This window comes from Pseudoxanthomonas mexicana (assembly GCF_010093385.1).
Classification (GTDB): domain Bacteria; phylum Pseudomonadota; class Gammaproteobacteria; order Xanthomonadales; family Xanthomonadaceae; genus Pseudoxanthomonas_A; species Pseudoxanthomonas_A mexicana.
In genome coordinates, this window is sequence record NZ_PDWV01000026.1 from 1 (window position 1) to 50,716 (window position 50,716).

Annotated in this window: 44 protein-coding genes and 3 pseudogenes; 17 read left to right on the top strand and 30 right to left on the bottom strand. The window is 68.1% G+C overall.

The genetic code is table 11. From position 1 onward, the window contains the following. Window positions 1-777, bottom strand: a pseudogene (locus CSC76_RS10735) (murein hydrolase activator EnvC family protein); the annotation flags it as partial. Next, window positions 777-2,324 carry a 2,3-bisphosphoglycerate-independent phosphoglycerate mutase gene (gpmI, locus tag CSC76_RS10740; RefSeq protein WP_238394940.1) on the bottom strand — a complete coding sequence of 516 codons (1,548 nt, stop codon included), beginning with the start codon at window positions 2,322-2,324 and terminating at the stop codon, window positions 777-779. The gene gpmI and the pseudogene CSC76_RS10735, both read right to left, overlap by 1 nt. Before the next feature lie 133 nt (window positions 2,325-2,457). On the opposite strand from gpmI, the gene CSC76_RS10745 reads away from it, so the two are divergent. The 3 genes from CSC76_RS10745 to CSC76_RS10755 all read left to right on the top strand — a co-directional run bounded on the left by CSC76_RS10745 (window position 2,458) and on the right by CSC76_RS10755 (window position 5,578). Further along, window positions 2,458-3,117, top strand: a complete 660-nt coding sequence (locus CSC76_RS10745; RefSeq protein WP_162110008.1) for a DUF4097 family beta strand repeat-containing protein — start codon at window positions 2,458-2,460, stop codon at window positions 3,115-3,117. Window positions 3,118-3,198: 81 nt separating this feature from the next. Beyond that, a complete protein-coding gene (locus CSC76_RS10750) occupies window positions 3,199-4,902 on the top strand; it encodes a M28 family metallopeptidase (RefSeq protein ID WP_162110009.1) in 1,704 nt (567 codons plus the stop codon). Between the two features lie 283 nt (window positions 4,903-5,185). Beyond that, a complete protein-coding gene (locus CSC76_RS10755) occupies window positions 5,186-5,578 on the top strand; it encodes an MAPEG family protein (RefSeq protein WP_162110010.1) in 393 nt (130 codons plus the stop codon). Here CSC76_RS10755 and CSC76_RS10760 read toward each other — a convergent pair. The 3 genes from CSC76_RS10760 to CSC76_RS10770 form a co-directional block, all read right to left on the bottom strand. Beyond that, window positions 5,547-6,128 (bottom strand): helix-turn-helix transcriptional regulator, encoded by a 582-nt coding sequence (locus CSC76_RS10760; RefSeq protein WP_202923520.1) that lies wholly within the window; start codon window positions 6,126-6,128, stop codon window positions 5,547-5,549. The two genes, CSC76_RS10755 and CSC76_RS10760, sit on opposite strands and share 32 nt — an antisense overlap. Next, window positions 6,112-6,891: a cytochrome b/b6 domain-containing protein gene (locus CSC76_RS10765; protein WP_162110011.1), complete on the bottom strand. Its 780-nt coding sequence runs from the start codon at window positions 6,889-6,891 to the stop codon at window positions 6,112-6,114. The genes CSC76_RS10760 and CSC76_RS10765 overlap by 17 nt, the downstream gene beginning before the upstream one ends. Before the next feature lie 100 nt (window positions 6,892-6,991). Then, window positions 6,992-7,720, bottom strand: coding sequence for a pseudouridine synthase (locus CSC76_RS10770; RefSeq protein WP_162110012.1), 729 nt, complete (start codon window positions 7,718-7,720; stop codon window positions 6,992-6,994). Window positions 7,721-7,802: 82 nt separating this feature from the next. Between CSC76_RS10770 and CSC76_RS10775 the strand changes: the two genes are divergently transcribed. Then, window positions 7,803-10,589 carry a M16 family metallopeptidase gene (locus tag CSC76_RS10775; protein ID WP_162110013.1) on the top strand — a complete coding sequence of 929 codons (2,787 nt, stop codon included), beginning with the start codon at window positions 7,803-7,805 and terminating at the stop codon, window positions 10,587-10,589. Window positions 10,590-10,982: 393 nt separating this feature from the next. On the opposite strand, the gene CSC76_RS10780 is transcribed toward CSC76_RS10775, so the two are convergent. Further along, window positions 10,983-11,816 (bottom strand): endonuclease/exonuclease/phosphatase family protein, encoded by an 834-nt coding sequence (locus CSC76_RS10780; RefSeq protein ID WP_162110014.1) that lies wholly within the window; start codon window positions 11,814-11,816, stop codon window positions 10,983-10,985. A 132-nt stretch (window positions 11,817-11,948) separates the two neighbouring features. Here CSC76_RS10780 and CSC76_RS10785 point away from each other — a divergent pair, with 132 nt between their 5' ends. Further along, window positions 11,949-12,359 (top strand): hypothetical protein, encoded by a 411-nt coding sequence (locus tag CSC76_RS10785; RefSeq protein ID WP_162110015.1) that lies wholly within the window; start codon window positions 11,949-11,951, stop codon window positions 12,357-12,359. A 33-nt stretch (window positions 12,360-12,392) separates the two neighbouring features. On the opposite strand, the gene CSC76_RS10790 is transcribed toward CSC76_RS10785, so the two are convergent. Further along, window positions 12,393-12,959, bottom strand: a complete 567-nt coding sequence (locus CSC76_RS10790; RefSeq protein WP_162110016.1) for a type 1 glutamine amidotransferase domain-containing protein — start codon at window positions 12,957-12,959, stop codon at window positions 12,393-12,395. A gap of 109 nt (window positions 12,960-13,068) precedes the next feature. Here CSC76_RS10790 and CSC76_RS10795 point away from each other — a divergent pair, with 109 nt between their 5' ends. Continuing rightward, window positions 13,069-13,485: a hypothetical protein gene (locus CSC76_RS10795; RefSeq protein WP_162110017.1), complete on the top strand. Its 417-nt coding sequence runs from the start codon at window positions 13,069-13,071 to the stop codon at window positions 13,483-13,485. Window positions 13,486-13,492: 7 nt separating this feature from the next. On the opposite strand, the gene ubiB is transcribed toward CSC76_RS10795, so the two are convergent. The 5 genes from ubiB to oleC all read right to left on the bottom strand — a co-directional run bounded on the left by ubiB (window position 13,493) and on the right by oleC (window position 18,970). Beyond that, window positions 13,493-15,145, bottom strand: a complete 1,653-nt coding sequence (ubiB, locus tag CSC76_RS10800) for a ubiquinone biosynthesis regulatory protein kinase UbiB (RefSeq protein ID WP_162110018.1) — start codon at window positions 15,143-15,145, stop codon at window positions 13,493-13,495. Beyond that, window positions 15,142-15,783 carry a ubiquinone biosynthesis accessory factor UbiJ gene (locus CSC76_RS10805; protein WP_162110019.1) on the bottom strand — a complete coding sequence of 214 codons (642 nt, stop codon included), beginning with the start codon at window positions 15,781-15,783 and terminating at the stop codon, window positions 15,142-15,144. Before CSC76_RS10805 ends, ubiB begins: the two co-directional genes overlap by 4 nt. 116 nt (window positions 15,784-15,899) lie before the next feature. After that, window positions 15,900-16,058, bottom strand: a complete 159-nt coding sequence (locus CSC76_RS10810) for a DUF1328 domain-containing protein (protein ID WP_082563134.1) — start codon at window positions 16,056-16,058, stop codon at window positions 15,900-15,902. A gap of 270 nt (window positions 16,059-16,328) precedes the next feature. Then, window positions 16,329-17,330 (bottom strand): 2-alkyl-3-oxoalkanoate reductase, encoded by a 1,002-nt coding sequence (gene oleD, locus CSC76_RS10815; protein ID WP_162110020.1) that lies wholly within the window; start codon window positions 17,328-17,330, stop codon window positions 16,329-16,331. Further along, window positions 17,327-18,970, bottom strand: coding sequence for an olefin beta-lactone synthetase (gene oleC / locus CSC76_RS10820; protein WP_162110021.1), 1,644 nt, complete (start codon window positions 18,968-18,970; stop codon window positions 17,327-17,329). The genes oleD and oleC overlap by 4 nt, the downstream gene beginning before the upstream one ends. A gap of 92 nt (window positions 18,971-19,062) precedes the next feature. Between oleC and CSC76_RS10825 the strand changes: the two genes are divergently transcribed. Further along, on the top strand, window positions 19,063-19,443 hold the full coding sequence (locus tag CSC76_RS10825) for a YkgJ family cysteine cluster protein (protein WP_162110047.1): 381 nt from the start codon (window positions 19,063-19,065) through the stop codon (window positions 19,441-19,443). A gap of 217 nt (window positions 19,444-19,660) precedes the next feature. Here CSC76_RS10825 and CSC76_RS10830 read toward each other — a convergent pair. The 4 genes and pseudogenes from CSC76_RS10830 to CSC76_RS10845 all read right to left on the bottom strand — a co-directional run bounded on the left by CSC76_RS10830 (window position 19,661) and on the right by CSC76_RS10845 (window position 25,042). After that, a pseudogene (locus CSC76_RS10830) lies at window positions 19,661-20,550 on the bottom strand (alpha/beta fold hydrolase). A 67-nt stretch (window positions 20,551-20,617) separates the two neighbouring features. Next, window positions 20,618-21,634 carry a 3-oxoacyl-ACP synthase III gene (locus CSC76_RS10835; protein WP_162110022.1) on the bottom strand — a complete coding sequence of 339 codons (1,017 nt, stop codon included), beginning with the start codon at window positions 21,632-21,634 and terminating at the stop codon, window positions 20,618-20,620. A gap of 124 nt (window positions 21,635-21,758) precedes the next feature. Then, window positions 21,759-22,076, bottom strand: coding sequence for a DUF4156 domain-containing protein (locus CSC76_RS10840; protein ID WP_162110023.1), 318 nt, complete (start codon window positions 22,074-22,076; stop codon window positions 21,759-21,761). Window positions 22,077-22,177: 101 nt separating this feature from the next. Next, window positions 22,178-25,042, bottom strand: coding sequence for a M16 family metallopeptidase (locus CSC76_RS10845; RefSeq protein ID WP_162110024.1), 2,865 nt, complete (start codon window positions 25,040-25,042; stop codon window positions 22,178-22,180). A gap of 144 nt (window positions 25,043-25,186) precedes the next feature. Here CSC76_RS10845 and CSC76_RS10850 point away from each other — a divergent pair, with 144 nt between their 5' ends. The 3 genes from CSC76_RS10850 to trmL all read left to right on the top strand — a co-directional run bounded on the left by CSC76_RS10850 (window position 25,187) and on the right by trmL (window position 27,262). Continuing rightward, window positions 25,187-25,891 (top strand): SDR family oxidoreductase, encoded by a 705-nt coding sequence (locus CSC76_RS10850; RefSeq protein WP_162110025.1) that lies wholly within the window; start codon window positions 25,187-25,189, stop codon window positions 25,889-25,891. A 400-nt stretch (window positions 25,892-26,291) separates the two neighbouring features. After that, a complete protein-coding gene (locus CSC76_RS10855; RefSeq protein ID WP_162110026.1) occupies window positions 26,292-26,675 on the top strand; it encodes a hypothetical protein in 384 nt (127 codons plus the stop codon). A gap of 107 nt (window positions 26,676-26,782) precedes the next feature. Then, window positions 26,783-27,262, top strand: a complete 480-nt coding sequence (trmL, locus tag CSC76_RS10860) for a tRNA (uridine(34)/cytosine(34)/5-carboxymethylaminomethyluridine(34)-2'-O)-methyltransferase TrmL (RefSeq protein ID WP_162110027.1) — start codon at window positions 26,783-26,785, stop codon at window positions 27,260-27,262. Between the two features lie 184 nt (window positions 27,263-27,446). Here the strand turns inward: trmL and CSC76_RS10865 are convergent, their stop codons facing one another. From CSC76_RS10865 to CSC76_RS10900, 8 genes and pseudogenes are all read right to left on the bottom strand, one after another. Further along, the gene (locus CSC76_RS10865; protein ID WP_162110028.1) at window positions 27,447-28,712 is read right to left on the bottom strand and encodes an NAD(P)/FAD-dependent oxidoreductase; all 1,266 of its coding nucleotides are present in this window, start codon (window positions 28,710-28,712) and stop codon (window positions 27,447-27,449) included. Further along, entirely contained in the window at window positions 28,709-29,380 is a 672-nt protein-coding gene (locus CSC76_RS19050; RefSeq protein ID WP_162110048.1) for a M15 family metallopeptidase, read from the bottom strand. Before CSC76_RS19050 ends, CSC76_RS10865 begins: the two co-directional genes overlap by 4 nt. A 60-nt stretch (window positions 29,381-29,440) precedes the next feature. Further along, window positions 29,441-30,772, bottom strand: a pseudogene (locus CSC76_RS10875) (serine hydrolase); the annotation flags it as partial. Further along, entirely contained in the window at window positions 30,769-30,957 is a 189-nt protein-coding gene (locus CSC76_RS19330; RefSeq protein WP_162110029.1) for a hypothetical protein, read from the bottom strand. The gene CSC76_RS19330 and the pseudogene CSC76_RS10875, both read right to left, overlap by 4 nt. 95 nt (window positions 30,958-31,052) lie before the next feature. Next, entirely contained in the window at window positions 31,053-33,929 is a 2,877-nt protein-coding gene (locus CSC76_RS10885; protein ID WP_162110030.1) for a TonB-dependent receptor plug domain-containing protein, read from the bottom strand. Between the two features lie 365 nt (window positions 33,930-34,294). After that, window positions 34,295-35,071 carry an N-acetylmuramoyl-L-alanine amidase gene (locus tag CSC76_RS10890; protein ID WP_162110031.1) on the bottom strand — a complete coding sequence of 259 codons (777 nt, stop codon included), beginning with the start codon at window positions 35,069-35,071 and terminating at the stop codon, window positions 34,295-34,297. 139 nt (window positions 35,072-35,210) lie between these two features. Next, entirely contained in the window at window positions 35,211-38,216 is a 3,006-nt protein-coding gene (locus CSC76_RS10895) for a TonB-dependent receptor (RefSeq protein WP_162110032.1), read from the bottom strand. A 54-nt stretch (window positions 38,217-38,270) separates the two neighbouring features. Then, the gene (locus CSC76_RS10900; protein WP_162110049.1) at window positions 38,271-39,686 is read right to left on the bottom strand and encodes a transglutaminase-like domain-containing protein; all 1,416 of its coding nucleotides are present in this window, start codon (window positions 39,684-39,686) and stop codon (window positions 38,271-38,273) included. Between the two features lie 260 nt (window positions 39,687-39,946). Between CSC76_RS10900 and CSC76_RS10905 the strand changes: the two genes are divergently transcribed. From CSC76_RS10905 to CSC76_RS10925, 5 genes are read left to right on the top strand one after another with little or no spacing between them, the layout of a single operon-like run. Further along, complete coding sequence (locus tag CSC76_RS10905; protein ID WP_162110033.1) at window positions 39,947-41,401, top strand: C40 family peptidase; 1,455 nt, start codon at window positions 39,947-39,949, stop codon at window positions 41,399-41,401. Beyond that, a complete protein-coding gene (locus CSC76_RS10910) occupies window positions 41,398-42,495 on the top strand; it encodes a dipeptide epimerase (RefSeq protein ID WP_162110034.1) in 1,098 nt (365 codons plus the stop codon). Before CSC76_RS10905 ends, CSC76_RS10910 begins: the two co-directional genes overlap by 4 nt. 54 nt (window positions 42,496-42,549) lie before the next feature. Further along, window positions 42,550-43,407, top strand: coding sequence for a MurR/RpiR family transcriptional regulator (locus tag CSC76_RS10915; RefSeq protein WP_162110035.1), 858 nt, complete (start codon window positions 42,550-42,552; stop codon window positions 43,405-43,407). Further along, complete coding sequence (locus CSC76_RS10920) at window positions 43,407-44,198, top strand: L,D-transpeptidase family protein (protein ID WP_162110036.1); 792 nt, start codon at window positions 43,407-43,409, stop codon at window positions 44,196-44,198. Before CSC76_RS10915 ends, CSC76_RS10920 begins: the two co-directional genes overlap by 1 nt. Beyond that, window positions 44,195-45,457, top strand: coding sequence for a dicarboxylate/amino acid:cation symporter (locus tag CSC76_RS10925; RefSeq protein ID WP_162110037.1), 1,263 nt, complete (start codon window positions 44,195-44,197; stop codon window positions 45,455-45,457). The genes CSC76_RS10920 and CSC76_RS10925 overlap by 4 nt, the downstream gene beginning before the upstream one ends. 62 nt (window positions 45,458-45,519) lie before the next feature. Here the strand turns inward: CSC76_RS10925 and CSC76_RS10930 are convergent, their stop codons facing one another. After that, window positions 45,520-45,912: a transposase gene (locus CSC76_RS10930; RefSeq protein ID WP_162110038.1), complete on the bottom strand. Its 393-nt coding sequence runs from the start codon at window positions 45,910-45,912 to the stop codon at window positions 45,520-45,522. A gap of 261 nt (window positions 45,913-46,173) precedes the next feature. Here CSC76_RS10930 and CSC76_RS10935 point away from each other — a divergent pair, with 261 nt between their 5' ends. Beyond that, window positions 46,174-46,731, top strand: coding sequence for an OmpO family porin (locus CSC76_RS10935; RefSeq protein WP_162110039.1), 558 nt, complete (start codon window positions 46,174-46,176; stop codon window positions 46,729-46,731). A gap of 131 nt (window positions 46,732-46,862) precedes the next feature. Here CSC76_RS10935 and CSC76_RS10940 read toward each other — a convergent pair whose 3' ends face one another. The 5 genes from CSC76_RS10940 to CSC76_RS10960 all read right to left on the bottom strand — a co-directional run bounded on the left by CSC76_RS10940 (window position 46,863) and on the right by CSC76_RS10960 (window position 49,979). After that, window positions 46,863-47,900, bottom strand: coding sequence for an NAD(P)H-dependent glycerol-3-phosphate dehydrogenase (locus tag CSC76_RS10940; protein ID WP_162110040.1), 1,038 nt, complete (start codon window positions 47,898-47,900; stop codon window positions 46,863-46,865). A gap of 52 nt (window positions 47,901-47,952) precedes the next feature. Beyond that, a complete protein-coding gene (gene secB / locus CSC76_RS10945; RefSeq protein WP_162110041.1) occupies window positions 47,953-48,465 on the bottom strand; it encodes a protein-export chaperone SecB in 513 nt (170 codons plus the stop codon). Window positions 48,466-48,561: 96 nt separating this feature from the next. Then, window positions 48,562-49,005 (bottom strand): rhodanese-like domain-containing protein, encoded by a 444-nt coding sequence (locus CSC76_RS10950; RefSeq protein WP_162110042.1) that lies wholly within the window; start codon window positions 49,003-49,005, stop codon window positions 48,562-48,564. 64 nt (window positions 49,006-49,069) lie between these two features. Next, a complete protein-coding gene (locus tag CSC76_RS10955; RefSeq protein ID WP_162110043.1) occupies window positions 49,070-49,492 on the bottom strand; it encodes a hypothetical protein in 423 nt (140 codons plus the stop codon). A 28-nt stretch (window positions 49,493-49,520) separates the two neighbouring features. Then, window positions 49,521-49,979: a YiiD C-terminal domain-containing protein gene (locus CSC76_RS10960; RefSeq protein ID WP_162110044.1), complete on the bottom strand. Its 459-nt coding sequence runs from the start codon at window positions 49,977-49,979 to the stop codon at window positions 49,521-49,523. A gap of 16 nt (window positions 49,980-49,995) precedes the next feature. Between CSC76_RS10960 and CSC76_RS10965 the strand changes: the two genes are divergently transcribed. After that, on the top strand, window positions 49,996-50,716 hold a 721-nt coding region (locus CSC76_RS10965), incomplete at its 3' end, for a uroporphyrinogen-III synthase (protein ID WP_162110045.1).

Genomic DNA, 50,716 nt, shown 5'->3' on the forward strand with positions numbered 1-50,716 from the left:
GGCCGTAGCCGGTCATCCATTCGGAGAAGACGACGGTGCCGTCCGCCACCGCCGTCACCGGCGTGCCCGCCGCTGCGCCGATCAACACGCCGGTGCTGGTGCGGCCATCGGGCATGCGGCCGCCGCGCGGTCCTGGTAGCGCTCGTCCAGGTCGGCGACCAGGCTCGCGCGCGTCTTGCGGTCCTTCTCCAGCTGCATGACCGCGTCGCGCTGCTGCGCACGCGCGGCCTCGAGTTGGGCGCGCCGTGCGACGATCTCCTGTTCCACCTGCTCGAGCGCCGCCAGATCGGTGGACAGCGCGTCGATACGGCGCGCCTGGTGGCGTTGCACGTAGCGATGGTAGGCCAGCAGGCGGTTGGCATCGGCCACGCGGTCCTGCGACAGCAGTACCTTCCGCGGTGCGTCGCCGCCCTGCTGGTAGGCCGCACGCACCAGCGCGCCCAGTTGCGCGCGCTGCCGCTGCTGCTGCGCCTGCAGCGTGTCGCGCCGCTGCTGCAACTCGGCCAGCGCCGCGGCTTCGCGGCGCATGGCGGCCTCCGTCTCGGCCAGCGAGCGCGACGTGCGGCCGACCTTCTCGTCGGCCTCGCGCAGCTGGCGGGATGCCGCGCCGCGTTCGCCTTCCAGCTTGCGGCGTTCCTGCGCGATCGATTTCAGTTCGCTGCGCACGCGCTGCAGCTTCTGCTCGGCCTCGCGCGAGGTCTGCGCCGGCGCGGCCGCGACGAACGACACGCCGGCCAGCAGGACCGCGACGCAGGTGGCGCGCAGGCGATGCGGCATCAGGCGACGATCAGGCTACGGCCGGTCATGTCGGCCGGTTGCGGCAGGCCCAGCAGGTCGAGCAGGGTCGGCGCGACATCGCGCAGCGCGCCACCGCTGCGCAGCGTCGCTGCGCGCTCGCCGACGTAAACCAGCGGCACCGGACCCACGGTATGGGCGGTGTGCGGCTGTCCGGTCTCCGGGTCGCGCATCATTTCCAGGTTGCCGTGGTCGGCGGTGATGATCATCGCGCCACCGGCGGCGCGCACCGCGGCGTCGACTTGGCCGATCGCCTTGTCCACCGCCTGCGCTGCCAGGATCGCGGCCTGCAGGTCGCCGCTGTGGCCGACCATGTCGGGATTGGCGATGTTGCAGACGATCGCATCGAAGCGGCCCGAACGGATCGCGGCCACCAGCTTCTCGGTCAGTTCGGGGCAGCTCATTTCCGGCTGCAGGTCGTAGGTGGCGACCTTAGGGCTGGGAATCAGGATGCGTTCCTCGCCGGCGAACACGTCCTCGCGCCCGCCGCTGAAGAAGAACGTTACGTGCGCGTACTTCTCCGTCTCGGCGATGCGCAGCTGGGTCAGGCCGGCCCCGGCCAGCAATTCGCCGAAGGTGTGCCGCAGGTCGTCCGGCGCGAACGCCACCGGCGCCGGCAACTTCGCGTCGTATTCGGTCAGGCAGACGAAACGCGCCAGCGCCGGCACGCGCGCGTCGAATCCGTCGAACGCCGGCGACACGAACGCCGCCGTCAGCTGGCGCGCGCGGTCGGCGCGGAAGTTCATGAACACCACCGCATCGCCATCGGCCATCGGCTGCGCGCCGTCGATGACGGTCGGCAGCACGAATTCGTCGTTCTCGCCGCGCGCGTACGCCGCTTCCAGCGCGGCGACGCCGCTGGGCGCGTGGTGGTCGCTGCTGGCTTCGACCATCGCATCCCACGCCAGGCGCACGCGGTCCCAGCGCTTGTCGCGGTCCATCGCATAGTAGCGGCCACTGACCGAGGCGATGTGCGCGTTACCGAGCTTCGCGCCCAAGGCCTGCAGAGCGAGCAGGCTGGGTTCGGCCGACTTCGGCGGCGTGTCGCGGCCATCGAGGAAGGCGTGTACCGCCACGCGCGGCACGCCCTGACGCTTGGCCAGCTCCAGCATCGCGAAGATGTGCTGCTCATGACTGTGCACGCCACCCGGCGAGAGCAGGCCGAACACGTGCAGGGTCTTGCCGTCGGCCTTGGCGGCGTCGCACGCGGCGACCAGTTCGGCGTTGGCGAAGAAGCTGCCATCCTCGATGGCGGCGTCGATGCGGGTCAGGTCCTGGTAGACGATGCGGCCGGCGCCCAGGTTCATGTGGCCCACTTCGGAATTGCCCATCTGTCCGTCCGGCAGGCCGACATGGCGGCCCTCGGTGTGGATCAGCGTGTGCGGCGCGGTGGCCAGCAGGCGCCGCCAGTTCGGGAGCTCCGCCTGCGCGAGCGCGTTGTCGGTGGGATCCTCACGGTGGCCCCAGCCATCCAGGATCAGCAGCACGACAGGCTTGGGACGTTTCACGGACGCGGGGGGTGCGGACACGGCGGATTCCGGTGACTTCAGGCAGGTGCCGATTGTAGCGAAGCGTGCTCCCATGCAGGCCGATGCGGCGTGTTTAAACCCTCGGGCACGCCGCCGCATCAGACCGATACGAGACCACCCGAGAGGCAACCCCATGACCCGTACCCGTACCGCACTGCTGCTGACCCTGGCCCTGGCCACCACGCCCGCCCTGGCCCAGCAGGATGTTTCCAAGGTGAACGGCAGCGTTTCCGCCGACGCCGGCCAGGCCTATGGCGACCTGGAAACCGTCAACGGCAGCGTCAGCATCGCCGCCGGCGCCACTGTCGAGGACGCCAGCACCGTCAACGGCAGCATCACCGTGGGCGACAAGGCCCAGGCCGCCTCCCTGGAGACCGTCAACGGCGCGATCCGCATCGGCAAGGACGTGCAGGTGCGCAAGGATGTGGAAACCGTCAACGGCAGCATCTTCACCGACCGCGGCACCACCATCGGCGGCAACGTCGACACCGTCAACGGCGCCATCGGCCTGGTCGGCACCCGACTGGCCGGCGGCATCGAAACGGTCAACGGCGACATCACCGTGGGCATCGGTTCGCACGTGAAGGGCGGCATCAAGGTGGAGAAGCCGCGCGGATGGAGCATGAAGCCCCGGCGCGATCCGCGCATCATCATCGGACCGAACGCCGTCGTCGAAGGCCCGCTGGTGTTCGAGCGCCCCGTCACGCTGTACGTGCACACCAGCGCCAGGATCGGCGCGGTAACCGGCGCCACCGCCAAGCCGTTCAGCACCGACACCGCGCCGACCGAGTGAATCCGCGCACCGGCGGGGCCGGCACAGGTCCGGCCCGCCGGTTATGGCTAGAATCGGGATTCCTTTCGTTGAGGAATCCCGATGTCCCGCAAGTTGATGCTGGTGCTTGCCGCCACGGCCGCATTGGCCGCGTGCAAGCGCGAACCCGAGGCGCCCGCCGCCGCGCCCGAAGCCGCCACGCCGCCCGCCGCGGCGCACACCTTCACCGCCGACATCACCGAGGCCGACTTCGCCGACATGGTGAAGGCGCTGTCGTCCGATGAATTCGAGGGCCGCGCGCCCGGCTCCGTGGGCGAGGAGAAGACCACCGCCTACCTCGAAGCGCAGATGAAGCGCATCGGCCTGCAGCCGGGCAACAACGGCAGCTATTTCCAGGACGTGCCGATGGTGGAAACCACCGCGGACGAAGCCGCCACCACGATGACCCTGGCCACCGCCAAGGGCGACCACGCGCTGAAGTTCGGCACCGACTACGTCATCGGTACCCGCACCGGCCAGACCGAGGTGAAGCTGGACGCCAGCGACATGGTGTTCGTCGGCTACGGCGTGGACGCGCCGGAACAGCAGTGGAACGACTACGCCGGCCAGGACTGGACCGGCAAGACGGTGGTGATGTTCGTCAACGACCCGGGCTTCCACGCCAAGGACGAAACGCTGTTCGGCGGCAACCGCATGACCTATTACGGCCGCTGGACGTACAAGTTCGAGGAAGCCGCGCGCAAGGGCGCCGCCGCCGCGCTGATCGTGCACGATACCGCCGGCGCCAGCTATGGCTGGGACGTGGTGAAGAACTCCTGGGCCGGCCCGCAGTACGACCTGCCCGCGAAGGACGACCCGGAGAAGCGCATCCCGCTGCAGGGCTGGCTGAGCGCGGAAGCGGCCAGGCAGCTGTTCGCCGACGCCGGGCTCGACCTGGACGCCGCCTACGCCAGTGCGGGCAAGCGCGGCTTCAAGCCGGTGCCGCTGAAGGCCAAGGCGACGGTGTCGCTGAAGAGCAGCATCACCGAGAAGACCTCGCGCAATGTGATCGGCGTGCTGCCGGGCGCCACCAAGCCCGACGAAGCCGTGCTGTACATGGCGCACTGGGACCACCTGGGCAAGCACGAGGGTGAGGAAGGCGACAACATCTACAACGGTGCCGTCGACAACGCGACCGGTGTGGCCGGCATCCTGGAGATCGCCGAAGCCTTCGCCCACCAGGATCCGAAGCCTGCGCGTTCGGTGGTGTTCGTGGCGGTGACGCTGGGGGGATCGGGGCTGCTCGGCTCCAAGTACTACGTCGCCCACCCGACCTTCCCGATGGACAAGATCGCCGGCGTCATCAACCTGGACGCGATGAGCGTGGGCGGCAAGTCGCGCGACTTCGTCGTCACCGGCAAGGGCAATTCGGAGCTGGAGGACATGCTGAAGGTCTACGCGGACCAGCAGGGCCGCGTACTCACCGAGGAAGGCAACCCGGCCGGCGGTTACTACTTCCGCAGCGACCACTTCAACTTCGCCAAGGCCGGCGTGCCGGCGCTGTACGCCAAGGGCGGCAACGACCTGCTGGAAGGCGGCGTGGAAGCCGGCAAGGCGGCGAGCGAGGAGTACGCCAAGCGCTACCACCAGGCCAGCGACGAAATGCACGAGGGCTGGAGGCTGGACGGCGTGGTGCAGGACCTGCAGGCGCTGTACGGCGTCGGCAAGGACCTGGCCGTCGAGGACAAGTGGCCCAACTGGTACGAAGGCAACCCCTTCAAGGCCGCGCGCGACACGATGATGAAGGCGGAGCCGGCCAAGCAGTAAGCCGCGTTCCGATGCGATATGAAAACGGCGCCGAAAGGCGCCGTTTTCTGTTTCTGGTCCTGCGACCGACCCTCGAACGCACACCGTGGGAGCGACGTAAGTCGCGATGAAGCACTACCGATCGCCCATCGCGACTTACGTCGCTCCCACGACAATCCCGCCTCCGGCACTCCATCCATTGCGCCCCCTCTCATGCCTCCCTCCGGCGTCGGGGGAAGATGCAAGCATGGACGCCAACCGACTCCCCGCACTACCCTGCGCCATCCTCGGAGGGAAACAGCTCATGTCCATCGCCTACTGGTGCATCCTCATCACCGCCCTGCTGCCGTACCTGTGGGTCTTCATCGCCAAGCGCTCGGGCGATCGCTACAACAACCGCAATCCGCGTGCCTGGATGGCCAAGCAGGAAGGCAACTACAAGGTGCAGCGCGCCAATGCGGCGCACCTCAACGGCTTCGAGGCGTTCCCGGCATTCGTCGCCGGCGTGCTGATGGCGCAGCTGGCCGGCGTGCCGGCAAGCCTGGTCACCCCGCTCGCCGTGGCGTTCGTCGTCGCCCGCATCTTCCACGGCTGGTTTTATCTGATCGACATGCACGCCATGCGCAGCCTGTCGTGGCTGCTGGGCATGCTGTGCGCCGTGGGACTCATGGTGCTGGCGGCGCTGCGGGTCGCGTGAGCCCTGGATCAAGGTCGGCGCGCGGCACCAACAGGTCTTCCAGGAAGAAGGCGGCCAGTTCGGACCGTCCGGCCAGCCCGGCCTTGGCATAGATCGACGCGGACTGCGCGCGCACCGTCTTCTCGTGGGTGCCGCGCAGATCCGCGATCTCCCGCAGCCCCAGGCCCTTCAGCAGCAGGAAAGCGACCTCCTTCTCGGCAGGCGACAGGCGCCATCCATCCAGCTGCGCGTCGATCGAGCGCGACAGCCCTTCGACATGACGTCGCGCCTGCTGCCGCCAGGCCTCGGCCTGCGCACGCACCCGGCTGAGGTCTTCCGCCTGCCGGACCAGACGGCGGCGCAGGCGCAGCGTGCTGCGCAGCAGGTGCACGGCGCCCAGCAGGGCCAACCCGGCCGCCAGGATGTCCAGCGCCACGTGCCAGGCGGAAGCGCCCTGCCGCAGGTCGCCCACGACATCCATCACCACCAGCAGCGCGATCAGCAGCAGGACGCCCGCGATGACGCCACGTTCGCTGCCCTGCAGGGGACGACGCTCAACCGTGGGGGACATCCTCGGCCCGCTCCTCGCGCGCATGCGCTTCATGTTCGGCCTGCTCATCGTCGGCCCCACTCCGTTCCCCGGACCCCTCGTCCGCCTCGCGGAGCATCAGCGTCTGGCCGAAGAGCGTGACCTGGCCACGGCTGGCATCGTGGCGACTCGCAACGCCTGCGCCCACCGCCGCCAGCACCGCGACGAACGCCATCGCCACCCCCGCGTGCGGGCGCACGTCGGTCTCTCCGGCGGGAATGCCGCGCTTGCGCCCGGTCACCATGCTCAACGGAAGCGCGTCGCGGTGTCGCAGTACATGCACCAGCACGCCGGCCACGTGCAGCAGCGCCACGGCCAGGAAGGCGTTGGCGAGCACCTCGTGCACCTCCTCGACCGCGTGCGGTGCCACGCCCGCGACCATCGCCAGTCCGGTGGCCGCCATGCCCAGGCCCAGCCCCATCATCACCAGCGCCGCCCAGCTGGAGGCGGGGTTGTGTCCCGCCCACGTCCACGCCTGGCCGGACAGCACGCCACGCAGGTAGCCCACCAGCGCGGCAGGGCTCAGGCTGAAATCCGACAGGCGGGCGTGACGCGTTCCCGCCACCCCCCACACCAGGCGCAGCAGCACCGCCGCCGCCAGCAGGCCGCCGGCCAGCATGTGCAGCACGAACCGAGGCGACGCGTCGTCGACCGTACTGCCGATGGTGTACGCGGCGACGAACAGGCCGGCGAAGGTCCAGTGGAAGACCCGCGTGGGCAGGTCGTAGATGCGGGGAGAGGACATGGCGACGCGCTCCAGGGGAAGGGAGCCCCACCTTCGCGTGTGCGTGCTGCGGCGTCATCGGACAAATGCCGCATCCCTTCCGCATCAAGGCGTTACCGGATCAGCGCAGATCCTCTTCCCAGCCGAACAGGGCGAAGGCCTTGCGGAACTCCGCATCCAGCGGCGCCACGGCCTCGATCCTTTCGCCGGTGGCCGGGTGCGGGAACGACAACCGCACCGCGTGCAGCAGCATGCGGTGCACGCCCTGCATGCGGAAGTGGCGGTTGTGCCGCCCATCGCCGTGGCTGGTGTCGCCGATCAGGTGATGGAAGGCGTGCTTCAGGTGCCGGCGGATCTGGCGGAAGCGTCCGGTCTCCGGCTGGCAGCGCAGCAGCGCATAGCGCGAAGTCTCGAAGCCCCCCGACGGCAGCGGCAGCTCGCCCGTCGCCAGACGCACGAAGCGCGTCACCGACGGCTTCTTCTCCGGCTTGCCCGGGCCGCCATCGAGCGGATGGTCGACGGTGAACGCCGGTTCCGGCCAGCCCCGGCAGAGGGCCAGGTAGTCCTTCTCCACGGCGCGCGACATGAACACCTTGCCCAGCGCCGACGCGCTGTCGCGGTCGAACGCCACCAGCAGGCAGCCACTGGTGGCGCGGTCCAGCCGATGGATCAGGAAAATCGGCTTGCCGAACTGCACGCGCAGGCGGTCGGCGACGAAGTCGGGCTCGCCGCCCGCCAGCTTGCTGTCGTGCGCCATCACGCCCGCGGGCTTGTCGACCACCGCGATCTGCGCGTCCGCATACAGCACCGGCAATGCGCCGTCGTCCGTCTTCGTCTCACGGTAATCCATGAATCTGCGCGCCTTTCGAATCTGCGAAACTCGGGGTTCGCCGCACGCGATGGACGCACGCGGCCCCGATGGAGAATTGAGGATGAAGTCACCCCGTTTCATTGTCGCACTCGGCCTGGCCGTGACGCTCGCCCTGGGCCAGCCGGCCTGGGCCGATGCCCCCGCCACGCTGCCCAGGGGCGTCACCGCCGGCCCCAGCATCGAAGGCATCAGCGAGTACACGCTGCCCAACGGCCTGCGCGTGCTGCTGTTCCCCGACGCCACCAAGCCCACCGTGACCGTCAACCTGGTCTACGGCGTGGGTTCGGTGCACGAGAACTACGGCGAGACCGGCATGGCCCACCTGCTGGAGCACCTGCTGTTCAAGGGCACGCCCACGCAGTCGGACATCAGCGGCGAAATGAAGAAGCGCGGCATCGACTTCAACGCCACCACCGGCCTGGACCGCACCAACTACTTCGCCTCCTTCCCGGCCAACGCCGACACCCTGGAGTGGGTGTTGAAGATGGAAGCCGACCGCATGGTCAACTCGAACGTGGCCAGGAAGGACCTGGACAGCGAGATGACCGTGGTACGCAACGAACTGGAAGCCGGCGAGAACAATCCCGCCGGCGTGCTGTTCCAGCGCATCCGCTCCACTGCCTTCCTGTGGCACAACTACGGCAACACCACCATCGGTGCGCGCAGTGATGTGGAAGGCGTACCGATCGACAAGCTGCAGGCGTTCTACCGCCAGTGGTACCAGCCGGACAACGCCACCCTGGTGATTGCCGGCCGTATCGACAGCGCCGACGTGCTCGCCCGCGTGGCGCGCCACTTCGGCCCGCTGAAGAAGCCCGCGCGCGCACTGCCGCGCTTCTACACCACCGAACCCGCCCAGGACGGCGAGCGTGAGGTCACCGTGCGCCGCGTCGGCAACCTGCGCCTGGTCGCGGCCGCCTACCACACCCCCGCGCTGGCGCACCCCGACAACGCGCCGCTCAGCGTCCTGGCCAACGTGCTGGGCCACACGCCCGGCGGGCGCCTGCACAAGGCGCTGGTGGAAGCCAAGCTGGCCGCGGCCGCCGGTGCCAATGGCGAGTCCATGCGCGACCCGGGCCTGCTGACCGCCATCGCGGTGGTACCCAACGACGGCGATGCCGCCAAGGCCGAGGCCGAACTGCTGACGCAGGTCGAGCAACTCGCCGCGCGCCCGATCACCCAGCAGGAAGTGGACGAAGCCAAGCAGCGCATCGGCAACGCATACGAGCTGTACTTCACCGACGTCAATGCCGTGGGCATGGGCCTGGCGGAGTTCCAGTCCGCCGGCGACTGGCGCCTGCTGTTCACCAGCCGCGATGCGGTGGAGAAGGTCACCGTCGCCGACGTCAACCGCGTCGCCGCCGCCTACCTGAAGTCCAGCAACCGCACGCTGGGCCGCTTCGTACCGACGCCCGCGCCGGACCGCGTGGAGATCCCCGCCGCACCGCCGGTGGCCACGCTGGTCGATGGCTATACCGGACGCGCGGCGGTCAGTGCGGGCGAAGTGTTCGACCCCTCGCCGGCGAACATCGATGCGCGCACCCAGACCTTCACCCTTGGCGACGGCCTGAAGGTCTCGCTGCTGCCGAAGAAGACCCGTGGCGGCACCGTCATCGTCGATGCGAATTTCCGCTTCGCCGACGAAGCCGCGCTGAAGGGCCGCGAAGGCGCCGCCGGCATCGCCGGCGCCATGCTGATGCGCGGCAGCAGGACCATGACGCGCGAGCAGATCGACCAGCGCCTGGAGCAGCTGAAGACCCAGGGCAGCGTGGGTGGCGGCCTGCAGGGCGCCACCATCGGCCTGCAGACGCGGCGCGAGCACCTGGCCGACGCGTTGGCGCTGGCGGCCGACGTGCTGCGCAACCCCGCGTTCCCGGAGAGCGAATTCGAGCAGCTGCGCACGCAGGCCATCACCGGCATGGAGGCCTCGCGCTTCGAGCCCGGCGCCATCGCCGGCCGCGCCCTGGCGCAGTACTTCGATCCGTGGCCGGCCGGCCATCCGCTGCGCAACCGCACGCTGGACGAATCGCTGGCCGAACTGAAGGCGCTGAAACTGGAGGACGTGCGCGCGTTCCATCGCGACGTCTACGGTACCGCCCACGGCGAGATCGCCATCGTCGGCGACTTCGATGCCGCCGCCGTGCGCGCGCAGCTGGAACAGCTGTTCGCCGGCTGGAAGAGCGGCAAGCCGTTCGCCTCCATCCCCACGCAGTACACCGATGTGGCGGCGAAGCAGGCCCGCTTCGAAACCCCGGACAACCCCAATGCCGTCCTGCTGGCCCGCCACAACCTGCCGCTGAAGGTCACCGACGCCGATTATCCCGCGCTGGTGGTGGCCAACCGCATCTTCGGTGGCGGCGCGTTGAAGTCGCGCCTGGGCGATCGCATCCGTCAGCAGGAAGGCCTCAGCTATGGCGTCTCCAGCGGCGTGCGCGCCGACGACAGCCTGACAGGCAAAGACAACGCCGGCAGCTTCAGCATCCAGGCCATCGCCGCGCCGGAGAACATGGCGAAGGTCGAGGCGCTGGTGCGCGAGGAGCTGGCCAGGCTGGTCAAGGACGGCATCACCGCCGAGGAGTTGAAGGATGCCGTGGCCGGCACGCTGACCGAGCGCCAGCAGGCGCGCGCCGAGGACGGCACCGTCGCCGGCATGCTGGCCGACCAGCTGTTCTACGGCCGCACCATGCAGTTCACCGCCGAGCTGGACGCGAAGTACGCCGCGTTGACGGTGGACCAGGTGAACGCCGCGATCCGCACGTACTTCAAGCCGGACGCGCTGAGCGTGTTCCTGGCGGGCGACTTCGCAGGGAAGGCCGGAGCAGCGGCTACCGCGGCGCCGACGAAGTAGACCGCACGACGTGACACGGAACGGCCCCGCAAGGGGCCGTTTTCGTTTTCGCGCTGGCAGAAGATCCTTTCCCGCGCAGATGTTCCCCTCTCCCCGCATGCGGGGAGAGGGTGCCGAAGGCGGGTGAGGGGCGAACGGAGAGGCGAGGCACAACGCGCGCGTACTGCTGCCAGAGGTGGCCGCGACGATACATCCCGCGTGCCAGACCATCGCGCCCGCCCCTCATCCGCCCGCCGGGCACCTTCTCCCCGCAAGCGGGGCGAAGGCAAAAGCCGTCATCGCGCACCTGAACGTCGCGAAGGCCTGGCGAGCCCCCTCCGGCTCAATTCAAGGCTTGCACACCGGCTTCGGAGCCCGGCGATGGAGCCCGGAGGCGATCTTCCGCTTCCGCCGTTACGGCAACCGCAGCGTCGCCACCAGCGGGAAGTGGTCGGAGGGGTACCGATTGTTCCAGCGCGTGGTCACCGAGGTGATCGACTCCAGCTGCGCGCCGCGGACGAAGATCCAGTCGATGCGCCGGTCGGCCTTTCCGGTAAACCCATGGAACGTGGCGTCGATGCCTTCCACGCGCGGCGCGGTGGTCCAGGCATCCTGCAATGTGCCGGCGAGCACCGCATGCGCGTCGCTGTCGGGCGTGGTGTTGAAATCGCCGGTCAGTACCACCGGCACATCATCCGGCAGCGTGGCCAGGTGGCGCGCGATGGCCCGAGCGCCCTTCAGGCGCGCGGCTTCATCCTCGTCGCGGTACGGCAGGTGGGTGTTGAACAGGTAGAAGCGCTTGCCATCGCTGTGCTGTTCGAACAGTGCCCACGTCACCATGCGGGGATGGGGGTGGCCCCAGGTGATGCTGCCCGGCACCGCGGGTGTGTCGGACAACCAGAAGTCGCCGGACTCGATGACCTTCAGCCGATCCTTCCGGTAGAACACGCCCATGTGTTCGCCGCCGCCATCGGCCTCGCGCCCGCGACCGAACCAAGCGTACTGCGGCAGTTCGCGTGCGAGGTAGTCGGCCTGCGCCTTCACCAGCTCCTGCAAGCCGATCACATCGGGCTGTTGCTCGCGCAACATGCGCACCGCAAGCGGTTTGCGCGTCTCCCAGTAGTCCACACCGTCGCTCTCCGCCGGCAGGCGGATGTTGAAGCTCATCACCGAAAGGGGATCGGTGGCACGTGCCTGCATCGACGCGAGGCCCAGCAGGCCTGCCAGCACCAGACTCCAACGGCTCATGAGCGATTCCACGATGGCGGGCCGCCATTGTCGCGCAGGCGACGCTTGAACCGCGAGCGAACGCGGGGCCGGCCTGCATCCATCGCTGGCGTTCGCTCATGCAAGATGCGTCCATCGGAAGAAGGAAACTCCATGCTCGCAAACACCCTGATCTTCGTTCTGGCCACCGCCGCGTCCGGGCAGCCTCCGCCTCCCGTGACCCTCACCCTCGACACGGGCACGCAGGCACCCGCGGATCCGGTGACCGCCTGTGCGGCGCGCCGCCTCAAACCCTTCGTCGGCCCGTACGGCGTACAGCAGGCATGGCCGGTGATGGCATCGCCGCCCGCGGGGCTGCATCACCCGATGGGAACCCCGCTGTCCGACACCGGCATGATCGCCGACGGCTACCAGCAGTTCCTGCATGTCGACACCGCTGCACGCGCGGTCTACGTGGTCGAGCAGGGCGGCTTCGCCGGTACGTTCAAGGTGTATGGTCCGTTGCCGCTGCCGCAGTGCCCGTCCGGCGTCGATACCGTAGCGCAGCCGGCGTCGCCGCGCTGAGCGGCGACGGGAGCCCGTCCTGGGAGCTCGGGTTTACGCCGAACGTCGCTGGCCGCCGTGCGTGCCCTCGGCGATTTCCTCCACCAGTTTGGCGCAGAACGCGGGCAGGTCCTTCGGCGTGCGGCTGGTCACCAGACCCTTGTCGACGATCACCTCGTCGTCTTTCCAGTTCGCACCCGCGTTCTCCAGGTCCTTGCGGATGTTGGGCACCGAGGTGACGGTACGGCCACGCAGCACGTCGGCATTGGCCAGCACCCAGGGGCCGTGGCAGATCGCACCGACCGGCTTGCCGGCCTCGAAGAACCCGCGGGTGAAGGCCAGCGCCTGATCGTCCACGCGCAGCGCATCGGGATTGAACAGGCCGCCGGGAATGACCAGCGCGTCGTAGTCCTTGGCCGACACCTCGGACAGCACATGATCCACTTCGACCTGATCGCCCTTGTCGAAATGCTTGAAACCCTGGATGCGGCCACCGTCCAGCGAGACGATGTCCACGTCGGCCTTGTGCTCGCGCAGCGCGCGCAGCGGCTCGGTGAGTTCGGACTGCTCGAACCCGTCAGTGGCGAGGATGGCGACGCGCTTTCCGGTGAGATGGCTCATGGCGTGTGCTCCTTCAGTGGGGAAGAGCGACCACCGTAGTCCCCGCGATGCGCACGAGGCGCGAAGGAATCGTTGCGAACGCGTCAACGCGCACGGACGCCGTGCTTCAATGGCGCTCCCGTTCATCACCCAGGGCTTCCGGATGGCGCGTCGCTTCAGCGTGGTGCTGCGCAGCGTGCTGGCACTTGCGCTCGCCGCGGTTGCGGTGCCGCTGGTGAACCTGACCGGCGGCGAGCTCGCGGGCCTGCTGCGACTGCCGCGGGGCGGTGATGCGCGACTGGCCTACGACCTGCTTTGGGTGTTCCTGGCCGGCGTGGCGGGCAGCGCGCTGATGGTCGGCGTCGCAGCGGTGGCGAAGGCCACGCATGCCTGGACACTGTTCGCGCTCTACCTGGCGCTGGACCTGTATGTAACGGTGATGGCGTGGGACGACTTCCCGCGCTGGTTCACCCTCGCCTGCCTGCTGACGCTGCCCGTGCAGGTGTGGCTGGGATGGTGGCTGGCCTGGGGTCGGCGACGCGCCTGATCGCGCGTCAGCGCCGCGGCCACGCCGCCAGCAGCGCCCACAGGCCACCGATGCCGGCGATCCAGGCCGAGGCCGGGACGTCGAGCAGGCGCGGACCGCCGGCTTCCAGCGCATACAGCACCGCCGCGACGATCAGCAGGCCCACACCGAGGATGGCGGCCACCACGCGGCGCTGCAGGCCCTTCATGGTCTGCGTCAGTTCGGTGAGGTCGCGGGACCGCATCGACAGTTCGTGGCGGCCCTCCACCTGCTGGCTCAGCCACGCATGCACCAGGCGCGGCATATCCGGCGCGTGGGTCATGATCTCGGGCAGGCGCTTGCGGAATTCCTGCGCGGCGCGCTGCGGGCTGTAGCGCTCCACCAGGATGCGTTCCAGCACCGGCTTGGCCACGGCCCAGATGTCGATCTGCGGGTCCAGCTGGCGGCCCACGCCTTCGATGTTGAGCAGGGTCTTCTGCAGCAGGATCAGCTGCGGCTGCAGGGTCAGTTCGTAGCGCTGCGCGGTGCGGAACAGCTTGGCCAGTACTTCGGCCAGCGAGATCTCGCTGAGCGGGCGGGTGAAGTACGGCTCGCACACCGCGCGCGCGGCGGCTTCCAGTTCGTCGATGCGGGTGTGCGCGGGCATCCAGCCGGCCTGCACGTGCAGCTCGGCGATGCGGCGGTAGTCGCGGTTGAAGATCGCCATGAAATTCTCGGCGAGCCAGTACTGGTCGTCGCGCGAGAGCTGGCCCATGATGCCGAAATCCAGCGCGATGAAGCGCGGATCGGTCTTGCGTTCGGGATCCACCCAGATGTTGCCGGCGTGCGCATCGGCGTGGAAGAAGTTGTCGCGGAACACCTGCTGGTAGAACACGCGCACGCCCTTGGCGGCGAGCGCCTTGCGGTCGATGCCGGCCGCGTCCAGCGCGGCGATGTCGTCCGACGGGATGCCGCGCACGCGCTCCATCGTCATCGCGCCCTGCGCCGTGTGCGACCAAATCACTTCCGGCACGTACAGGTCGGGCGACCCGGCCCAGTTGCGGCGCAGCAGGCTGGCATTGCCGGCCTCGCGCTGCAGGTCGAGTTCGGCGGCCAGCGTGTTCTCAATCTCGGCCACGATCTCGCGCGGGCGGATCTTGTCCGCGTTGGGATGCGCGCGCTCGACGATGGCGGCGATGCTCTCCAGCAGCGCGATGTCGCCGGCGATCTGGCTGCCGATGTCCGGGCGCAACACCTTCACCACCACCTCGCGCCCGCCCGGCAGCGTGGCGGCGTGCACCTGTGCGATGCTGGCAGACGCCAGCGGCGTGGTGTCGAAGGTCTCGAAGGCGTCGCGGATGTCGCGCGCGAGCTCCTGCTCGACCCGCGCACGCGCGCGTTCGCCGTCGAACGGCGCCACCCGGTCCTGCAGCAGGGTCAGCTCTTCGGCGATGTCGGGCGGGATCAGGTCGCGCCGCGTGGACAGGATCTGGCCGAACTTCACGAAGATCGGGCCCAGTTCCTGCAGCGCCAGTCGCAGGCGCGCACCCCGCGGCTGTGCGGCGATCTCGGCCGATGCGCGCGGCACGAAGGGACGGGCCAGCCTCAGCCAGCGCTCGACCGGCGTGCCTTCCAGCAGGTCGTCGAGGCGGTAGCGCAACAACACGCGACCGATGCGGCTGGCCCGCAGCACCGACTTCATGCGCGATGCTCCACGCGGGCGGCGAGGCGACCGATGCGCACGGCGAGGCGCTCGACGTCGTCGCGGATGGCGTCGACATCGTCATGGAAGGCGTTGAGTTCTTCGCGGCCGACCACGTCGCGCGACTCCTCGGTGACGTACTCGGCCGCGCTTCCTGCCAGGCTGCCTGCGGCGGCACGCGCCTGCTGCAGGCCTGCGCGCACGGCATTGGCGACCTGCACGCCGACGATGTCGTCGAACACCCGGGTGAAGGGCAGCGACCAGTCGGGATCGAAACGGGTGGCCAGCGTCTGCAGGCGGCGCGCCAGCTCGGCGTCGCCGGACACCTTCACCTTGCCGACCGGCGTGGCGTGGTCGCGACGGAAGAACGGCAGTTGGGCCAGCAGGCCGCCCAGCGTGCCGCGCACGGCCAGGTCGGCCTCCAGCACTTCGCTGGCGGGGCCGACCTGCAGTCGGCCGCCCCCGACCATGATGTCCATCGCCAGGGATGGCGCGTCCACGGCTACCTGGATGCGGCGTCCCTCCAGCGGACGCAGCGCGGCTTCGGTATCGGGATCCAGGGCGAGGGCGTGGTTGAGCGCGGTTTCCAGCGCACGGCCGGCGAGCGGCTTGAGGGCATCGAACGGAGACAGGTCCATGCGGCCATTCTAGCGGCAAAGCCTGCACGCCCCGCCCGCCCGTTCGCCTGCTTCATGCAGGCTCGGGGCGGGCTCGACGGCGTCCTGCCGTCCCGGCGGAGAGAGACGGTGACGCGTCAGACGCGCTTGCCGCGCAGCAGCGAGATGATCGCCAGGATCACGAACACGACGAACAGCACCCACGCGATGTTGGTGGCGGCGCCGGCGATGCCGCTGAAGCCCAGCACGGCGGCGATCAGGGCGATGACGAAGAAGATGATGGCGTAGCGCAGCATGGAAACTCCCTTTGGCATGTGGCCAGTGGTACAGCCGTTAGTGGCGTGCGCCATGCTGGAATGCGGGAAGTCGTCGCCGCGTGATTGTCGCGCAGCGCGATATGGACGGCCTTCAGCGTCGTGATTCGTGCGTGAAGGCTTCAGGGGCTCGACTACCGCCCCTGTCACGTCCGGAATACCGTATCGAACCCGTCGACTGCGTGATCTCGCGGCAGCACGCTCGTTGGCGCGCATGCGGCGAGGTGTGCGAACCGCGGGCTGAAGCCCCTCCTACACGGGATGATCGCGCAGCCAGGCCTTCAGGCGTTCGAAGCCTGCGTCCATCGACACGCGCGGCACGTAGCCGAAGTCACGGCGTGCCGGCGCCATGTCGTACCAGTGCGCGGTACTCAACTGCTCGGCGAGAAAGCGCGTCATCGGCGGTTCGCCCTTCAGCGGCAGCACCGTCCACAGCGCCTCGCACACCGCGCCGACACGGTAGGCCGCCTTGAACGAGAGGTGCTTGTCCACGTGTGGAGCGCCGGCCGTTTCCAGCAGCGCGTTGAGCAGCTTGCGCATCGGCCAGGGTTCGCCGTTGGAAATGAAGTAGGCCTTGCCCGCGCAGGCGGCACCCGGCGCGAGATGGTCGAAAGCGTCGAAGTGCGCCTGCGCGGCGTTGTCGATGTAGGTGGTATCGACGTGGTTCTCGCCGCTGCCGACGATGCGCAGCCGGCCGGCGCGCGCGCGCGACACCAGCCGCGGCAGGATCTGGTGATCGCCGGGACCCCAGATCAGGCGCGGCCGCAGCGCCACTGTCGCCAGTGATGCGTCATTGGCGGCGAGCACCGCCTTCTCGGCGATAGTCTTGGTGGTGGCGTAAGGCGCCTTGAAGCCTTCGCCGTACGGAACGATGTCGGCGGTGCCGCCCTCCACCGGATGGGTGGCGCGATGGGTCACGCTGGGGGTGGAGGTGTAGACCAGGCGCGCGATGCCGTGCAGCCGGCAGGCATCCAGCACGTTCTGCGTGCCGACCACGTTGGCATCGTGGTAACTCTTGTAGCTGCCCCAGGCGCCGGCCTTGGCCGCATTGTGGAAGATCGCGTCCACGCCGTCGGCGGCATGCCGCACCGCGTGCGCATCGGCGAGGTCGCCCTGCACCTGGCCCACGCCGAGTTCGCGCAGCACGGGGTAATAACCGCGGTTGAGGCTGATGACCTCATGCCCGCGTTCGACCAAGCCGCGGCACAACGCCTGTCCCAGAAAGCCACCACCGCCGGTGACGAGGATCTTCATGCGTGCGGCTCCTTCTGCGCAGCGGCCCATGCGGCCAGCGTCTCGCGGCCGATCTTGGCGTTGTGGCGGATATCCACCGGAAAGCCCGGGTGCGGCAGGAACCTGGCGATGCGCGCGGTATGCGGATGACGTGCGCCGATGGCGCGCAGGTCGGCCTCCAGCCGCGCGCGGTCGACGCCGACACCGGGCTGCAGTTCGTAGCAGAGCACCGGCGTTTGGCGTCCGGGTTCGCCGACCCCGACCAGCGCGGTGCGGCGGACCTGGGGATGCGTATTGAACACGGGTTCGACCTGTTCGGTGTAGAGCGGGCCGTCGGCGGTTTCGACGCGCTGTGTCTTGCGGCCGCAGAACCACAGCCGGCCCTCGCCATCGAACCAGCCCACGTCGCCCATGCGGTGCACGATGCGCTCGCCACCGTCGGGCAGCGCTTCGCGGATCTTGGCGATGCGCGTGGCCGCATCGCGGCGAAAATAGGTATCGGTGGCGGTGGGACCGGCGACCGTGATTTCGCCGACTTCGCCATCGGGCACTTCGTCGACGTCGTTCCAGTCGGCGATCGGCGCATCGACGATGCGGATGATGCGGACTTCGTTCGGCGACACGGCACGACCGACGCAGGTGCCGGCGCCGGCCTCGGTGGCGGCGCGCGTGGATTCCAGTTCGCGGCCTTCGATGACGGCAACGGGCAGGCATTCGGTGGCGCCGTACGGCGTCCAGAACTGCGCGCCCTCCGGCAGCAGGGTGCGGATCTTCGCCACGGTGTCCGGCGGCACCGGGGCACCGGCGGAGGTCACGCGCTGCACGGTGGGCAGCGGCGCGCCGTGGTCGGCCAGCACCTTCATCAGCGCCGGCGAACCGAACAGCTGGGTGACGCCGAAACGCGCGATGGCCGCGTGCAGCTTGTCCGGATCGGCGCTGGCAGGACGCGTGGGGTCCATGTCGGGAATCACCGAGGTGAGACCCAGCGCAGGATCGAACAGCGCGAACGGCGGGAACGTCGGCAGGTCCACGCCGCCGGGCTGCAGGCCGAAGGCGTTGCGCAGCAGCTCGATCTGGGCGACGAAATGACGATGGCGGTACACCACGCCCTTCGGCACGCCGGTGGAGCCGCTGGTGAACAGGATGCCGGCGACATCGTCGGGCGCCGTGTCCGCGAGTTGCGGGCCCGCCCCGGAGCCGCGCGCCTCGATCTTCGCCAGCGTGGTGCCGCCCCAGGCCCAGCGCGGGCCGACAGTCACGATCTTCTTCGCCGACTTCGCCCAGCCCAGCACGCGGCGCGCGAACTGGGCCAGCGGGATGCCGATGAAGGCTTCCGGCTCGGCTTCGTCCAGGCACTGCTTCAGCGCGCGGCGGTCGATGCCGGGGTCGACCAGTACCGGAACGGCGCCGGCCTTGAACAGCGCGAACATCAGCAGGAAGAACTCCGGCGTGGGCCGCACCATCACCACCGTGCGGCTGCCGCGGCCGATGCGGTAGGCGCCCAGACCGGCCGCGATGGCATCGCTGCGGGCATCGAGCTGCGCGTAGGTGAGTTCGCGGGTGTAGCGGCCGGCGCCGTCGGGGCAGCGCATGGCCACGCGGTCGGGCTGCTCGCGGGCCAGCCGGGGCAGGCTGGCGGCGATGTTGCACGGATCGGTCATGCGGGCATTGTCGCCGCTGGATGGTACTTGCGTCAGCCCGCGGCGTTGGCAGAATGCGCGTCCCGCCCGCGCCCAGCCGCCAGCCCGCCCCGATGCATCCCTGCCTGACCTGCGGCGCCTGCTGCGCCCATTTCCGCGTCAGCTTCCACTGGAGCGAGGCGGACCCCGAGCAGGGCGGCGCGGTGCCGGCCGCACTGACCGAGCCGCTGCGCGTGCACGAGCGGGTGATGCGCGGCACCTCGCAGAAGGACCCGCGCTGCGTGGCCCTGGATGCCGACATCGGCCGCTACAGCCGCTGCAAGATCCACGACCGGCGGCCGTCGGTATGCGCGCTGGTACCGGCCTCGCTGGAGTTCGGCGAACGCAGCGCACAGTGCGACAAGGCGCGGCTGGCGCATGGGTTGCCGCTGCTGGTGGAGGCGGATTGGGCGGGCGTGGTGGACGCCGAGAAAAATCCGCTGCCGGAGTTCTGACCCTTCTCCCCTTGCGGGAGAGGAGCCTGCGCCGTACTCGATACGGGGTGGCGCGCAGCGCCGGATGAGGGGATGCGAGCGCAGCGAGCGCTTGGGCAGCCCGCAATCAGAAGCAAGAGCGCCCCTCATCCGCCCCCGTATCAGGTACGGGGCAGGCTTTCGGCACCTTCTCTCCGCTGTCGCAGGGAGAAGGGATCAGCCCCAGGCGGAGAAAGATTCAATCCAGCGGATGACGATCCAGGAAGTCGCGGATCAGCGGCACCAGGATCTCGTGCTTGTCTTCCAGCACGTAGTGGCCGGCGTCTTCGTACGCGTGCACTTCCGCCTTCGGCAGCGCGGCACGGAAGCCGTCGAGGAATGCCGGTCGAACACGAAGTCCTTCGACCCCCACCCCAGGAATGCGGGACGGTCGGCGAACGACGGCAGCGCCTTGCCGGCAGCCTCGAGCAGTGGCCACGCCTTGTCCTGCGGCCCCAGCGGGATGTCCTGCATGAAGCGGATCGTGGCGATCCGGTTGGCCCACGTGTCGTAGGGCGACACGTACGCTCGGCGCACGGCGGCCGGCATGCGGCGTTCCACACCGATCCATGAGGCGCCGGCGGAGAACGCGTTGAAGCCGCGGATGATCCATTCGCCGATCGTCCAGTCGCGGCCGAGCGCGATCTGCCAGGGCATCTTCTTCGCCGCGGGCATCGGGAACGCCGCGGTGTTGGTGATCACCAGGCGCTTGACCTGCGCGGCGTGCGAGAGCGCCCAGCCGAAACCGATCATGCCGCCCCAGTCGTGCACGGCCAGCGTCACCGGACCGGTGATGCCCAGATGGCGCAACAGCGCCGCCACGTCGTCCACGCGCGACTGCAGGGTGTATTCGTAGCGACTGTCGTCGGGCTTGTCGGACAGGCCCATGCCGATGTGGTCGGGCACGATGCAGCGGTATTTGTCGGACAGACCCGCCACCAGGGTGCGCCAGTAGTAGCTCCACGACGGGTTGCCGTGCAGCATCACCACCACCTCGCCGTCGTGCGGACCTTCGTCGAGGTAGTTCATCGACAGGCCCGGGCGGACCTCGAAGCGCTTCGGTTGGGAGGGGTAGCCGGGAAGGTTCATCGCGCGTCGCCGCCGTCAAAGAAAAGGGCCGGCGAACCGGCCCCTGGAATGCACATGCCGGGTGGGATTACCACTCCACCTCGGCCATCGTGCAGTTCAGGCCCGAGCCGATGCCGAGCAGGGCGATGCGGTCGCCCTTCTTCAGCTTGCCCAGTTCCTTCAGCTTGCTCAGCACGATCGGCACGCTGGCCGGACCGATGTTGCCGTGTTCGGTGAAGATGGTCATGACCTTCTGCGGATCGATGCCGAAGGACTTGATGAAGGCCTGGGTGTGCGGCCGGCTGACCTGGTGGATGACGAACTGGTCCAGTTCGTCCACCGCCCAGCCCAGCGCCACCTTGGCGGCGGCGAAGGTCTTGTTGGCCAGCTTCATGCCCTCGATCAGCAGCATGCGGGTGTCGGTGACCATGCGGTCCAGGTTGCCGCGGCAGAGCTTGTTCCACTCGGTGGCCGAACGGGTCACGCCGCCCTTGTAACGCGGGGCTTCCGGGGCCAGTTCGCGACGCGCCATCACCATCGCCACGGCGCCGCAGCCCAGGGTCAGGGCGGCCAGCTCGTCGCGGAACTGCTGTTCGGTGACATCGGGCGCATTGAGGCGCTCGATGGTCTTCTCGTAGACCAGGTTGGCGGTCTCGCCATCGACCACCAGCGCATAGTCGATCTCGCCACGCTCCAGCATGCGCGCGGCGATGTCCATGCCATTGATGAAGGCCAGGCAGGCGTTGGCCACGTCGAAGGTCTGGCACTCGTCGCCCACGCCCAGGTTGCCGCAGACGATGCTGGCGGTGGACGGTTCGAGGTAGTCGCGGCTGACCGAGGTGTTGACCACCAGGCCGATCTTGTCGGCGCCGATGCCGGCGTCCAGCAGGGCCTTCCGGGCGGCCAGGGTGGCGGCGTCGGAGGCCTGCACGTCGGCGTCCCACAGGCGACGGGAGTGCACGCCGGCGATGTCGTTGAGCACGTCGGTCTTGATGCCCAGGCGATCGAGCGTGGGCTGCAGGCGGGCGTTGATCTCGTCGGACGTCAGCGTGTGCGGCGCATCGATATGCGCCAGTCCCGCGATGGAGACATTCTTGAAGAGCATCGAGGTTAGCGCCAAGGCTCGGGCAGAGGGGGCCGACAAGGGTACTCACTTCCCGCCTTCACCGCATCTTTACGCAGGATCGCGCGGGGCCCCCCTCACGCTAAAAGGTGACGCGCGTCACATTTTATCGGCTGCAGCGGAACGCCGCGAACCGCTGCTCGCCGTGGACCGGATCACCCAGGGGCTGCAGGGTATCGGCCTGCAATCCCGGCGCTTCGTTGCGGGCCAGGGTTTCCAGTTCGTCGCGGACGCGCAGGGTATTGCGCTCGTAGAACGCCACGCTGTCCTTGACCGACACCGACACCTCGCCGCGTTTTTCGCAGCCGGCCGGGGTCGCGCCGGCGGGGATCACCCGCACGTTCTTCGCGGCCGGGGCCAGGTGCACCCAGGTACAGGCGGACAGCAGCACGGCGGACGCAGCGGCAAGGACGGCAAGACGCATCGGGGGCACCTTCGGAATGTGAGTCGCGGCCATTCTGGCCGATCCCGGATGAATCGATCCGGGCCGTCAGCCGCCCCTCCGGGGAGGGGCGGCAGCGGGGCTCACTTCTTCACGTTGCCGTCGGCATCCAGCTGGACCGCCTCGCCCAGCTGCAGCGCGCGGACCGAGTCGCCCACCTTGGACAGGTCGCCCACCACCACCCAGGTCAGGGACGAGGGCGACAGCGTGGCGGCGGCCTTGGCCACATCGGCTGCGCCGATGGCTTCGTTGCGGGCCTTGTACTGGACGATGTAATCGTCCGGACGGCCGTAGCGCTGGTTGGAGACGATCTGGCCAAGCACCGCCGAGGCGGTTTCGTACGCGCCCGGCAGTTCCAGGGTGTTGGCCGCGCGGATCTTGGCGATTTCCTCCGGCTTGGCCGGGGCCTGGCCGGTGGCGAACTGGCTGATCTCCTTTTGCAGTTCCTTCATGGAATCGGCCGTGCGGTCGCTCTGCACCGCCGCGCTGGCCCACCAGGGACGCTGGCCCAGCGTGTTGCGGGCGCCGCTGTAAGCGCCATACGCCCAGTGCTTGTCCTCGCGCAGGTTCATGTTGAGGCGCGAGCTGAACTGGCCGCCCAGCACCCCGTTGGCGAAGTCGAAGTCGATGGTGCCGGCGTCGCCCGTGGGCGGTACCAGCTGCGCGGCGTAGACGTTGGACTGGATGGCGCCCGGCTGGTCGATCAGGAACACGCGCGGCTTGGTCGGATTGGCCACCTTCGGTACTGCGGGCAGCTTCGGCGCGTTGGGCGCGGGCTTCCAGTCGCCCAGGCGGGCCTCCAGCAGCGGCACGATCTGCGCCAGCGTGGTGTCGCCCACGACGGTGATGCGGGCCTGGTCCGGCTGCAGCCAGTCGCGGTGGAAGGCGACCAGGTCGTCGCGGGTCAGCGAGGCGATGGAGGCTTCCGTCCCCGAACCGGTGAAGGGGATGGCGTACGGATGGCCGGCGCCGTACAGCAGCGGCGGCAGCGTGCGCAGCGCGGCGGTCTGCGGACGCGCCTTCTCCTGCTTGATGCCGGCGATCCAGGTGGCGCGGACGCGCTCGATTTCCGCCGGATCGAAGGTCGGCCGGCGCAGCACGTCGGCCAACAGGTCCAGCGACGGCTCCAGTTTCTCGGTCAGCGCGGACAGGCCCACCGAGGCCGAATCCAGGCCGCCAGCGGTGCTGAGCTCCGCGCCCAGGGCTTCCTTGCGTGCGGCGAGCGCCAGCGCGCCGTACTGGCCCGCCCCCTCGTCCATCATCTGCAGCGCGAAGCTCGCGGTGCCCAGCTTCTTGCCCACGTCGGCCGCATAGCCGCCCGGGAACTCGACATTGATCTGCACCACCGGCGTCTCATGGCGCTCGGCCAGCACCACCTGCATGCCGTTGGACAGCGTGGCGCGCTGGACGGCGGGGAACTTCAGATCGGGGAAGGTGGTGGTCTTCGGCACGCCGGCGCTGCGGTCGACGTCGGTCTTCACCGTCTTGAACTTCGGGTCGACCTTCGGGGTGGCGGCCGGCGTAGTGGCCGGTGCCGCGAACACGGTTTCCGGCAGGGCCGAGGCCGGGGTCTCGCTGGGCTGCACGAGGATGGTGTGCGACGCGCCAGCCAGCCACTTCTTCGCGGCCGCCTGCACGTCGGCCGCGGTCGCGTTGGCGAGGATGTCCAGCTCTTCCTGGTAGCAGTCCGGCGTGCCCTGGTAGACGGCGCACGAGGCCAGCACGTCGGACTTGCCGCCGAAACCGCCGATGCGCTCGATGCCGCGCACGAATGCCGCGCGACCGGCCACCTTGGCGCGTTCCAGTTCGTCGGCGGTGGGGCCTTCGGCGATCAGGCGCTTGAGTTCTTCGTCCAGCGCCTTCTCCACCTTGGCCGGGTCCACGCCTTCCTTCACGGTCGAGACCAGGAAGAAGGTGCCGCTGATCTCGCTGCTCCACTGGTAGGCGCTGGCCTGGTCGGCGATCTTGTCGCCGTGCACCAGGCGGGTGTCGAAGCGCGAGGCCGCGCTGCCGCCCAGCACCTGGGCGAACAGATCCAGCAGCGCCGCGTCCCGGGTGCCCATCTCGGCCACCGGCCAACCGCGGTACAGGCGCACCTGCGGCACGCGGTCCGGGATGGTCTCGCGGGTATCCTGGGCATGCTTCGGAATGTGGGTCTTCATGTCGGCCAGCGTGGCGCTGGCCGGAATGTCGCCGAAATAGCGCGTCACCTTCTCCTTCGCAGTGGCCACGTCGATGTCGCCGGCCAGCACCAGCACGGCGTTGTTGGGGCCGTACCAGCTGCGGAACCAGGTCTTCACGTCGTCCAGGGTGGCGGCATCCAGGTCGGCCATGGAGCCGATGGTCTGCCAGCTGTAGGGGTGTCCGGCCGGGTACAGCGCCTCGAACATGCGGGCCATGATGCGGCGGCCATAGGGCTGGTTCTCGCCCTGGCGCTTCTCGTTCTGCACCACGCCGCGCTGTTCGTCCAGCGCCTTCTGGTCGATCGCGCCCAGCAGGTGGCCCATGCGGTCGGATTCCATCCACAGCGCCATGTCGAGCGCGGTGGTGGGCACGTTCTGGAAGTAGTTGGTGCGGTCCTGGTTGGTGGTGCCGTTCTGGTCGGTGGCGCCGACCAGTTCGAACGGCGTGAAGAACTCGCCGTCGTGGTTCTCGCTGCCCTGGAACATCAGGTGCTCGAACAGGTGCGCGAAACCCGTGCGCCCGGGGCTCTCGTTCTTGCTGCCCACGTGGTACCAGATGTTCACCGCCACGATCGGCGCCTTGCGGTCGGTATGCACGATCACGCGCAGGCCATTGGGCAGGGTGAACTCCTCATAGGGAATCACGATGTCCGCGGCGGCGGCCGGCTTCGCGTACGTGGGTGCCGGCGCATACGCCAGGCCGCCGAGGGCGGTGGACAGGGCGAGGGCAAGCAGGGCGGCGCGGGGCCGGCGGGTAAGGCGCATCGGACACTCCCTTGTAATACGGGGTCGGCAGAACAGAACACCCGATGCTAACCGCGGCCCTGGCTCATTACACTAGGCCACAAGCCATGACGGATGGCCCATGCGTCCGTGGGCCCTGCCATTCGCGCCTTCCCCGGAGGTTGCATGGACCGCAAGCACTGCCTGGTCACCGGCGCCAACCGCGGGTTGGGCCTGGAACTCGTCCGCCAGCTGCTCGGCCGGCACTGCCACGTTGTCGCCACCTGCCGGCAGCCGGGCAAGGCCACCGCCCTGAATACCCTGGCCGGCGAACATCCCGGGCGCCTGCACGTGCTGCCGCTGGATGTGGCCGATCCCCGCAGCCGCGCCGAACTGGTGCGCGAACTGCCCCTGGTGACCGACGAAGAGTCCCTGCACCTGCTGATCAACAACGCCGGCGTGCTGCGCGGGGGTGAACGTTTCGGCCAGGTCGTGCCTGCCGACCTCGATGCCAGCTTCCACACCAATGCGGCGGGCCCGTTCCTGCTGACCCAGGCGCTGGCGCCCCGGCTGGCCGAAGGGGGCGTGGTCGCCAACATCTCCTCCGAAGTCGGCTCGATCGGCCTGCGGCAGGAATTCCGCACGCCCAGCTACGCCATCGGCAAGGCGGCACAGAACATGGCCACCTCGCTGCTGGCGCAGGCGCTGTCCACCCGGCACGTCACCGTCGTGGCCCTGCATCCCGGCTGGGTGCGCACCGACATGGGCGGGCAGAACGCCGCGCTGTCGGTGGAGGAGTCCGCCGCCGGGCTGCTGCACGTGATCGACCGCCTCACGCCCGACGACAGCGGGTCCTTCCTCGATTGGCAGGGCCAGTCCCTGCCCTGGTGAAACTGAACGCCATCCCCGGCGTTCCGGCGGAACTGCAACGGTTCCTGCCTAAACCGCATCACAACCAGCACACCCCAAGCTGACCGGCCTCCGGCCCAGGTGGCGTGTTCGCAGTCACACCACACGCCCGGCCGCGTCTTGTGCATGCAGGACGGACAACCGGACGGACACGCAACCCGGACACCGGACAGCAACACTGCATATTTAAATTCAACTGGATCAACAACTTACGTTTGGCACGGTTCCTGCTCCACCTATAACAAGCCGCCCGCTGTTCCGAACCAAACCTGACTGAACCCTGAATCAACTCATCGAAACAACAGGTTTCGCTTGACCGTTCTGTCTAGGTGTACTACCTTACTACCACACCACCCCACAACATCACTACAGAGGCATGACAATGAACGCCAAGAACCTCCTCCCGCTGACCGCCGCCGTCGTCTTCGCCCTGTGCGCCGGCGCCATGGTCGTCTCCGCCACCCAGGCCGACACGGGCCGCACGGCCGCCGCCGCCGCGGCAGAGCGCATCGTCGACCTGCCGACCGTCACCGTCACCCCGGACGCCGCCGACCTGGCCCACTACAACACCTACAAGGACGCCAAGATCGTCGACCTGGCCGCCGTCAACGTGACGCCGACCGCCGAGGACCTGGCCTACTTCGTCGCCCAGCAGGCGGTGCGCGTGGTCGACATGCCGGTGGTCACCGTGCGTCCGTCGGCGGAAGACATGCAGCAGGTCGCCGTGCAGGCAGGTGTGCTGGCCAGCCAGCTGGCTTCGCGTTGATACGCAGGCAACACGTTCCACCCGCGTGATATGCAAGCCGGCCATGGCCGGAGTTCCACCGCACCACCCGCCCGCGAGGCCATGCAGCGCCGCGTAGAATGCGCGCCATGACCGACGCCCTGGACCTCGATGTCCTGCTGTACCAGCCGGAAATTCCCCCGAATACCGGCAATGCCATCCGCCTCTGTGCGAACACCGGCGCGCGGCTGCACCTGATCGAACCCCTCGGGTTCACGCTGGAAGACAGGCAGCTCAAGCGCGCCGGCCTGGATTACCACGAGTACGCCACGCTGCAGGTCCACGCTTCGCTAGAAGCGGCCCTGCAGCGCATCCGTCCCGGCCGCCTGTTCGCGCTGAGCACGCGGGGCACCATGCGCTACGACCAGCCCGAGTATCGTCCCGGCGATGCCTTCCTGTTCGGCCCGGAAACGCGCGGCCTGCCGCAGGACGTGCTGGACGGCCTGCCGCCGGACCAGCGCCTGCGCCTGCCGATGCGGCCGGACAACCGCAGCCTCAACCTCTCCAACACCGTGGCGGTGGTGGTGTTCGAGGTTTGGCGCCAGGCAGGGTTCGTGGGCGGCGCTTAGCGCGGGTGCCTTTGTGGGAGCGACGTAAGTCGCGAACACAGGCCGCAGTGCATTGAGATCCGGGAGCAGCGCCAAATGAGCGAATGGCGTGCGCATCGATAAGGACGCCCGTCGTCCTCAAAGCGCCCGGACCGCCACCGTCCGCGATCGCGACTTACGTCGCTCCCACAAGAACAGGCAGGATTTACGCGAACCGCGCCAGCCCATACGGCGCCAGCGGTATCTCCGTCGGCTGGCCCGCCATCATCTGGTCGAGCAGGCGCCCGGTCACCGGCCCCTGGGTCAGTCCCAGGTGGCCGTGCCCGGTGGCGACGAAGATCTCCTCGCCCGGCACCCGGTCGATGATCGGCAGCGAATCCGGCGTGCACGGCCGGTTGCCCGCCCATTCCGAGACCGGTTCGCCGGTGATGCCCGGGAACAGCTTGCGCGCCTCGGGGCCGAGCCTGCGGATGAGGTGATAGTGCGGATCGCGGTCGAGTGCGGTCAGTTCCTTGATGCTGGTCATGCGGATGCCCGCCTGCATCGGCGACACCACCAGGTAGCGCTCGGCCCACAGCGTGGGGCGCCCGACCACGGCCTGCGCCTGCGGATACATCAGGTGATAGCCGCGTGCGGGAATCACCGGAATCTTCAGTCCGAACGGCCGCAGCAGCGCATTGCTCCACGCGCCTGCCGCCACGACGACACGGCCCGCATGCACCGGACCATGATCGGTATCGACCTGGTAGCCGCCGTCGCGGCGCGCGATCGACGATACGCTCGCGGTCAGCGGCACGGCGCCGCGCGCGCTCAGGTGGTTGAACAGGCGCCGGCAGAAATCGCCCGGGTCGCGCATCGCCAGCGATTCGCGCTGGAACACCGCGCGCTGGAAGCCGGCACCGATCCCGGGTTCCAGCTCGCGCAGCTGTGCGGCATCGAGCACGTCGAAGGCGACGCCGTGCCTGCGCATCAGGCCGCGCTCCCACTCGCCCTTCGCGAACGTCTCCTGTTCGCTGTAGACATGCAGGTAGCCGGTATGCGCGATCAGGTCCTGCGCCTGGATGCGCTCGCCCAGGGCGAGCCACGCGTCACGCGACGCGCGGTTGATCGCGCTCAGCGCGTCGATGATCGGCAGCACGTGCTGCGGACGTCCCTGCACCAGGAACTGCAGCAGCCAGCGTGCATACGAAGGGCTGACGCCCCAGTCCAGCTTCAGCGGCGCCAGCGGGTTGGCGAGCATGCGCAGCGCCTTCACCACGATGCCCGGCGTCGACTGCGGCATCACGTTGCCGACGGAAATCGAACCCGCGTTGCCGAACGACGTCTCGCCCGCCGGACCCTTGGGGTCGATCAGCATGCAGGACAGGCCGCGGTCGAGCAGGTGGTGCGCCGTCGACAGACCGACGATGCCGCTACCAATCACCGCGACATCGGTGGTCCGCGACGGGAGGGAGGAGGGGGAGGAAGTCATTGGATCGGAACGTCGTACGCGGTCTGGGGGGAGGGCTCGGGCCGGAAGGTGAAATGCCACCATTCCATCGGGTAATTATGGAACCCGTGCCGCGACATCGCATCGAGCAGGCGCGCGCGGTTGGCCTTCTGTGCAGGCGACAGGTCGGCATGCGCGGTGTTGGCGCGGGGATCGAAGAAGTCGAAGGGCGTGCCCATGTCCAGGTCGACGCAGGCTCCGCGCTCACAGCGGGTCAGCGTGAGGTCCAGCGTGGCGCCGCGGCTGTGCCCGGAGGTTTCCGCGATGTAGCCGTCGAGCAACGCCGCTTTCTCGACGTTCGGATAGAACGCAGGCTTGGTGCGCTGGTCGGCGGCGTCGCGTGCCCAGGCCACGAAATGCTTCACCGACCGCACCGGCCGGTAGCAGTCGAACAGCTTCAGCGACAGGCCCTCGCGCTGCACGTCCGCCTGCACCTTCGCCAGCGCCTGCGCCACGGGCGCCAGCAGCAGGCAGGTGTTCGCTTCGTAGCCGGGCACGCGCGCGCCGGTGAAGTTGGCGGTGCCGGCGTAGCGCATGTCCAGTCGCACGCCCTTCGCCAGCGACGCGACATCCACCAGGCCCGCGCTGGCCGCATCGGTGGCCGGCGACACGTCGACCTTCGTCGTGGCTGCCGCATCGCACGCCGCCACGCGGGTGAAGGCGAGGTCCTGGTAGTCGTAGCTGAAGTCCGCTTCGGGATCCACGTGCGAAAGTGCCAGCGTGGTCGACCCGGCATCGGCCGAAAAATGCAGCCAGGGCTCGGCATCGACGCTGTCGTCGTCCCAGTCGACCAGCCAGCGCGCGTCCACCTGCATCACGGTGCCGGTGAGCATCGACGAACGCGCCGACGCGAAGCGCACGCGATCACCCTGCGCGCAGACCGTCGCATCGCCGAACCAGGGATCCCGGTAGCGACCCGTCCAGGCCGACAGCGCCGCCGCGGTGGCGGGGCTGCGATGACGGGTATCCGGCTTCGGCTTGGCGGCGCGTTCGCCCGCGCGCTCCTCGTCCAGCAGCGCGGCGTAGTGCGCCACGCTGGGCGTCTCGCCCGGCCGGGTGATCTGCTTGGTCAGCACCTGCCCCAGCACGGTGCGTGCGGCCTCGCCTTCGCCATTGATCAGGATGACGATGCCGGTGCGCTGATCGGGCAACAGGATCACCGACGAATACATGCCCGCCAGCGTCCCGGTGTGGGCCACCTTCCAGGCGCCGTCGACGTCGGACAGCCGCCATCCGTAGCCATAGGCGGAGAAGTGGCTGTTGTCCCAGGCGCGCATGCGCGCGCTCACGGGCATCGGCATGTGGGCCGTCCAGACGGCCCGGCGCTGCGCGGGCGACAACCAGGTCGGCTGCGCCTCCGGCGACAGCCACATGCGCATCCAGGACAGCATGTCGTCGAGGCTGCAACGGATCCCGCCGGCGGCCATCGAGGTGACGTTGGGCACGATGGTCTCGTCCTCGCGGATGACCCGGTTGCCCTGCGGCGTGCGCATGTGCGGCTGCGCCACGTTGCCTACCTCGGCGCGGTTCCATTCACCGACCTGGCAACGCGACAGGCCGAGCGGTTGGAACAGTTCACGCTTGACCAGCTCCTCGTACGGCACGCCGCCCGCAGCGGCGGCCACTTCGCCGGCGACGACGTACAGCAGGTTGTCGTAGGCGTAGGCGGCACGGAAGCTGTGCGTGGGCTTCAGGTGCTGCAGGCCGGCGATGATGTCGGCGCGCGTGAACCGGTTGGGCTCCGGCCACAGCATCAGGTCGCCGGCGCCCAGGCCCAGGCCGCTGTTGTGGATCAGCAGGTCGCGCACCTGCATCTGCTGCGTGACCCACGGGTCGTGCATGCGGAACTGCGGCAGGTGCTTCGTGACCGGGTCGTCCCACTTCAGTCTGCCGGCATCGACCAGGCGCGCCAGCACGCCGGCCGTCATCGCCTTGCTGTTGGAGGCGATCTTGAACAGCGTGGCGTCGTCGATCCGTTCTCCGCCGCCAGCTTCGCGTTCGCCCAGGGTACGCGTGTAGACGATCTCACCGTCGCGGATCACGCCGACGGCAAGGCCGGGCAGGCGATATGTTCGAAGGCCTCGTCGACGGCCCGGTCGCGGGCCGCACGCAGGCCATCGTCACCGGCCAGCACCTGGCCGCCACCCAGCCCCGACAGGGCCAGCAGCATCGCGCATGCCTGCCGCCATCCCCGGAATGGCCGTCGCAGGTTCGTTGTCTTTCGCACGCTTGCTTCCTCCGCCACCGAAGCGACGTGGCGTTCGTACTGATACGACGCGGCCGGTCCAGGGACCGGCCGCGCCTGGGGCTCCGCACTACCGCTCAGCGGAACTTGTATTCGACCAACAGGCTGTAGGCGCGCCCGCGTGGATCGGCGATACGCGTCTCCCAGCCCGCACCCGCCGCATAGTCGTTCATGTGCGCGGTGAACGGCGGATCTTCGTCGGTGAGGTTTTTCACGCCGAAGGTCAGCTTCATGTTGTCGAAGCCGGAGTACGCCAGGCTGTAGTTGTACGTGGTGTAGTTGGAGACGCGCGGATTCCAGTTCTCGGGGATGTAGCTGCCGTTGCGCACGCTGATGGGGAGCTCGTCGTTGTAGCCGTCGCGGTAGATCTGGCTGAACGTGTGCGCCCAGTCGCCCTTCTGCCAGACGAAGTTGAGCGTGTGCTTCCACTTGATCGGCAGGTTGTAGTAACGGACGTAGTCGCCCACCAGGCTCTCGGTGTACGGCAGCGCTTCCAGCGCCTTGGTCTTGAAGGTGTTGATGTAGCTGCCATTGAGGTTGAGGCGCCAGCTGCCACCGGCCAGCTCGCCCATGACGTTGCCGTCGATCTCGATGCCCCGCATCAGGCTGCCGCCCGAATTGATGTAGCGGCGGTCGATGGCGATCACCTCGCCACTCGCGTCCCGGATCCAATTGGCCGAGAACAGATCGTAGTAATCGACGAGGGTTTCCAGGGGAGCGCCACGGATGGTGTTCTCGCGTTCGATCTCCCACCAGTCCACGCTCACGTTCAACCATTCCACCGGCGCCAGCACCACGCCGAAGCTCTTCTGCGTGGACTCCTCCGGATCCAGGTCCTCCTTTCCGCCGGTCAGGATGACAGGGCGGATGGATTCGCAACCCGGCACGCTGGCATCGGCCACGGCGCCCGGGCACGTTGCCGGATCCGCGAGATCCAGGCCGGTGTAAGGGCTTTCGGTGACGCCATTGAACAGCTGGTTGAACGAAGGCACCTTGAAGCCCGTGCTGTAGGCGCCACGGAACGCGACGCCCTCGATGGGCTGGTACTTGAAGGACACCTTCGGGTTGGTGGTGCCGCCGAAGCCGTCGTATTCGTCGTAACGCGCGGCCAGCGTCAGGTCGAAGTTGCGGGTGACAGGCAGATAGACTTCCGCGAACACGGCCTTGATGTCGCGACTGACGTCGTCGAGGATGTTGGCGTTGTCGAACGGCGCATTGAAGATCAGCGACGCCTGCGACGAGGTGTTGCCGTCGAACTTGAACTCTTCCCGGCGCAGGTCGAAGCCGGTCGCGGCCAGCACGTCACCGCCCGGCAGCGAGAAGCCCAGGCTTCCGGAGAACGACGCATCCAGGGTCGTGACGATCGATTCGCCGCCGTACAACCGTACGCCGCGCGCGGAAGCCGCGGCCAGGCCCTGCATGGCAGCGGCCGACTGGCTCTGGCCGGGCAGCAGGAACGGATTCAGGATGCCGTCGCCGAGCAGCTGCTGCAGGTTGGCGGTATAGAAGTAGCCGCCGCCCAGCTCGGACCACGACTCGCTGGAAGCGCGCGACAGGCCGACGTTGTAGTCCCAGCTGCCGATGAACTTGCCTTCGAAGGCGGCCAACAGGCGATAGGCCTTGGTGGTCGTGTCGATCTGGCGGTAGCCACACTCCATGCAGCGCCAGCGATAGGCGATGCGGTTGCCGTAGGTAATGCCCCCCGGCCCGAAGTAATCGACCAGGGCGTCGTACAGCAGGTCGTACGTGTCCTGGGTGGTCGCATTCAGCGGGAACCAGGTATTGGGGTTGAACGCCGCCGTGGCGCTGGTGCTGGACGAGATCTGGTTGGGCTCGAAGATCTTGGTGACATCGACCTGCGAGCCCATGAACTCGACGTAGGCCTGGTGGTCGTCGTTGATCTTGAACGTCGCGCGGCCGATGAAATCCACGCTTTCCTGCGGCTGCTGGATGACCGCGGCGGCGGGGTAATCCCAGGCGCATGCGTACTTCGACCCTGGCACGTTCCACAGCCGGTAGTCGTAGGCCCCCATGGCATCGCCGCCGGCCTCGCACCCGCCTCCGCCCGGCAGGTTCAGGATGTTGATGGCGCTCTGCCGTGCCGTACCCTGGGGATCCTGCAGACCCGTCCCGATCATTCCGCCCGCCAGGCCGAAAATGGTGGCGAACGGGGTGCCGCGCGTATCCGGCGACAGGCCCCTGTCCGGCTGGAAGGTGTTGGAGAAGTCGCGGTCGCTGCCGCGCAGGATGTCGTTCTTCTTGAAGGTCAGCGAACCGAAGACGTTCCAGCGGTTCTGGTCCAGGTCGCCCCAGCCGGCCAGCAGGTTGGTCCGGTAGATGTTGCCGCCACCGGCCTCGGTGGCATCCACGAAGGCGGATGCCTCAATGCCGGTGTAGTCGGATTTGGTGATGAAGTTGATGACGCCGCCGATGGCATCGGTGCCGTAGACCGCCGAGGCGCCGTCACGCAGCACCTCCACCCGTTCGATCGCCGCGAAGGGGATCGAATTCAGGTCGACCGCGCGGCCTTTCAGGCCATGAGTGGCGACGCGGCGCCCATTCAACAGCACCAGCGTCGCGTCGGCTCCCTGGCCGCGCAGGTTGGCGCCCGATACGCCGTTGTTGCCGCGCTGTTCGTCGCTCACGATGCCGGCATTACTGGCGAGGTTGTCGGACGAATTGCCCGCGATGTTGAGGAACATCAGCAGTTGCTCTGCGGACGAGATGCCCAGGGCGTCGATGCGCTCCTTCTGCAGCACCGTGATCGGCAACTGGGTCTCGATCTCCGTGCGCTTGATGCGCGAACCGGTGACCGTCACCGTGTCCAGCGTGCGCGCCGTGCTTTCGGGAGGAGACGCCGCCTCCTGCGCAAGTCCGATGCCGGGAACGGCAAGCCCCAACATGATGGCGGCGGCGAGATGGCTTGGCTTGAGCGGAAGGGAGCGAATGGGCATGCGGAATCTCCGGGCTGAAAGGACGCTGCACTACATGGTCGATACGATGCACTGCATTGCGCGGAGCACGTCGCCCGTGGGATTGCGTGCGTACGGTGGGTCCTGGCAGGACATGGACACCGCATTGATGCATCCCCGGAACGTATGGATCCCCATCCGTGCCATCCGGCGCATCCCGTTCCGGACGCGCATTGCAGGCATTGCCTGATGCTTCGGTTGTTGCGCCGGCACCCCCGCCGGCTACCTCACCGTCGACCCCTACCGCGATCGACGGAAAACCCCTTTCACAGCGGTGTAGCACGCCCCTTGCGATGAGTCAATAATTTATTCTCGCGTCCCAGAAAAACTGACTGGAATATTCCTGATCAGGGCGATGCCGGAGCGGCTGGCGTCGTGTCGGCGGTGCGCGTGAGCGCATACAGGATGCGCAGGTCCTGGGCGTCCAGTTCGGTGCCTTCCATCCCGCGGAAACGGTGGTGGAATGCGCGCACGGTATCTGCCCGGTTATCGGTGGAATAGCCGATGGCCTGCAGCGCCAACCAGGGATCGAACCCGGCCGGGGGGTCCTGTGTGGCATCGGCTGGCCACAGGCCGAAACCCGCATCGTGCAGCCGCTTCCACGGGAACAGCGGGCCCGGATCGATCTTGCGCGTCGGCGCCAGGTCCGAGTGGCCGATGATCTGCGTGGGCGGAATGCGCAGACGCGTGGTCAGGTCGCGCAGCAGGACGATCAGACTGTCGATCTGCGAATCGGGGAACGGACTTTTTCCGTCGTTGTCGATCTCGATGCCGATGGAGGCGTTGTTGACGTCGGTGATCGCGCCCCAGCGTCCGGCGCCCGCATGCCAGGCACGCTTCGCGTCGCTGACCAGTTGGTAGATCTTTCCGTCCTTGCCGAGCAGGTAGTGCGAACTGACGCGCCCTCCGCTGTTGCGGCTGCGCAGCGTATCCAGCGACTGCTCGACGGACGCCTGTTCGGTGTAGTGCAGCACGATGACCACCGGCCGGCGCTCATCGAAATTCTTCGACGGGACCCAGGTGGCCAGCGGGTTGCGCGGACCGCTGTGCGCGCAGGCGGCCAACAGCACGGTCATGGCGGCGACGGCCAGGATGCGCCGCGCGGGTGGGACGGACGGGGTCATGACGGTTCCTCCGCAAAGGCAGGGTTACAGGAATAGTACGGCGCACGCACCCTGCGCACGCGCACCAGGGCAAAAGAAAGGCCTGCCGCGAACGGCAGGCCACGGGAGAGTCACAGCTTCGACCGCATGCGCTGCGCGATCAGAAGTTCCACGTCACCACGAGCTGGGTGTAGCGGGGGGATTGCCAGACGGTGCCTTCGCCGAAGTAGGGCATTTCGTTGCCCGGCGTACTTTCGTAGCGGGAGTGCACGTTGATGACGGTCTGCTTGTCCAGCAGGTTGTAGACCGACAGCCTCGCCTTGAGATCGATTCCTTCGACCGGCAGGGTCCAGGTGACATTGGCGCCCACGTCATACACCCAGGGCATGCGGCCGAAAGCTCCGCGTCCGGTATAGACCAGTTCGCGCGTAGTCCAGTCGCTGCAGCCCGACACGCAGATCCAGCCCGAGCCACCGCCACTGAATTCACCCGGACCACCGGCGCTGCGGTTGTCGTTGGGCCACCGCACACCGAAGGCCGTGATCGGACCGCCCGAGCGCACCGATACCGTCGTACCGAAACTCCACATCTCGTTGAGCTTGTAGCTGCCCCGAAGCTTGATCTGGTGGCGGTAGTCGTTGAACAGGACGCCGTAGCGCTCGTTCACTGCCGGATGGTCGTAGTACTGGACGAGGTTCGTGTCGTTGTAGCCCGTATCGGAGTTGACGGGACCTTCGATGTTGCCCTCCGATTTCGACCACAGGTAAGACGCATTGAACGCCCACTTGTCGTCCCAGGCACGGTCGATCTGGAACTCGACCGCCTTGTAGGTCCGCTTGGGCTTCTTGTAGCCCATCACCAGGCCGCTGCCTAGCGCGATGTAACCGTCGCGCGAGCTGTCGAACGTCACCCAGTCCTCGGTATCGGGGCACCACAGCGTGGTCGTCTCGCCGGGGTTGATGATGGGCCAGTCGCCGGAATACCAGTCGCACCCTTCGACATGATTTATCCGCGCATCCTCGACGGCACGGGTCACTTTTCGATAGGTCGCATTGACACCCCACGACCACGCCTGGTTGATCGCCTGCTGGAAGCCCAGGATGTATTCGTCCTGGAAGACCTGCTTGAGGTCCTTGGCCACGGCCGTGCGGACATCGTCCGGGGCGGGCACGTTGCCCTCGGTATTGACCGGACCCAACTGTTCGCCGATGTCAGGAAAGAGATAGGGCGCGCCGGTCACCGGATCGGTCCGCTCGACCCAACCATTGAGCACGTAGTAGGTGTGCTCGTCCGTGGTGCCGCCACCGAAATAGTCCGTGAGTTTGTTGGTGATGGGAATGTAGTAGCGTCCGGCGTTGCCGAAGAACTTGGTCGTGCCGTCACCCTTCATGTCCCAGCTGAAGCCCAGGCGCGGAGAGATCATGTCGCTGAAGTCGGCCTTGGCGAAGCTGGCGCCAGACGCCAGCTTGTTGTGGAACTTGTCTGCGCGCAGGCCAAGATTCAACAGAAGGTTGGGCGTGACGTTCCAGTTGTCTTCGATGTAGATCGCCTGCGCTTCCGTGGTGACGGGCGCACCGGTGACGTAGCGACGTGCATCGATATAGGCCGTCACGCCGTCGGGAATGGTGGCGCCGTTCGGCAGATCGCGATCCGTTTCGTCAGCCGCGATACCAATCGCGGTATAGCTGACGCCGTCGCCCGGATAGATGCGGGAGCTGGTGGAATCCATGATCTCCTGATCGAATCCGAAGCGCAGCAGATGGTCGCCCAAGGCCCACTCGAAATCCAAGCGGGTCGCTTCGCGCTTGTCGTAGCGGCTGCTGATACTTGCGTTGCTTGGATGGCATCCCTCACGCATTGTTGCCGGCGGAAACAGCGCGTTGTATGTGCCCGAGCGACTGACGATGCTGCAGCCTGCGTCCCAGGGGCTCCCGCCAGTGGCACTCCGCTTGTTTACACCGTACATCGCCTTGGCGACGAAATTCTCCGTCAGGTGCCCGGTGTAGGTCAGGGACCAGTTGTCACCACCCGAGCCCGCGTAACTTTCGCCTGTCTTCTCGCCACGGGCTTCCGCATCCCAATCGTAGTCATAAGAACTCGTACTGGACTCGGCCTCGTCGGAGAATGCCAGCAGCTCAAGCAAATGGTTGTCATTGATCTGCCAGTCGAGCTTGGCGCCCCAGAAATCGTTGTTGCTGTCGGTGTACCAGGCCTCGATCGTGTCGACGTCCTTGGGATTGCTGTCCCGGTTCTCGTACATCGCGAAGAAGAACAGCTTGTCCTGGACGATGGCGCCCGATGCCCAGACATTCGTCTTGTAGGACGAACCCCCGTCCCTGCTCCGGCGATCGCGCTCGTCGATGGTACCGTCCGAATGGAACCGGTCCTTCTGGTCTGCGGCCCATGCCCGCGGCTGCATGGTGAGCTCGGCACCGGCCTGGAACTCGTTGCTGCCCGACCGTGTCACCGCATTGATGACGCCGCCCGTGGTGCGTCCAAACTCAGCGGAGTATCCGCCGGTCTTGACCTGGAATTCCTCGTAGAACGCGAACGGAACGGACGAGAATCCCTGACGCCGATAAGGGTCGGTGACGTTGAGGCCATTGATGTAGACCGCGTTCTCCGCGACCGACGAACCGCCAAAAGTGAGACCGCCGAACGTGGCGCCGGACGAGACCACGCCGGGCGCGAGCAATGCCACGGACTCCACACTCTGGTCCACAGGGAGCCGCGCCAGTTCCTGGCGCCTGATGTTCGTCGCCGACTCCGTCGAACGCACGTCCACGCGGTTGATCACGCGCGAACCCACCACCTGCACGGCGTTGAGGTTCACCACGCCGCCGTCGCTGCCTAGGTTGACGGTGGTGGTGCCGCCCAGCGCGACGTTGACGGCCACGGATTCGCCCACGTCCTCGCCATTGCGCTTGACCTGCAGCTGGTAGTCGCCCACCGGCAGCTGGCTGAGGCGGTAGCCGCCGTCGCCGCCCACCGTCACCGAGCGCGTCGCGCCCGTGGCGGTGTTGGTGATCATGATCTGGTCGCCCGCGCTTGCACGGCCGGCGACCGCACCGGTCGCGCTCTGCGCCATCGCCAGGGGCGCCATCGACGCCAGGCAGGCGCCCAACGCCATGCCCAGTGCCGCCTTCTTCAGAACCTTGCCTTTCATCCCCGCTCTCTCCTGCTAAAGATGGTGTTGAATCGTGTGGTGGTGGTGTTGCGATCAGCCGCGCCCGTCCCGGGGCAGCACGGTCCATTCGAACTGGTAATCCCATTGGTCGAAGTAGAGGTTCCCGCCCCTCCACTCCACTTCACCGCGCTGCAGGTCGACCGTCTCTGAGCGCTCGTGCTGCTTGGCGGGGATGAAGTCGCGCGAATAGTCGTCGTTGAAGGCGACGCGGTAGGCATCCAGCCCGCCCAGGTAGAACCAGCGCAGGGCCGGATCGTCCGACTCCAGCTGACCGCTGGTCACGTCCATCGGCACCCAGCCGTAGGGCGCCAGGTACAGCGCGCCCCAGTCGTGCATGGTGTCGTGGCCTTCGACGTCTTCGGAATACGCCCAACCCGACTGCCAGCGCGCGGGAATGCCGTTCATCCGCAACAGCGTGATCAGCAGCAGCGTCTGCTGGCCGCAGTCGGCGTGGCCGGCGCGGAAGGCGTAGTCGCTGATGTTGCTGAGGGTGGAGTATTCGCGGGCACCCGCCCACGGTATGCGGTCCACCGCCGCGAACAGCTTCTGCGCGATGCGGTAGGGGTTGGTCTCGTCGCCGACGACGTCGGCGCTGAAGCGGCGCAGGTCGTCGCTGAAGACCACATGCGGCGCGCGTTCGGCCACGAACGGCTCCAGCTCCGGCGTCAGCGTGGGCGGCACCACGCGGTCCGGATCTATCGCGACGCGGCGCGCGTGCACGGTAACTTCGTAGGTCAGCGGGAAGGTCGTCGGCTGGCCCGCGATGGCGGACTGTTCGAGATAGGCCGTGCGTTGCAGCGCGCGCTCGGGCGCGACCTGCGGCCTGGCCGGTCGGCTCTCGACCAGGGCGATGGCTTCCTGCTGGCCGGCGATGGCGCGCGGATAGGGAATCCATGCGCGCACCGTCTCGCCAGCCGGCACCGCGTCGGGCTTGACGGTGATGCGGTGGGTGATGCGGACGCGGCGGGGCAGCACGCTGGTCGCGCCCGTCGCCTTGGATGCCTGCACCACGTCGCGGTGATGTCGATGCAGCGTTTCGTAGGGCCCCTGGACGAAGGGGCGCACCGGCGCTGCGCGGCGGGCGGCCGCTTCCGGGCTCAGCCGGAACAGGTTGGACACCGAGCGGTTGAAGTAGCGTGGCTCGCCGTCGATGTCGAGGCGTTCGATCAATCCGGCGGCGTCCCACCGCTGGAACTCGTCTTCGCGCAGGTCCGGTACCTGCGCGCGGATGCGCTGCCTGACCGCCGCACCATCCAGGCCGAAGTCCAGTCGGATGCGGCGCATGCGCTCGCGCTGGAACTGCAGCGCCCGGGCGTCGGCGACGCTGCCCGCCTGCAACGCCCGATCGATCGCCTGATCTGCCTCGTGGAAGCGCCCGCGGTCGATGTCGGCGACGATCGCCGCCAGCGGATCGCCCGCCATGGCCAGTCCCGGCGCCAGGAGTACCATCGGCCACCCGCCCAGACACAGCCACGCGGCCAGCCGGCGCTGCCGGCGCCTGCCGCGTACTGCAATGGTGTGCTGGCTACCGCTGGCATCCACGTCGAACATCCCCTAGCCGACCGGTCACGGTTGTGTAACACGAGGCAAATGCGAGGGTCAATAATTTATTCTTGATTTTTATCTCGTGAGAAATAAATATTCTTGCAGAACCCACCCCCGGCATGGCGTCATGTGCATCCAAGGGCGGGACTGATGGAGGGGAGTGGATGAACGTATCGACGCCGTACCGGCCCAGCGTGGGGCCGCGCACACCCGGACGCGGCACGCTGGCCCGCGCACTGGCGCTGGTCCTGCTGGGCGCCACGCTGTCGGCCACCGCACGCGAGCCCCTGCCGGTGCCGCGCCACGCGGTCATCGGGGTCGAAGACCACCACCTGCAGGCCGACTACTGGATCGGCAGGCTGGCCCAGCCGCAGCGCGTCCTGCTGGACGCCCCCGGGGTCGCCGCGCAGAACGCGCGCATGCGCCAGCAGGACCGCCACGTCCACGACCTGGAAGCCCTGCCCGCGACGCTGACGCGCGCCAATGTGCGTGCATGGCTGGATCCGCTGTCGGCCCCGCCCACCCGCACCCTGTACGACGACCAGGGCCGCGAGATCGCGGCGGACCGCCTGGCGGCGATCGCGGCCAACGCGGCGGTCGATGCCGTGGCCGAACATGCCCCTGCACGTTACGGTCTGGTGGTGCACCGCGCGGACCTGCGGACGTTCCCCACCCGCGAGCGCGTGTTCAACAGCGCGGACGACACCGACATCGACCGCTTCCAGGAAAGCGCACTGTTCCCCGGCACGCCGGTGGTCATCGCGCACACCAGTGCGGACGGTGCGTGGTACTTCGTGGTGAGCCCGCTGTATGCCGCCTGGATCGAGAAGCGGCATGTCGCCGTGGGCAGCCGCGACGCCGTGTTCGGTTACGGCCGCAGCGGCCCGGGCCTAGTGGTGACGGGCGCGACCGCCCGAACCGTCTACAACCCCGAGGAGCCCGGCCTGTCGGCGCTGCAACTGGACATGGGCGTGCGCGTACCGGTGCTGGCCGACTGGCCGGCCGATGCCCCGGTGAACGGGCAACACCCCTACACCTCGCACGTGATCCAGCTGCCGGTGCGGCGCGGGGACGGCTCGCTGGCCCTGCTGCCTGCCCTGCTGCCGCGTACTGCCGACGTGGCACCGGACTACCTGCCGCTGACGCCGGCCAACCTCCTGCAGCAGGGTTTCAAGTTCCTGGGCGAACGCTACGGCTGGGGCCACGGGTACGACAGCCGCGATTGCAGCGGATTCGTGTCCGAGGTCTACCGCAGCATGGGCATCGTCCTGCCCCGCAACACCAGTGCGCAGGCGGTCAGCCCGGCGCTGGAACGCATCGGCTTCGACCCCGGCGACAGCCACGAGAAGCGGCTGGCCATGCTGCGCACGCTGCAGGTGGGCGACCTGGTGTACATCCCCGGCCACGTGATGATGGTGATCGGCCACGACAACGGCATCACCTACACCATCCACGACACCACCGGCATCACCTATCGCGGCGCCGACGGCAAGACCGTGCGCGCCAGGCTCAACTCCGTGGCGGTCACCCCGCTGGAGCCCTTGCTGTTCAACAGCGAGCAGTCCACCGTCGACCGCATCACCGCCATCCAGCGCGTCCGTCCCCAAGGGGCTCCATGAAGATCACCGATATCAAGTTCGGCATGCTGCGCGTGCCGTTGAAGACACCGTTCAAGACCGCCCTGCGCACGGTGGACACGGTGGAGGACATCGTGGTGATCGTGCACACGGACACCGGCCACGTCGGCTATGGCGAGGCGCCGGCGACCGCGGTCATCACCGGCGACACGCATGGCTCCATCGTCGAAGCGGTCGGCAAGTTCATCCGGCCCCGCCTGATCGGCCAGGACATCGCCAACCTCAACCGCATCACCGACCTCATCCAGACCGCGCTGGAGCGCAACACCAGCGCCAAGGCCGCGGTGGAGATCGCGGTGTACGACCTGTGGGCGCAGCTCTACGACGCGCCACTGTACAAGATGCTGGGCGGCGGCGATCCGGTCATCACCACCGACATCACCATCAGCGTGGACTACATCGACAAGATGGTGGCCGACTCGATCAGCGCGGTGGAGCGCGGCTTCGAATCGCTGAAGATCAAGGTGGGCAAGGACATCGGCCTGGACATCGAGCGGGTGAAGGCCATCTATTCGGCCGTCGAGGGCCGCGCGCTGCTGCGCCTGGACGCCAACCAGGGCTGGACCGCCAAGCAGGCGGTGTTCGCCATGCAGCACCTGGAGGACGCCGGAGTGGTGCTGGAGCTGCTGGAACAGCCTGTGAAGGCGCGCGACCTGGACGGGCTGAAGTACGTCACCGATCGCGTGCACACGCCGGTGATGGCGGACGAGAGCGTGTTCGGCCCCACCGAGGTGATCGACCTGATCAAGATGCGCGCCGCCGACATCATCAACATCAAGCTGATGAAGACCGGCGGCATCTCCAACGCCATCCGCATCGCCGACATCGCCTCGCTGTACGGGGTGGAATGCATGATCGGCTGCATGATCGAGACCAGCATCAGCGTGGCCGCCGCCGTGCACGTGGCCGCGGCCAAGGCCAACGTCATCACCAAGGTGGACCTGGACGGTCCGTCGCTGGGGCAGTTCAACCCGGTCGAAGGCGGGGTGATCTTCAACGAATCGGAAATCACCATCACCGATGCGCCGGGCCTGGGCATCCGCGAGATCCGCGGGCTGGAGCTGCTGCCGGGCTGAGCCCAGCGGCGACGGCCCGTTGTCAGCGCCGTCCGGCCCCATCACACTCCGGCCATGACGAATCCCCTGGTGAAGATCCGTTCCGAACGCGACCAGATGTCGGCCATCGAGCGCCGCATCGCCGACTTCATCCTGGACAACGCGCACCTGCTGCGCGACTACTCCTCGCAGCAGCTGGCCAGCGCGCTGGGCATCAGTCAGTCCAGCGTGGTGAAGTTCGCCCAGAAGTCCGGCTTCAAGGGCTATCCCGACCTCAAGTACACCATCGGCGAAGCGATCGCCCGCAACGGCAACGGCCACACCCAGCTACCGGAGGCCGTCCAGGACGATGCGCCCGACGCCTACCAGCGGCTGCAGGATGGATTGCGCCGCAGCAAGTTGGCCGCCGAGGAAGAGACCCGCAGCCTCAATCCGCGCACGCAGATCGAGCCGATCGTGGAGATGATCGACCAGGCCGGCAAGGTGTTCGTCTGCGGCCTGGGCGATGACGGCCTGTTCGCGCGCGAGTTCGCCATGCGGCTGTCGTTGTTGGGACTGCTGACGGTCCATCACGCCGATCCCATCCTGATGATGGCCAACCTGTCCGCGGCGCGGCCGGGCGACGTGCTGCTGATGTTCTCCGAGTTCGGCAAGCTGCCCGAACTGTCGCAGGTCAGCCGGCAGTTCCAGGCGTGCGAGGGCAAGGTCATCTCGATCACCCGCCATACCGCCAACCCGTTGCGCGCGCATGCCGACGCCGCCCTGGTGATCTCCGCGCACGATCCTGAGGCGCACGTGGAACAGCTGCTCTACCGCTCGTCGCTGCAATCGCTGCTCGACTTCGTGTTCGTCCTGCTGTGCCAGGCCAATCCGGACCGTCACCGCCAGCTCGCCATCAACCTCGAACGCATCCATCACCTGCTGGAGTCGTGATGCCCATACTGTCGTTTCCACACCGCTCGTTGCGCGCTTTCGGCCTGGCCGCCCTGATGGCATGCGGCGCCAATGCGTGCGCCACCGGCCAACCGGCCAGTGCCCCGCAGGCCTGGCGCGATGCCCGCCAACTGGTGCTGGTGGTGACCGATGGCTGGGATGCCACCACGGGTACGCTGCAACGCTTCGAGCTTCGCGATGGGCGATGGCAGGCGGCGTCGACATCGTCGCCTATCTCGGTGGGACGCAACGGCGCGGCGTGGGGCCTGGGGCTGCATCCGGCCCAGTCCGGCGGACCGCAGAAGCAGGAAGGCGACGGTCGCGCGCCGGCAGGCGTATTCACACTTGGCGAGGCATTCGGTTACGCGGGCGAGGCCGCCACCGCCATGCCCTACCGGCCGATGCAGGCCACCAGCTACTGCATCGACGTGCCGGATTCGCCGCTGTACAACCGCATCATCGATACCCGTACCGAGGGCGAGGCGGCGGCGAAGGGCTCGACCGAGCCGATGCGTCTGGATCTGCACAACAACGGCGATCCGCGTTATCGCGAAGGACTGGTGATCGGCCACAACCCGACCGCCACCCCGCGCGCCGGCAGCTGCATCTTCGCCCACCTGTGGCGCACGCCGGGCGAGCCCACGGCCGGCTGCACCGCAATGGCGGCCGAGACGATGGACGGCATGCTGGCCTGGCTGCGTCCCGACGCCCGGCCGGTGTTCGTGCTGCTGCCGCGCGCGGAGTACGAACGCCTTGCCCATGCCTGGCGGCTGCCGGAGCGTGCGCCGTGAGGTGGCCCGGCGCCACCGCGCGCGTCCTGATCGGCCTGGCGGCCGGCGCTCTGGTCGGTCTGTCGCTGGCGCACTGGCTGCCCGCGACCGCGGGCACGGCCGTGGCCATCGCCCAGCCCCTCGGCAAGCTGTGGCTTAGCGGCCTGCAGATGACCGTCGTGCCGCTCGTGCTGTCGCTGGTGATCCTCGGCGTGGCGACCGCGAGCGATGCGGCCGCCTCTGGCCGCGTCGCCCGCCGCGCGATGGTGGTGTTCATTGCCCTGCTGTCGCTGTTCGCGGCTTATGCGGCCATCGTCGCGCCGCTCGTGCTTTCGATGGTGCCGCCCAGCGAAGCGCTGACGGCCACCCTGCGCGGCACGCTGCCCGCCGCCGGCGCAGTGGCCGCGCCCGGGCTCGCCGACTGGATCGGCTCCGTCGTTCCCAGCAACGCCATCATGGCCGCGGCGCAGGGCGCGATGCTGCCGGTGGTGGTGTTCGCCCTGTTCTTCGGTTTCGCACTGACCCGCGTGCAGGAGGACCGGCGCGCCCAGATCATCGGCTTCTGCCACGGCATCGCCGACACCATGATCGTCATCGTGCGCTGGATGCTGCTGGCCGCACCCATCGGCGTGTTCGCACTGGTGCTTGCGGTATGCGCGCAGGCGGGCATCGGCGTGATCGGCGCGCTGGCGGGCTATATCGCCCTGCAGTGCGGCATGTACCTGGGCGCGACCCTGATCTGCTACGTGCTGGTCGCGGTGCTGGCGCGCCAGTCCCCGCTCGCCTTCGCCAAGGCCATCCTGCCCGCGCAGGTGGTGGCCGCCAGCACGCAGTCATCGCTGGCGTCGCTGCCCGCAATGGTGGAAAGCGCGCGCTTCCGCCTGGGCCATCCGCGCGCGGTAGCCGCGCTGGTGTTGCCGATGGCGGTGACGCTGTTCCGCATCACCAGCCCGATCCAGTACATCGTCGCGGCGTGCTTCGTCGCCTGGGCGTACGGCATCGATGTGAATGCGGTGACGCTGGCGGCCGGTGCCGCCCTGGCCGTGGTGATCAGCCTGGGATCGATCGGCCTGCCGGGACAGGTGAGCTTCATGGCGACGGTGCTGCCGGTAACGCAGTCGATGGGCCTGCCGATCGAACCGCTGGGCCTGCTGCTGGCGGTGGACACCATTCCGGACGTATTCGCCACCACCGGCAACGTCACCGGCGACCTGACCGCCACCAGCATCGTCGCGCGCCAGTCGCCCGATGCGCGCGATGTCGACGCGCCCGGCGACTGAGACGCCACGTCACCCTCCGCGCCGCGTGGCGTCGCCACGCTGGCGCACTGCAGGCCAGTCCGCTACCTGCGCTCTTCGGGCGACCGCGACCGCAGGTAGGTGGTGACCAGCCGCCGGAGCAATCCTGCCTTTTGGGATCGGTCATCGAGGGCGACGATCACCTTGTCCCACAGCCCTTCGTGGGCCCACCGCGTGAACCGGACATACACGCTGTGCCACGGACCGGCACTCGACGACAACTGCACCCAGGGCCGGCCCGTCGCGGCGATCCACAGGACCGCGTCCACGAAGGCGCGTGTGCGTTCACCGTTGCGCGCGCGGGCGCTCACCAACGCGGGCAATGCGGCCAAGACCGCGCGCCATTCGTCGTCGTCCAGGGAGAGCATGTCGTCCATCCCCGGCGAGACCGCGTCGCGCTCCTCCTGCTCTCCCGTACGTCCCTGTTCCTCGATCATCACGCCTCTCCTGATCGCCCGAAAAACCTGCACACCTTGCATGCGCCGCGAATTCCTTCCGCCTGCAGGTTCATTCGTCGCGCCCGCCCGTGAACGGACATCCGCGCTGCATGCAAGCGCCGCAAGTTCCCCTGCCGCACGCTTAATTCATGTACTGGTCAGTTTGATATTCAGGGGATGTTGTGAGGTGAAGCGGATACTGCGCCCACCGTCGCAGTGCATCGCGATGGACACACAACAACAAACAGAAAGGCGTTCCCCATGAAGAAGTCCTTGCTTGCCCTGACCCTGCTGGCCGCCGCTCCGTTCGCTGCTTCGGCCGCGGAAGGCGTGTCCTACAACTACGTCGAAGGTGGCTACACCGCGACCAACCTGAGCGACGGCCTGCCGGACGCCGACGGCTGGGGTGTGAAGGGTTCGGTGGCCATCGCCCCGAATTTCCACCTGTTCGGCGACTACACCACGCAGGAGTTCGACGACACCAACGTCGATATCGACAACTACCGTTTCGGCGTGGGTTACAACCACGAGATCAGCCAGCGCGCCGATCTGATCACCCGCGTGGCCTATGAGCGCTACAAGGTGCCGGGCGACCATCTGAACGGCTACAGCGCCGAAGTCGGCGTGCGTGGCGCGATCGCGCCGAAGTTCGAAGGCTTCGCCACCGTCGGCTACGAGGACGGCAGCGACTTCGACGGCGATTTCTACGGCCGTCTGGGTGCGCAGGTGAAGTTCAACCAGAACTGGGGCCTGAGCGGCGACGTGAAGTTCGCCGACAACGATACCCAGTGGTTCGTCGGTCCGCGTTTCACCTGGTAACACGCAACACCGCTCCCCCGCGACGCGTCCTCTCTCCCCGCGTCGCACCCAGCCCGGCCCCTGTGGCCGGGCTTTTTCATGCGGCAAAGAAAAAGCCCGGCGGTGAGGCCGGGCTGTTCGCTTGCGCTGCGTTACTTGAACAGCGTTTCCGGATACTCCGGCTTCTGTTCGCGCGCGAGCAACTGTTGCAGGCCATCGCGCGGGGTCAGCTCGCCATGCAGCACGGCGCGTACCGCGCTGGAGATCGGCAGGTCGATGCCGTGGCGGTCGGCCTGGCGCATCACTTCATCCGCCGTCTGCACCGACTCGACCACCTGGCCGATCTCGCGCACCGCGTCCTGCAGCGACTGGCCGCGACCCAGGGCCAGGCCCAGGCGGCGGTTGCGCGAGAGGTCGCCGGTACACGTCAGCACCAGATCGCCCAGACCGGCCAGCCCCATCAGGGTTTCCGGCTTGGCGCCGATGACGGCCGACAGGCGCAGCATCTCGTTGAGGCCGCGGGGGATCAGGCCCGCACGCGCGTTGAGGCCCAGCTGCATGCCGTCGGCCACGCCGGTGGCCACGGCCAGCACGTTCTTCATCGCGCCGCCGAGCTCGGCCCCCACCATGTCGTCGCCGGTATAGGCGCGGAACGCGGGGCCATGCATCACGTCGGCCACGGCCTGCGCGAACACGGGATCGGCGCCATGCACGGTCACCGCGGTGGGCAGGCCCAGCGCGACCTCCTTGGCGAACGAAGGACCGGTGACGACGGCCAGCGGCACGTCGGGACCCAGGATGTCTTCGGCCACCTCATGCAGGAAACGGCCGGAGCCGGTCTCGAAGCCCTTGGTGGCCCACGCGACGCCCGCGCCCAGGGGACGCAGCGGCGCCAGCTTGCGCAGCGTTTCGGTGAAGGCGTGCGAAGGCACCACCACCAGCACCTGGTCGGCGCCCTTGAGCGAGGTTTCCAGATCGGTGGTGGCGCGCAGCGTGAGCGGCAGCGGGATACCGGGCAGGTAGCGCGTGTTCTCGTGCTGCGCGTCGATCGCTGCGGCGACCACGGGATCGCGACCCCACAGGGTGACGGCGTGGCCATGCCGCGCCATCAGCGCGGCCAGCGCCGTGCCCCACGACCCGGCACCCAGCACCGCGATCTTCAGCGGTGTGCTTGCTTGCAGATCAGTCATCCGTCACCCCTGTGCGAAGCGTCGCCGCCCTGACGGGATTGTGCATCACGGATCAGGCGTTGCCGGCGGGTTCCGAGTTGGCCAGGCTGGCGTCGCCCTGCGCGGCGCGCTGGCGCAGCGATTCGGCGTACAGGGCCTCGAAGTTGATCGGCTGCAGGAAGAACGGCGGGAAGCCGCCCGCCTGCACCAGGTCGCTGACCAGCTGGCGCACGTACGGGAACAGGATGTTCGGGCACTGGGTGCCCAGCAGCACGTCCACGGCCTGCGCTTCCAGGCCCATCAGGCCGAAGATGCCGGCCTGCTGCACTTCCGCGACGTAGGCGGTCTTGTCGCCGGCCTTGCAGGTCAGGGTCACGCCCAGCACCACTTCGAAGGCATTCTCGCCCAGGCGCTGCACGCGCTGGTTGAGGTTGAGCTGCAGCTCCGGCTGCACGTTCTCGGTGAAGATCGCCGGGGCGCCGGGCACTTCGAAGGAAACGTCCTTGACGTAGATCTTCTCGACAGTGAAGGCAGGGCCAGCGGCTTCGGCGGGCGCGACCGCGCCGTTGGGGGGCTCGTCGGACATTTCGTACTCCGGAATCAGGCTTGATGCAGTGAATGGAAGATTATGGCATGGCGCCGGCACGGCCCCGCTTCAAGGGGCCATACCGGCCAGGCGGACTCAGCGGCCCTTGACCAGCGGCAGGTCGGCCTGCTGCCAGGCGGCGACGCCGCCGTCCAGCACGTAGACCTTCTCGAAGCCGGCCTTCTTCAGGCGCTTGGCGGCGGCGCCCGCGGTCTGCCCGGTGCGGCACACCAGCACCACCGGCTGGGACTTCGCCCCGGCCAGCAGCTTGTGCTCGGGGCCGAAGCTGCTGGGCAGCACGTTGCGGCTGCCGGCGATGTGGCCCTTCTCGAAGTCGTTGCTTGCCGACAGGTCCACGACCAGGGCGTTCTCGCTGTTGACCAGATGGGTCAGCTCGGCCGGACGCAGGGCCTTGTAGCCGCGGAACAGGCGCGCGATCTCGGTGTACACGATGGCCACCGTCAGGGCGACCAGCGCCAGCGACAGGATCTGGTTGAAGGGCGAACGGGTGGCGAAAGCCAGGATTTCTTCGAAATTCACAGGGTTGGCGACCGTGGAGCGGGCGGCGATTGTCGCACAGGACGCCGCCGCGGACGCCGGGCGACTACTGGCCTTTCCACAGGTCGGGCATGCCTACCACCAGCCACCAGCGCTTGGCCTCGGGATCCCAGCGCCAGCGCTCGACGTAGCGTTCCGTCCGTTCGGCCATGGTGTGCTTGTTGATGACACGCAACTCCACGGCCCTTTCCACCGTGCCATCGGGTCCGCCGCGGGTCGAGAGATCGCGGTAACCGGATATCTGGATCTGCTTGTAGCGCTCGAACTCCAGCTCGGTCATGGGGTGTTCGGCGCGGTAGGCCGGATCGACGGCCTGCCAGGCGTTCTCGAAATCGCCCCAGCGGATGGAGGCCGCGTAGGCATCCTGCACCTGCTGCAGCTTGCCGCGCTGCATCCGGCTCTGGGCCCCGGCCGGCGCCAGTACCGCCAGCAGCCCCAACACCCACAGCATTCGTGCGATCACCCGCATGGCATCCCCTCCCGTTGCTGACCGCATGCTACCGCTTCGCGATGGCGACATAGCGCCCGCTGAGCGTGGTGGCCAGTCCGCCTTCAGGCAGCAGGACCTTCGCCTCGACCTGGATGCGGGCGCGCCCACGTTGCACGAGCGTGTCGATGAACGTGTCCCAGGATTGCCCCTGGGCGGGCATCGCCTCGGCGACCAGGTCGTTGTACAGCGGCGCGAGATAGCGGATCTGGCTGTCGGCCACGTAGACCTCGGCCTTCAGGCCGGCCAAACGCAACTTCAGCGTCACCAGTCCCCAGCCGGCCACCGTCATCAGCGACGTCAGGCTGCCGCCGAAGGCATTGCCCTTGTCGTTGACGTTGGCCGACAGCGGCGCTATCAGGCGCAGCGCATCGCCGCGCATTCCCTCCACCTCGACCTGCATCGCCGCCACCGGCGGCATGCCGCGGCAGTACTCACGCAGTTCCTGCAGGGCTTCTTCCAGACTCATCGCTCATAATCCGCGCATGGGACATCCAACGCCGCCGGCATGGTACGTCATCTCGCTTCGGCCCCAGGGCGGCCACGCGGCGCTGCGCCGCACCGCTCGCCGGCACGGCGCAGGTCTGCTGGCGCTGTCGCCGTGGCGCATCCGCCGTTGTGACGACGCGACCACCCGGGCCGACTTGCGGAAGGCGCTGCAGTGCCCGCGGGTCGTATTCACCAGCCCCGCCGCCGTGGTCGCCGCGGATGCGCTCGAACGGCTGCACGCACGTCCGGGACAGGCCTGGTTCGCGGTAGGCGCGGGGACCGCCGCGGCACTGCGCCGCGCCGGCATCGCCGAGGTGTCGTTTCCCGGTCGCATGGACAGCGAAGGCCTGTTGGCACTGCCCGCGCTGGCCGACCTGGGCGGTGCGGAGATCGGGTTCGTCACCGCGCCCGATGGACGCAACCTGCTGGTGCCGACGCTGGCGGCGCGCGGCGCGCGCGTGCATCGCGCCGAGGTCTACCGGCGCGAATCCGTTGCGCTGTCCCGCCGCGCGCTGGACGCCCTGGCGCAGCTGCAGGCGCCCGCCTGCTTGTTGTTGAGCAGCGGTGGTGCGCTGGAGCAGGTCCTGGCCCAGCTTCCCGAAGCGCTTCGCACGCGGCTCAGAAAGGCCGTTGTCGTCGCCGCCAGCGCCCCCTTTGCCGACGCGGCGCGAACTGCGGGGCTCGGCTGCCCGCGTCCTGCTGCGCGTCCCCGGCCGG

Excerpts from the sequence above, each read along its gene's own strand:
- CSC76_RS10745 (WP_162110008.1), top strand. The coding sequence starts at position 2,458 with ATGACCCGTACCCGTACCGCACTGCTGCTGACCCTGGCCCTGGCCACC.
- CSC76_RS10750 (WP_162110009.1), top strand. The coding sequence starts at position 3,199 with ATGTCCCGCAAGTTGATGCTGGTGCTTGCCGCCACGGCCGCATTGGCC.
- CSC76_RS10755 (WP_162110010.1), top strand. The coding sequence starts at position 5,186 with ATGTCCATCGCCTACTGGTGCATCCTCATCACCGCCCTGCTGCCGTAC.
- CSC76_RS10760 (WP_202923520.1), bottom strand. The coding sequence starts at position 6,128 with ATGTCCCCCACGGTTGAGCGTCGTCCCCTGCAGGGCAGCGAACGTGGC.
- CSC76_RS10765 (WP_162110011.1), bottom strand. The coding sequence starts at position 6,891 with ATGTCCTCTCCCCGCATCTACGACCTGCCCACGCGGGTCTTCCACTGG.
- CSC76_RS10770 (WP_162110012.1), bottom strand. The coding sequence starts at position 7,720 with ATGGATTACCGTGAGACGAAGACGGACGACGGCGCATTGCCGGTGCTG.
- CSC76_RS10775 (WP_162110013.1), top strand. The coding sequence starts at position 7,803 with ATGAAGTCACCCCGTTTCATTGTCGCACTCGGCCTGGCCGTGACGCTC.
- CSC76_RS10780 (WP_162110014.1), bottom strand. The coding sequence starts at position 11,816 with ATGAGCCGTTGGAGTCTGGTGCTGGCAGGCCTGCTGGGCCTCGCGTCG.
- CSC76_RS10785 (WP_162110015.1), top strand. The coding sequence starts at position 11,949 with ATGCTCGCAAACACCCTGATCTTCGTTCTGGCCACCGCCGCGTCCGGG.
- CSC76_RS10790 (WP_162110016.1), bottom strand. The coding sequence starts at position 12,959 with ATGAGCCATCTCACCGGAAAGCGCGTCGCCATCCTCGCCACTGACGGG.
- CSC76_RS10795 (WP_162110017.1), top strand. The coding sequence starts at position 13,069 with ATGGCGCTCCCGTTCATCACCCAGGGCTTCCGGATGGCGCGTCGCTTC.
- ubiB (WP_162110018.1), bottom strand. The coding sequence starts at position 15,145 with ATGAAGTCGGTGCTGCGGGCCAGCCGCATCGGTCGCGTGTTGTTGCGC.
- CSC76_RS10805 (WP_162110019.1), bottom strand. The coding sequence starts at position 15,783 with ATGGACCTGTCTCCGTTCGATGCCCTCAAGCCGCTCGCCGGCCGTGCG.
- CSC76_RS10810 (WP_082563134.1), bottom strand. The coding sequence starts at position 16,058 with ATGCTGCGCTACGCCATCATCTTCTTCGTCATCGCCCTGATCGCCGCC.
- oleD (WP_162110020.1), bottom strand. The coding sequence starts at position 17,330 with ATGAAGATCCTCGTCACCGGCGGTGGTGGCTTTCTGGGACAGGCGTTG.
- oleC (WP_162110021.1), bottom strand. The coding sequence starts at position 18,970 with ATGACCGATCCGTGCAACATCGCCGCCAGCCTGCCCCGGCTGGCCCGC.
- CSC76_RS10825 (WP_162110047.1), top strand. The coding sequence starts at position 19,063 with ATGCATCCCTGCCTGACCTGCGGCGCCTGCTGCGCCCATTTCCGCGTC.
- CSC76_RS10835 (WP_162110022.1), bottom strand. The coding sequence starts at position 21,634 with ATGCTCTTCAAGAATGTCTCCATCGCGGGACTGGCGCATATCGATGCG.
- CSC76_RS10840 (WP_162110023.1), bottom strand. The coding sequence starts at position 22,076 with ATGCGTCTTGCCGTCCTTGCCGCTGCGTCCGCCGTGCTGCTGTCCGCC.
- CSC76_RS10845 (WP_162110024.1), bottom strand. The coding sequence starts at position 25,042 with ATGCGCCTTACCCGCCGGCCCCGCGCCGCCCTGCTTGCCCTCGCCCTG.
- CSC76_RS10850 (WP_162110025.1), top strand. The coding sequence starts at position 25,187 with ATGGACCGCAAGCACTGCCTGGTCACCGGCGCCAACCGCGGGTTGGGC.
- CSC76_RS10855 (WP_162110026.1), top strand. The coding sequence starts at position 26,292 with ATGAACGCCAAGAACCTCCTCCCGCTGACCGCCGCCGTCGTCTTCGCC.
- trmL (WP_162110027.1), top strand. The coding sequence starts at position 26,783 with ATGACCGACGCCCTGGACCTCGATGTCCTGCTGTACCAGCCGGAAATT.
- CSC76_RS10865 (WP_162110028.1), bottom strand. The coding sequence starts at position 28,712 with ATGACTTCCTCCCCCTCCTCCCTCCCGTCGCGGACCACCGATGTCGCG.
- CSC76_RS10885 (WP_162110030.1), bottom strand. The coding sequence starts at position 33,929 with ATGCCCATTCGCTCCCTTCCGCTCAAGCCAAGCCATCTCGCCGCCGCC.
- CSC76_RS10890 (WP_162110031.1), bottom strand. The coding sequence starts at position 35,071 with ATGACCCCGTCCGTCCCACCCGCGCGGCGCATCCTGGCCGTCGCCGCC.
- CSC76_RS10895 (WP_162110032.1), bottom strand. The coding sequence starts at position 38,216 with ATGAAAGGCAAGGTTCTGAAGAAGGCGGCACTGGGCATGGCGTTGGGC.
- CSC76_RS10900 (WP_162110049.1), bottom strand. The coding sequence starts at position 39,686 with ATGGTACTCCTGGCGCCGGGACTGGCCATGGCGGGCGATCCGCTGGCG.
- CSC76_RS10905 (WP_162110033.1), top strand. The coding sequence starts at position 39,947 with ATGAACGTATCGACGCCGTACCGGCCCAGCGTGGGGCCGCGCACACCC.
- CSC76_RS10910 (WP_162110034.1), top strand. The coding sequence starts at position 41,398 with ATGAAGATCACCGATATCAAGTTCGGCATGCTGCGCGTGCCGTTGAAG.
- CSC76_RS10915 (WP_162110035.1), top strand. The coding sequence starts at position 42,550 with ATGACGAATCCCCTGGTGAAGATCCGTTCCGAACGCGACCAGATGTCG.
- CSC76_RS10920 (WP_162110036.1), top strand. The coding sequence starts at position 43,407 with ATGCCCATACTGTCGTTTCCACACCGCTCGTTGCGCGCTTTCGGCCTG.
- CSC76_RS10930 (WP_162110038.1), bottom strand. The coding sequence starts at position 45,912 with ATGATCGAGGAACAGGGACGTACGGGAGAGCAGGAGGAGCGCGACGCG.
- CSC76_RS10935 (WP_162110039.1), top strand. The coding sequence starts at position 46,174 with ATGAAGAAGTCCTTGCTTGCCCTGACCCTGCTGGCCGCCGCTCCGTTC.
- CSC76_RS10940 (WP_162110040.1), bottom strand. The coding sequence starts at position 47,900 with ATGACTGATCTGCAAGCAAGCACACCGCTGAAGATCGCGGTGCTGGGT.
- secB (WP_162110041.1), bottom strand. The coding sequence starts at position 48,465 with ATGTCCGACGAGCCCCCCAACGGCGCGGTCGCGCCCGCCGAAGCCGCT.
- CSC76_RS10955 (WP_162110043.1), bottom strand. The coding sequence starts at position 49,492 with ATGCGGGTGATCGCACGAATGCTGTGGGTGTTGGGGCTGCTGGCGGTA.
- CSC76_RS10960 (WP_162110044.1), bottom strand. The coding sequence starts at position 49,979 with ATGAGTCTGGAAGAAGCCCTGCAGGAACTGCGTGAGTACTGCCGCGGC.